General features: G+C 69.6%; 40 protein-coding genes and 2 pseudogenes. 20 read left to right on the top strand and 22 right to left on the bottom strand.

Annotation, left to right across the window (positions count from 1 at the left end; translation table 11 throughout):
• Positions 1-266: 266 nt before the first annotated feature.
• Together engB and DJ82_RS10120 are read right to left on the bottom strand one after the other, a co-directional pair.
• Entirely contained in the window at positions 267-887 is a 621-nt protein-coding gene (engB, locus tag DJ82_RS10125; RefSeq protein WP_094581727.1) for a GTP-binding protein EngB, read from the bottom strand.
• 74 nt (positions 888-961) lie between these two features.
• Positions 962-1,678, bottom strand: a complete 717-nt coding sequence (locus DJ82_RS10120; protein WP_094581726.1) for a DUF4013 domain-containing protein — start codon at positions 1,676-1,678, stop codon at positions 962-964.
• Between the two features lie 156 nt (positions 1,679-1,834).
• On the opposite strand from DJ82_RS10120, the gene DJ82_RS10115 reads away from it, so the two are divergent.
• Positions 1,835-2,638 carry a 5-formyltetrahydrofolate cyclo-ligase gene (locus DJ82_RS10115; RefSeq protein ID WP_094522191.1) on the top strand — a complete coding sequence of 268 codons (804 nt, stop codon included), beginning with the start codon at positions 1,835-1,837 and terminating at the stop codon, positions 2,636-2,638.
• A gap of 44 nt (positions 2,639-2,682) precedes the next feature.
• Here DJ82_RS10115 and DJ82_RS10110 read toward each other — a convergent pair whose 3' ends face one another.
• The 3 genes from DJ82_RS10110 to DJ82_RS10100 all read right to left on the bottom strand — a co-directional run bounded on the left by DJ82_RS10110 (position 2,683) and on the right by DJ82_RS10100 (position 4,652).
• Entirely contained in the window at positions 2,683-2,886 is a 204-nt protein-coding gene (locus tag DJ82_RS10110) for a hypothetical protein (protein ID WP_094522190.1), read from the bottom strand.
• Between the two features lie 171 nt (positions 2,887-3,057).
• Positions 3,058-4,152, bottom strand: a complete 1,095-nt coding sequence (locus tag DJ82_RS10105) for an archaeosine biosynthesis radical SAM protein RaSEA (protein ID WP_094581725.1) — start codon at positions 4,150-4,152, stop codon at positions 3,058-3,060.
• Positions 4,153-4,244: 92 nt separating this feature from the next.
• The gene (locus DJ82_RS10100; RefSeq protein ID WP_094581724.1) at positions 4,245-4,652 is read right to left on the bottom strand and encodes a VanZ family protein; all 408 of its coding nucleotides are present in this window, start codon (positions 4,650-4,652) and stop codon (positions 4,245-4,247) included.
• Positions 4,653-4,957: 305 nt separating this feature from the next.
• On the opposite strand from DJ82_RS10100, the gene DJ82_RS10095 reads away from it, so the two are divergent.
• From DJ82_RS10095 to DJ82_RS10085, 3 genes are all read left to right on the top strand, one after another.
• A complete protein-coding gene (locus DJ82_RS10095; RefSeq protein ID WP_094522195.1) occupies positions 4,958-6,889 on the top strand; it encodes an aldehyde ferredoxin oxidoreductase family protein in 1,932 nt (643 codons plus the stop codon).
• 66 nt (positions 6,890-6,955) lie between these two features.
• Positions 6,956-7,306, top strand: a complete 351-nt coding sequence (locus DJ82_RS10090; RefSeq protein ID WP_094527120.1) for a hypothetical protein — start codon at positions 6,956-6,958, stop codon at positions 7,304-7,306.
• 41 nt (positions 7,307-7,347) lie between these two features.
• Entirely contained in the window at positions 7,348-7,716 is a 369-nt protein-coding gene (locus DJ82_RS10085) for a hypothetical protein (RefSeq protein ID WP_094581723.1), read from the top strand.
• A 46-nt stretch (positions 7,717-7,762) separates the two neighbouring features.
• Here DJ82_RS10085 and DJ82_RS10080 read toward each other — a convergent pair whose 3' ends face one another.
• From DJ82_RS10080 to DJ82_RS10065, 4 genes are all read right to left on the bottom strand, one after another.
• Complete coding sequence (locus tag DJ82_RS10080; RefSeq protein WP_094522185.1) at positions 7,763-8,116, bottom strand: AzlD domain-containing protein; 354 nt, start codon at positions 8,114-8,116, stop codon at positions 7,763-7,765.
• A complete protein-coding gene (locus DJ82_RS10075; protein ID WP_094522194.1) occupies positions 8,113-8,742 on the bottom strand; it encodes an AzlC family ABC transporter permease in 630 nt (209 codons plus the stop codon). The genes DJ82_RS10080 and DJ82_RS10075 overlap by 4 nt, the downstream gene beginning before the upstream one ends.
• 149 nt (positions 8,743-8,891) lie before the next feature.
• The gene (locus tag DJ82_RS10070) at positions 8,892-9,734 is read right to left on the bottom strand and encodes an RNA methyltransferase (RefSeq protein ID WP_094522184.1); all 843 of its coding nucleotides are present in this window, start codon (positions 9,732-9,734) and stop codon (positions 8,892-8,894) included.
• Complete coding sequence (locus tag DJ82_RS10065) at positions 9,731-10,321, bottom strand: hypothetical protein (protein ID WP_094581722.1); 591 nt, start codon at positions 10,319-10,321, stop codon at positions 9,731-9,733. The genes DJ82_RS10070 and DJ82_RS10065 overlap by 4 nt, the downstream gene beginning before the upstream one ends.
• A 158-nt stretch (positions 10,322-10,479) precedes the next feature.
• On the opposite strand from DJ82_RS10065, the gene DJ82_RS10060 reads away from it, so the two are divergent.
• On the top strand, positions 10,480-11,082 hold the full coding sequence (locus DJ82_RS10060) for a DUF192 domain-containing protein (RefSeq protein ID WP_094581721.1): 603 nt from the start codon (positions 10,480-10,482) through the stop codon (positions 11,080-11,082).
• A gap of 6 nt (positions 11,083-11,088) precedes the next feature.
• Here the strand turns inward: DJ82_RS10060 and DJ82_RS10055 are convergent, their stop codons facing one another.
• On the bottom strand, positions 11,089-11,319 hold the full coding sequence (locus tag DJ82_RS10055) for a hypothetical protein (protein WP_094522181.1): 231 nt from the start codon (positions 11,317-11,319) through the stop codon (positions 11,089-11,091).
• A gap of 142 nt (positions 11,320-11,461) precedes the next feature.
• Between DJ82_RS10055 and folP the strand changes: the two genes are divergently transcribed.
• Both folP and DJ82_RS10045 read left to right on the top strand, forming a co-directional pair.
• Positions 11,462-12,691, top strand: a complete 1,230-nt coding sequence (gene folP, locus DJ82_RS10050; RefSeq protein WP_094527115.1) for a dihydropteroate synthase — start codon at positions 11,462-11,464, stop codon at positions 12,689-12,691.
• Positions 12,692-12,865: 174 nt separating this feature from the next.
• A complete protein-coding gene (locus DJ82_RS10045; protein ID WP_094581720.1) occupies positions 12,866-13,570 on the top strand; it encodes a 6-hydroxymethylpterin diphosphokinase MptE-like protein in 705 nt (234 codons plus the stop codon).
• Here the strand turns inward: DJ82_RS10045 and DJ82_RS10040 are convergent.
• On the bottom strand, positions 13,567-14,352 hold the full coding sequence (locus DJ82_RS10040; RefSeq protein ID WP_094522178.1) for a creatininase family protein: 786 nt from the start codon (positions 14,350-14,352) through the stop codon (positions 13,567-13,569). The two genes, DJ82_RS10045 and DJ82_RS10040, sit on opposite strands and share 4 nt — an antisense overlap.
• 178 nt (positions 14,353-14,530) lie before the next feature.
• Between DJ82_RS10040 and DJ82_RS10035 the strand changes: the two genes are divergently transcribed.
• The 7 genes from DJ82_RS10035 (at position 14,531) to DJ82_RS10005 (ending at position 21,077) form a co-directional block, all read left to right on the top strand.
• Positions 14,531-14,938 carry a nascent polypeptide-associated complex protein gene (locus DJ82_RS10035; RefSeq protein WP_094522177.1) on the top strand — a complete coding sequence of 136 codons (408 nt, stop codon included), beginning with the start codon at positions 14,531-14,533 and terminating at the stop codon, positions 14,936-14,938.
• A gap of 10 nt (positions 14,939-14,948) precedes the next feature.
• The gene (locus DJ82_RS10030) at positions 14,949-15,689 is read left to right on the top strand and encodes a tRNA (adenine-N1)-methyltransferase (RefSeq protein WP_094522176.1); all 741 of its coding nucleotides are present in this window, start codon (positions 14,949-14,951) and stop codon (positions 15,687-15,689) included.
• A gap of 41 nt (positions 15,690-15,730) precedes the next feature.
• Positions 15,731-16,855, top strand: coding sequence for a DUF5821 family protein (locus DJ82_RS10025; protein ID WP_094522175.1), 1,125 nt, complete (start codon positions 15,731-15,733; stop codon positions 16,853-16,855).
• Between the two features lie 73 nt (positions 16,856-16,928).
• Positions 16,929-18,050, top strand: a complete 1,122-nt coding sequence (locus tag DJ82_RS10020; RefSeq protein ID WP_094522174.1) for a pyridoxal phosphate-dependent aminotransferase — start codon at positions 16,929-16,931, stop codon at positions 18,048-18,050.
• Positions 18,051-18,194: 144 nt separating this feature from the next.
• Positions 18,195-19,397: a methionine adenosyltransferase gene (locus tag DJ82_RS10015; RefSeq protein WP_094522173.1), complete on the top strand. Its 1,203-nt coding sequence runs from the start codon at positions 18,195-18,197 to the stop codon at positions 19,395-19,397.
• A gap of 79 nt (positions 19,398-19,476) precedes the next feature.
• On the top strand, positions 19,477-19,929 hold the full coding sequence (locus DJ82_RS10010) for a DUF5804 family protein (RefSeq protein WP_094522172.1): 453 nt from the start codon (positions 19,477-19,479) through the stop codon (positions 19,927-19,929).
• 404 nt (positions 19,930-20,333) lie between these two features.
• Entirely contained in the window at positions 20,334-21,077 is a 744-nt protein-coding gene (locus DJ82_RS10005; protein WP_094581719.1) for a ThuA domain-containing protein, read from the top strand.
• 37 nt (positions 21,078-21,114) lie between these two features.
• Here DJ82_RS10005 and DJ82_RS10000 read toward each other — a convergent pair whose 3' ends face one another.
• Positions 21,115-21,783 carry a helix-turn-helix domain-containing protein gene (locus DJ82_RS10000; protein ID WP_094522170.1) on the bottom strand — a complete coding sequence of 223 codons (669 nt, stop codon included), beginning with the start codon at positions 21,781-21,783 and terminating at the stop codon, positions 21,115-21,117.
• An 84-nt stretch (positions 21,784-21,867) separates the two neighbouring features.
• Between DJ82_RS10000 and DJ82_RS09995 the strand changes: the two genes are divergently transcribed.
• Entirely contained in the window at positions 21,868-23,523 is a 1,656-nt protein-coding gene (locus DJ82_RS09995; protein WP_094522169.1) for an NADH-quinone oxidoreductase subunit D, read from the top strand.
• 221 nt (positions 23,524-23,744) lie between these two features.
• Here DJ82_RS09995 and DJ82_RS09990 read toward each other — a convergent pair whose 3' ends face one another.
• The 3 genes from DJ82_RS09990 to pyrB form a co-directional block, all read right to left on the bottom strand.
• Positions 23,745-24,605, bottom strand: a complete 861-nt coding sequence (locus tag DJ82_RS09990; protein ID WP_094522168.1) for a hypothetical protein — start codon at positions 24,603-24,605, stop codon at positions 23,745-23,747.
• Positions 24,606-24,879: 274 nt separating this feature from the next.
• Entirely contained in the window at positions 24,880-25,338 is a 459-nt protein-coding gene (pyrI, locus tag DJ82_RS09985) for an aspartate carbamoyltransferase regulatory subunit (protein WP_094522167.1), read from the bottom strand.
• The gene (gene pyrB / locus DJ82_RS09980) at positions 25,335-26,276 is read right to left on the bottom strand and encodes an aspartate carbamoyltransferase (protein ID WP_094581718.1); all 942 of its coding nucleotides are present in this window, start codon (positions 26,274-26,276) and stop codon (positions 25,335-25,337) included. Before pyrB ends, pyrI begins: the two co-directional genes overlap by 4 nt.
• A gap of 361 nt (positions 26,277-26,637) precedes the next feature.
• Here pyrB and DJ82_RS09975 point away from each other — a divergent pair, with 361 nt between their 5' ends.
• The 3 genes from DJ82_RS09975 to DJ82_RS09965 all read left to right on the top strand — a co-directional run bounded on the left by DJ82_RS09975 (position 26,638) and on the right by DJ82_RS09965 (position 30,589).
• Entirely contained in the window at positions 26,638-28,674 is a 2,037-nt protein-coding gene (locus DJ82_RS09975; RefSeq protein ID WP_094522165.1) for a hypothetical protein, read from the top strand.
• Positions 28,675-28,748: 74 nt separating this feature from the next.
• Positions 28,749-29,066, top strand: coding sequence for an ASCH domain-containing protein (locus tag DJ82_RS09970; protein WP_094558408.1), 318 nt, complete (start codon positions 28,749-28,751; stop codon positions 29,064-29,066).
• An 86-nt stretch (positions 29,067-29,152) separates the two neighbouring features.
• Positions 29,153-30,589, top strand: a complete 1,437-nt coding sequence (locus tag DJ82_RS09965; protein ID WP_094581717.1) for a short-chain fatty acid transporter — start codon at positions 29,153-29,155, stop codon at positions 30,587-30,589.
• A 19-nt stretch (positions 30,590-30,608) separates the two neighbouring features.
• Here DJ82_RS09965 and DJ82_RS09960 read toward each other — a convergent pair whose 3' ends face one another.
• Entirely contained in the window at positions 30,609-30,962 is a 354-nt protein-coding gene (locus tag DJ82_RS09960) for a 2Fe-2S iron-sulfur cluster-binding protein (protein WP_094558406.1), read from the bottom strand.
• A 578-nt stretch (positions 30,963-31,540) separates the two neighbouring features.
• Here DJ82_RS09960 and mvaD point away from each other — a divergent pair.
• On the top strand, positions 31,541-32,539 hold the full coding sequence (mvaD, locus tag DJ82_RS09955) for a phosphomevalonate decarboxylase MvaD (RefSeq protein ID WP_094581716.1): 999 nt from the start codon (positions 31,541-31,543) through the stop codon (positions 32,537-32,539).
• A gap of 731 nt (positions 32,540-33,270) precedes the next feature.
• On the opposite strand, the gene DJ82_RS09950 is transcribed toward mvaD, so the two are convergent.
• The 6 genes and pseudogenes from DJ82_RS09950 to dacZ form a co-directional block, all read right to left on the bottom strand.
• Positions 33,271-34,791 (bottom strand): deoxyribodipyrimidine photo-lyase, encoded by a 1,521-nt coding sequence (locus DJ82_RS09950; protein WP_094581715.1) that lies wholly within the window; start codon positions 34,789-34,791, stop codon positions 33,271-33,273.
• A 157-nt stretch (positions 34,792-34,948) separates the two neighbouring features.
• Entirely contained in the window at positions 34,949-35,395 is a 447-nt protein-coding gene (locus tag DJ82_RS09945; RefSeq protein ID WP_094524949.1) for a phosphate-starvation-inducible PsiE family protein, read from the bottom strand.
• Between the two features lie 37 nt (positions 35,396-35,432).
• A pseudogene (locus DJ82_RS09940) lies at positions 35,433-37,885 on the bottom strand (DEAD/DEAH box helicase).
• A 120-nt stretch (positions 37,886-38,005) separates the two neighbouring features.
• Positions 38,006-38,665, bottom strand: a complete 660-nt coding sequence (locus DJ82_RS09935; protein ID WP_094581714.1) for a GNAT family N-acetyltransferase — start codon at positions 38,663-38,665, stop codon at positions 38,006-38,008.
• 117 nt (positions 38,666-38,782) lie between these two features.
• The gene (locus tag DJ82_RS09930; protein WP_094523978.1) at positions 38,783-39,571 is read right to left on the bottom strand and encodes a mechanosensitive ion channel domain-containing protein; all 789 of its coding nucleotides are present in this window, start codon (positions 39,569-39,571) and stop codon (positions 38,783-38,785) included.
• 6 nt (positions 39,572-39,577) lie between these two features.
• Positions 39,578-40,387, bottom strand: a complete 810-nt coding sequence (gene dacZ / locus DJ82_RS09925; RefSeq protein ID WP_094523977.1) for a diadenylate cyclase DacZ — start codon at positions 40,385-40,387, stop codon at positions 39,578-39,580.
• Positions 40,388-40,547: 160 nt separating this feature from the next.
• On the opposite strand from dacZ, the pseudogene DJ82_RS09920 reads away from it, so the two are divergent.
• Positions 40,548-40,734 (top strand): annotated as a pseudogene (locus tag DJ82_RS09920) (aldo/keto reductase); the annotation flags it as partial.

The following is a 40,734-nucleotide window of genomic DNA, read 5'->3' as shown; positions in this document are numbered from 1 at the left end:
GACTCAAAGGGGCAGTCGCGAGGACGAAGCCCGACGAAGTAAGCACCGCAGTGAGTGAGCGGAGCGAACGAACGAGGAGCGCAACGAGTCGCGCGAGTCGTCGCGACTGGGGCTTTGGAGGTGTTCGTCATCGGCCTCCAAGCAACTGCGTATAGCCGAGCGGCTGGGGCTTTGAGGGCGTTCACTGCCGAGTCGCCAGCATCGACTTATAAACGAACGCGTGCGACCTTCAGAACCGAACTCACGTTCCCGTCCGAAACGACCGATCAGGAGACGAACTTCAGCAGGTCGTCGCGGTTGTGCTCGTGGAAGCGCGTCCGGAGGCACTCCTCCAGCGCCTCGATGTCGCCGCGCTTCGCGCACATCGGCGCGATCCGATCGGACCACTGCTGCCACGGCGGGTACAGTCCCAGCCGGTCGCCGATCTCGTCGAGCCGCTCGTCGAGGTCGTCGATCTTGTCGGTCTTGTTGACGGCGACGATGGGCTCGACGCCGACGTCCTCCAGGAAGCCGTACATCTCCACGTCGTGGGGGATGTTCCCGCGCTCGGCGTGGCGGTCGATGATGTCGACGGCGGCCTTCCCGTCCATCACGACGACGCCCGCGAGGATGGAGTCGGCGTTCTCCTCCAGGTAGCGAACGATGTTCGTCTTGATCCCCTCGCGGTGCTCCTCCTCGACGCCGGACATGAACCCGAATCCGGGCAGGTCCGTGAACATGAAGCTCTCGCTGGCCCAGTCGAAGTGGTTCGGCTGCCGGGTGACGCCCGGCTTGCCGCCCGTCGAGAAGTCGTGACCCGTGAGCTCGCGCATCAGCGTGGACTTGCCGACGTTCGAGCGCCCCACGAGGACGACCTCGGCGTCGCGGTCCGGCCGGTCTTCGAACATACGCGTCCATGGGCGACTGAGCGGTTTAAAAGGCGCGTCGTCGGTCTCGGGCCGCAGCGGCGACCGCGGCGTCCTCAGCGGGCCGTGCCGACGTCGTCGCCGACCGCGCTCGCCGCGCCGCCGGCCGGCCCGCGCTCGATGCGGTCGTTCACGGTCGCGAACGCCGAGCCGAACATCCGGAAGACGGCGACCTGCCCGTAGAACTGGACGAACGGGACGAGCAGGAGGCCGACGACGGTGACGGCCAGCACGGCGGTCGCGACCCAGACGACGACCGCCACGACGATGGGCATGAGCACCGCGACGAGGTACTCGGTACTGAACAGGGCCGGCTTCAGGAGATCCGCGTCGAACGCGGCGCCAAGCTCCCCGCGGGCCGCGTACGCCGACAGCGCGGCGGGAACGGCGTAGTAGACGAGGAACAACACCGGGATGAACGCCAGCGTCAACAGCAGCCCGACGACGCCGACGAGCGCGCCGGTGTCGCCGCCGATGGCGCCGCCCGCTCCGGACACGACCCCGACGACGACCGCGTACACGACCACCGGGATCACCGTGTACGCGATCGTGATGATCGTCCCGATCAGACCCTTCATCAGCAGGTCGCCCCAGCCCGTGAACTCCGGCGGCACCTCGTCGCCGCCGATCGTCTTCTCCAGAACCCGAACGAGGTAGCCGACGATGATGAACGCCGGGACGACGAGGACCGAGAGGAACCCCAGCACGCCGCCGATGACGATTCGCCCGACCCAGTCGCCCCGTATCGGATACGAGAGCCCGTCTTCTAACATACGCCGAATCAACACCGATCTGATATATAAGACCGACGGTGAGTATCGGCCGATCGACCGATCGACCGGCGGACCGGACCGAATCGCGACCGGCGACGCCTCTCGCCTCGGGTCCGCGTTCGGGGGTTACTTGTCGCCGGGCGCGCTCCCTCTCGCATGGACAAACAGGCCGTCCGCGAGGCCGTCTGGGACGCGTTCGAGGCGGGCGACCAGGCGCGGTTCCCGTTCCCGCCCCACGACCGGATCCCGAACTTCGCCGGGGCGGACGCGGCGTGCGAGCGACTGACCGAGACCGCCGAGTGGGCCGACGCCGCGACGCTCAAGTGCAACCCCGACGCGCCGCAGTTACCGGTCAGGCGCGCGGCGCTCCGCGCCGGCAAGACGGTGTACGTCGCGCAGCCCCGCCTGCGCGATCCGAACCCGTTCCTCCGGCTCGACCCCGACGAACTCGCGGGGTCCGACCACGACGCCACCGACCGGCCGACGGTCGACGACGCCACCACCGTCTCTGGCATCTCGACGCACGGCACGCCGGTCGCGCCCGAGGACGTCCCGCACGTCGACCTCGTGGTCGCCGGCTCGGTCGCGGTGACGACCGACGGCGCGCGGATCGGCAAGGGCGAGGGGTACAGCGACTTGGAGTGGGGCGTGCTCCGCGAGCTCGACGCGGTCACCGACCAGACGACCGTCGCGACCACGGTCCACGAGCTGTCCGTGATCGACGGGCCGGAGTCGGCGCTCGCCGGCGACCTCGGCGACGAGCGCGGCGCCGCCCCGTCACCATCGCTCCCGGCTCCGGACGCGCACGACGTCCCGCTCGACCTGATCGTCACCCCCGAACGGACGGTCCGAACCGAGACGCCCTACGAGCGCCCGTCGGGGATCGACTGGGACGCGCTCGACTCGGAGCGACTGGACGAGATCCCGGTGCTCGCCGAGCGGGCACCGGAGCGAAAATAGGAGGGACTCGGTCGGCCGACCGCGGACCGCTCAGTTCGGATTCCTCAGTCCGCGCGCTTCGGCGACGGCGCGGACCGCTCCGTGCGGTGGTCGGCGACGTGACCGCACTCGGGACAGACGATGGTGCGCTCGTCGCCGTCGCTGACGACGAGCCACCCCTCCGAGACGGGGTTCTGGAAGCTGCACTCCGCACAGAAGAGGACCGACTTCCGGCGGGACGACCGGGGACCGCTGGCGACTGCGTTCATGTATTCCCGTAGTATCCGGACGTATATGGGTCTTGTTCGACCTGATCGTTCGGTATGTTCCGATCTGTGAATCAAAAACACGACGCTATTCGATTCAAACCGCTACGATCGTTTCGAGAAGTTGAATAAAACGACCGACGCCGGTCGCCGTCGTTTCCGGTCGATCGGCCCCTACCGCGCCAGCGGCATGTTGTAGCTCGTCTCCGCCGCCATCACGTGCTCCCACGTCGCCTCGCACTCGCAGGAGACCTGGTCGAAGACGCTCGGGTCCTGGCGCTTGTCGAAGTCCTTGACCGCGGTCTGGACGCGGTCGTCGCACTCGCCGCAGTTGTGCGCGCCGCGGTCGGAGCCGTGTCCGACCGGATCGGAGACGACGATGGCGTCGACGTCGGCGGTCTCCTCGAGGACGTGCGCGACCGACCAGAGCCACGGCGGTCGGTAGCCGCCCTCGAAGAACAGCTCGTCGACCATCGTGTAGCGCTGGACGTTCGTCGGGTTCATCGAGACGGTGTGACACCCGTCGACGTCGGCGCAGCGACGGATCGAGTCGATCATGTCGGCGGCGGCCTCCGGCTCCGCGAGGAAGGGCGGCTTCATGAGGAGGTACGCCTTGATCCCCACGTCCGCGTCGAACTCGCCGTCGGCGTCGGCGGCCTCTGCGCAGGCGTCCTCGAAGTCGGCGAAGTCGAAGTACTTGTTCACGCAGTCGTGGCGGACGCGGTCGGTGGCCGTCTCCAGTCCGACGGCCACGTCGGTCGCGATGCCGTGGTCGGCGAAGTCGCCGATCTTCTCCCGGCTCACGAAGTCCGGCAGCGACTCGACCACGATACGGTCCCGGTCCGCGAACGTCTCGGCGATGGCCCGGCGGGTCTCCGCGGCGACCTCGCGCTCGTCGAGGAACGAGCCCGACGTGTAGATCTTGATCAGCTCGGCCGGCGCGTCCGCCTCCTCGCGCTCGTGGTCGAGACACACCTCGATCTGGTTCATCAGGGACTCGTGGGCCACGCTCCCGCCCTCCACGGACTCGGCGACGTAGCCGCACATCGTGCAGCCGCCGGCGCGGGCCCACCGGCAGCCGCCGGTGTTCAGGATGATCGTGAGGGAGTTGACGACGCCGTCGGGCGTGTTGTCCTCGTCGATCCACACGCGGGTCGGCTGCGTCGGGTCGTACGTCTCCGAGCGCTCGGCGCGGATGTCGCGCATCACGGCGTTGTGCGCGTCCATCCCGCGCCCCTGCTCGTACGCGTCGGGGCTCGGCTTGCTCATTACCGGAGGAAGCGGGCGAGCGCGTAAAGCCGTGTCGTCATCGAGGAACGTGGAGTCCTCCCCGCAGCGACGGAACCCTAGTTACGGCCGGATCATCGTTGCCGGAGCGCGTACCCTCCCACGCCGGCGATCGCGCCGAGCGCGTTGACGGCGACGTCTCCCCGGGCGAACGATCGCCACGGGATCGTCGACTGCACGAGTTCGACCCCGAACCCGAACGCGACCCCCGTGCCGACGGAGACGACCAGTCCACGACGGGTCGCTCCGGTCGTTCGAGCCAGGAGCGCGGCGAGGACCGCGTAGCCGACGAAGTGGAGCGGATCGGTGGGCCCGATCCCGAGCGCGGCGAGCGACGAGACGACTCCGCTCCCGTCTCTGCCCGCGGCCAAGCCGCCGGGTACCGGGACGACCGACGAGAGGAACAGCACGAGCGCGAACGCGCCGGTCTCGATATGCCGGCGAACAGTCGACGCACCCCCGTCCCGATCGGGATCGGCCACGCGGCGTCGTTCTCGCCGGACGTAGTTAGCCGTGCGGAATGGCGGCGACGGAACGGGACCGGATCGGGACGCCCGAACGGCGGTTCCGCGACGTTCCCGTCGAAACCGCTCGATAGCACACCCGCTGGCACGCGCGTGTGGTCCCGTTTCGAACCCCTCGTCGTCTGCGGATCTCCGGATTGCCAGCCTCGTCGGCGTTTATGTACCACAACGCTCGTGGCCGGGGACCGATGTAACGCATATCGGTTTCGGTCGGAGGTGAACATCTAACACGCTGTGGTACATCTATAATGAACGAGCATTACATGACTGAAATGGGTGGCTACAGAGACAGAGTTGCACAGGTCGATCTCGGCGAGGGAGCGGTCAACTACCACGGGATCGACGAGGAAGACGCGGAGAAGTACATCGGCGCGCGCGGGCTCGGCGTCAAGTACGTCTTCGACGCCGGTCCGGACGTGGATCCGATGGGGCCCGACAACCGGTTGGCCTTCATGACGGGGCCACTCACGGGGACCCAGACCGTGATGAGCGGTCGGATCGCGCTCGTGACGAAGTCCCCGCTGACGGGAACGGTCACCGATTCGCACCACGGCGGCTGGTCCGGTGCCCGACTCAAGTGGGCCGGACTCGACGGGATCCTCCTCGACGGCGAGAGCGAGGACCCCGTCTACCTGTTCGTCGAGGACGGCGAGGTCGAGACGCGCGATGCCTCCCATCTGTGGGGGAAGGGCGTCCACGACGCGATCGACGCTCTCGGCGAGGAGGTCGACGGCGCCGTCGGCAAGAACCTCTCCGTAATGGCTATCGGGCAGGGCGGCGAGAACGGCGTTCGCTACGCCTGCGTGATGAACGAGGACGACCGTGCCTCGGGTCGCGGCGGCACGGGTGCCGTGATGGGCGCGAAGAACGTGAAGGCGGTCGTCGTGAAGAGCGGCACCGACATGCCGAAACCGGCCGACCCCGAGACGTTCCAGGAGGGGTACCAGCAGGCGATGGAGGTCATCCGCGAGTCGGAGGTCACCGCGCCCAACGAGGGCGGGCTCTCGATGTACGGGACGAACGTCCTGATGAACGCGACCGAGGAGATGGACGGTCTCCCGACGAAGAACGCGAAGTACACCTCGACCGAGGCGTACAACGACACCGAGGGGATCGACGTCGACGCCGAGCGCGTCTCCGGCGAGAACGTCCGCGAGAACATCCTCGTCGACGAGCCGACCTGTCACTCCTGCCCGGTCGCCTGCAAGAAGGAGGTCGAGGTCCAGTTCCAGCACAAGGGCGAGGACATGAACGTCCGCACGGAGTCGTACGAGTACGAGTCCGCGTGGGCGCTCGGCCCGAACTCCGGACACACCGACCGCGACGAGATCGCGCTGATGCTCCAGCGCTGTAACGACCTCGGCATCGACACCATCGAGGCCGGCAACATGATGGCGATGGCGATGGAGATGAGCGAAGAGGGCAAACTCGACGGCGTCGGCCACCTCGACTGGGGCGACTCCGAGACGATGGTCGACCTCCTCGACGAGATCGGCCACCGCTCCTCGGACCTCGGCGACCTCCTCGCGGAGGGCCCCGAGCGCGTCGCCGACGCGAAGGACGCCCACGGCAACAAGCTCTCGGTCAAGGGCCAGACGATGGCCGCCTACGACCCGCGCTGCATGAAGGGAATGGGGATCGCGTACGCGACCTCCAACCGCGGCGCGTGCCACCTGCGCGGCTACACGCCGGCCGCCGAGATCCTCGGGATCCCGGAGAAGGTCGACCCGTACGAGTGGGAGGGCAAGGGCGAGCTGACCGCCACCTTCCAGGACCTGCACGCGGTGTCGGACTCGTTCGACATCTGCAAGTTCAGCGCGTTCGCCGAGGGGATCGAGGAGTACGTCCTCCAGTACAACGGTATGACCGGCCGCGACGTCTCCGAGGACGAGCTGTTCGAGGCGGGCGAGCGGGTGTACAACCTCGAACGCTACTTCAACAACCTCGCCGGCTTCGACGGCGCGGACGACACGCTGCCGAACCGCTTCATCGACGGGCACCCGGACGCCATCCCCGGCACGGGCGCCAGCGAGGGCGAGCTCTGCGAGCTCGACGAGATGAAGGCGGAGTACTACGAGACCCGCGGCTGGGTCGACGGCGTCGTCCCCGACGAGAAGCTCGCCGACCTCGGCATCGACATCGGCCCCGGAACCGGCGTCTCCGCCGGCGACTCCGCGGCTCCGGCCGACGACTGAGGACGGTCGCCCCGTCCCTGCCGACCGCCAGCCATTTTTTAGTGTCCCGGGCCGGTAGCGGGGCGCATGGCGCACGACCCGCTCTCGCCCTCCGAGGCCCTCCGCACCCGACTCGGGACGGCCGCCGCGACCGTGGCCCTCCTGACGTTCGTCTACTCGGTCTTGATTCTCGGGCAGATCCTGCTCGGCCTCATCGTCGCGTTCGGACTCACGTTCGGAGCGTACCTCAGTTACCGCACGTTCGCCGTCCTCGACTCGGTCGCCGACGCCGCTCAGCGGTTCGCCGCGGTCAGGGAGCGCGAGGCCGAGCGGGGGTCCCGCTTCGGCCGCGCGACCGATCGCGACGAGTCGGCCGGTGACGGCCTCGGAGACCGCGAGGCGTCTTCGCCCGATCGACTCACCGATCGCGATCGGTAGCGGCGGCCCTTTTAAGTCCTAAGCCGTCCATTCCGCCCGGCATGAACGCCCGTCCCCTCGCGGCGCTCGGCGTCGCGATCACTACGTTCCTCGTCGTCGCCGCCCTTATCACCGAGGCGCTCGCCGCTCGGATCGCGTTCTCGGCGATCGTCGGGCTGCCGGTCGGCCTCGCGGCCGGGATCGTCACCGGAGCGGCGACGCGGACGCGGCTCTGGCGCTCGCCGCGGGCGCGGCCGGCCCTGCTCGGGATCGCCGCCTTCGGGTACGCGATCCTCGCCGTCGCCGCCGTCTCGTACGCCGTGCCGCCCGCTCGCGGGCTCGTGAGCGTCGCGACCGCGGTCCCGTTCGCCGCGGTCTGCGCCGTCGCGGCCGCCCTTCTCGCGCGGCGTTATCCGGAGCGGATCAGATAAGAGCGCCGGGCGGCGTCCGGGCCGACGGGCGGCCGGGTCGTGCGCCTCACGCGAAGACGACGAACCGAAACAGCCACAGCACGCCCATCCCGACCGCGATCGTCGCGAACACGTTCTCCGTCCGCCACGCGACGACGCCCGCGACGGCGCCCGCGATCAGCCGCTCGTCGAGGAGGGTCGCGGCGACGGAGGGGCGCAGCGTCACCAGATCGGGGAGCACGAGCGCGGCGAGCACCGCGGGCGGGACGTACCGCAGTGGGCGTTTTACTCGGGCGGGCACCTCGTCGATCCGGCCGAACAGGTGGATGAAGGAGAGCCGGAACCCGTAGGTGGCGATCCCGATGAGGAGGATGGCGACCCAGACGCGCGGGGAGCCCGTGCCGAGGGGCGCGCCGGTCACGCCTCGACCACCTCCGTCGCGAGGCCGACGGCGATCCCCGTGACCGCGCCGACGAGCAGTCCGAGGTTCAGCGGGAGGCCGGCCGCGACGACGGCGACCGCGCCGGCCGCGACGCCGGCGGCGGTCGTCGGTCGGTCCTTCATCGCGGGGACGAGCAGCGCGAGGAAGACGAGCGGCACCGCGAACGTGAGCCCCCACGCGTCGGGGACGCCGGCGCCGACCACGACGCCGACGACCGTGCCGATCTGCCAGACGACCCACAGCGACGCGGCCGCGCCGAGGTAGTACCGCCAGCGGCTCCGGGCGGAGTTCTCCTCGAACTCCGCGACCGAGATGGCGTACGCCTGGTCGGTGAGCACGTACGCGAGGCCGGCCCGGAGCCGGCGCCCGTACTCGGCGAAGTACGGCGCGATTGAGGCCGAGTACATCACCATCCGGACGTTGATCACGACCGCCGTTCCGACGACGACCGCGAGGGGGGCGTTCGATCCGAGGAGGTCCAGCGCGGCGAGCTGGGAGGCGCCGGCGAACACGATCACGGACATGCCGACCGCCTCCGCCAGCCCGAGGCCGGCGTCGACGGCGGCGATGCCCGCGACGAGCGCGAACGGGACGATACCGAGCATGAGCGGCGACACGTCGCGCACGCCGGCCCAGAGGTCGCCGGTGGCGGCGTCGTTGGTGGTGGCGCCGCCCTCGGTGGCGTCGCTGTCGGCAGCGTCGCCCTCGACGGCGTCGCCCTCGGCGTCGCCGTCGGTGGTCTCGCGCTCCACGGTCACTCCCGCGGGTAGACCGGCTCGTCGTACTTCGCGGCGAGGTGATCCGCGTGCTCCAGCTTCGCGTTCGCCTTGCGGAACGTGCCGAGCAGCGAGTGGACCTCCCGTTCGGTCGGGTGCGCGCGCCCGAGTAGCCGGCGCATCAGCAGCGCGTTCTTCTCGCGGACGTGCTCGCGCTGGCCGGTCGCCGCGAGGAAGTCGCCGAAGAACTCGTGGAAGCGCTCCACGTCGCCCTCGGGGGCCCGCGTGACCGCCGTGTCCGGGAGCTGCGTCTCGTCGACGGTGAGCTCGCGGAGCTCGTACAGCAGCACGGTCGCGGCCTGTCCGAGGTTCAGCACGGGGTAGTCGTCGTCCGCGGGGATCGAGCACACCTCGTCGAGCCGCGAGAGCTCCTCGTTGTTGAGCCCGCGGCCCTCGCGACCGAACACGATCGCGGTCGGCGCGTCGACGGCCCGCAGCGACTCCCGGAGCTCGGCCGGCGTCTTGAACGGGAACCGCTCGTGGCTCCGGTCGTCCTCGCCGGTGATCGCGGTGGTGCCGACCGTGTGGTAGTTCGCCACGACCTCGTCGAACGTGACCGTGTCCGCGTTCGGAAGCACGTCCTCGCGGGCGTGGCCGGCGAAGCCGTACGCCTCGCCGTCCTCCGTCAGCTCCGGCGGGTCGACCAGCTTGAGGTCCGAGAGGCCGAAGTTCTTCATCGCCCGAGCGATGGTGCCGACGTTGCCGGGCGTCTCCGGCTCGACGACGACGACCACCGGCTCGCGGCGGGTGGACTGAGCGCGGTCGTCGCTCTCGGCACCGGCGTCGCCCTCGGCCACCGCGTCCTCGTCCGCGCCGCTCATCGGTTCGACGGGTAGTCGGTCGAGAGGTCGACGTCCTCGAACTCGTCTTCGTCCAGTTCGTCGTCGGCGTCCCCCTCGTCGTCTTTCCCGGCGAGTTCGAGGATGTCGATCCGGTCGCCCTCGAAGTCCTGCTCGACGCGTTCTTGGATCTCCGCTTGATCCGGCAGGTCCGGGAGCCCGTCGGGGTCCTCCTCGACGTGCTCGACGGAGCCGTACCCGTCCGGGGCCTCGTTGCCGGCCGCGACCCACTCGTGGAAGCGGTCGCCGAACTCCAGGCCGCCGGCGTGCTCGCTCCCGCCCGCTTCGCGGTACCAGTAGATCAGTTCGGGCTCGTGTTCGGGGCAGAGCAGCACCTCGCCGTTGGGCTCCCCGTAGACGATCTCGGCCTGGTTACAGCGGTGGATCTCGCTTTCGCCGTGTTCGAGGTAACAGACGTCGCACGGCTCCTCGACGAGCGAGACGAGCCTGAAGAGCCGCTCTCGGGGCCCTTCGGGGATCTCGTCGAGCGGCTTGAGCTCGCCGTCGTCGGTGAATATCTCCTCCTCGTCGAACCGCCATCCGCGGAGGCCGACGCTCACTTTCGCCATGCGAGCGCCTAGACGAGGCGCAGATAAAAGCGCGTCCTTCCCGGGACGAGCGCGTCGTTCCGACCTCGGCGCCCTCGCGCGGGACCGCTCGACGACGCGCTCGAACGCCCGCCGTTCCCGCCGCGAGGCATATACGCGAGCGACTCGTACCCCGCCCGATGCGACGCCGGGACCTGCTGGCCGCGATGGGCGCCGGCTCGGTCGGGGGATTCGCCGGCTGTGCCGGCGTCGGACCGACCGCGAGCGACTGGGAAGCCGACGGCGAGCGCGACGGGAAGGCCGACGACAGCGACGGGAAGGCCGACGAGAGCGACGGGGACGGCGACGGCGCGGATCGGGCCGCCGAGTGGCCGTCCGGCGCCTACGCCGACTACGACGTGACTCTCGTCGAGGCCCGCACCCCCGACGGCGACCGCCTCGGGAGGGTGACCGCCGCGATCGCCGAGACGGGCGAGCAGCGGTTCCTCGGCCTCAGCGACGCCGAGACGCTCCCCGAGGACGCCGGGATGCTGTTCGTCTTCCCGGCGCCGCGGGAGGACCTGACGTTCGTGATGCGCGAGATGTCGTTCGGGATCGACATCGTCTACGCCGACGCCGAGGGGACGATCGTCGAGATCCACAACGCGCCGGAACCGGGACCGAACGAGGACGGGAGCGAGCAGACGTATCCGGGGTCCGGCCGGTACGTGCTGGAAGTCCCATATAAGTGGACCGACCGACACGGCGTCGCGGTCGGGGACGTCTTGACGTTCGAGCTGTGACCCCGCTCAGCGAGACCGCTCGCTCATCGCCGGCTCGATCGACTTCAGTTCCGACGTTCGAGCGACGTTCACCGCGAGCACGACAGTCATGACGGCGAACAGCGCCACGAGCGAGAGGGCGAAGACGGTCACCCCGACCGTCATGACCAGTTGGCTCCCGAGCAGTTCGCCCCCCATCGTCGCGAGGAGGGCGACTATCGCGAGTCCGAGCAGTCGATCTTCGGATTTCGTGTCCATACGCGTGCTTCGTGCCGGAGGGCAATAACGCGTGTCCGACGGCTGCCGTCATGTCTCACACTGACACGTGTCTCCGCTCGCTTGCGACCCGTTGCCATCCCTCACTCGCCCCGTTTATGATGCTCGCGCCCGTGGTACTGTTATGCGAACTGTGGACGCCGCGGGACTCGGAATCGGCGACGATCACCCGCCCCGGATCATGGGCGTGCTCAACGTCTCCTCGGAGTCGCCGTACGACCCGAGCGTGTACGACGACCCGGGCGAGGCGGCCGAGTACGTCGACGAGGAGCTGATCGGGGAGGGCGCCGACATCGTCGACGTGGGACTGGAGTCCGCCAACAAGGACCTCGACGTGCTCTCGGCCGACCAGGAGCTTGACCGGCTCGACACCGCGGTCGAGACGATGGAGTCGACCTCCGGCGACGCCGTCTGGTCGATCGAGACCCGGTATCACGAGGTCGCTGACGAGGCGCTCTCGCGCGGCTTCGACATGGTCAACGACATCTGCGGGTTCGCCGACCCCGAGATGCCTCGCGTCTGCCGCGAGCACGACGCCGCCGTCTCGAAGATGGCCTCGCCGCCGGACCTGGAGCGCCCGGGCGCCATCGAGGACGTCGACGACATCTACGAGGCGCTCTCGATGAACGGCCTCACCGACAAGACGATCCTCGACCCCGCCTTCGGCGGATGGTCCGAGGCGAAGACCCACGCCGACGACCGCGAGACGCTCCGCCGCTTACGGGAGTTCAGGGGGTACGGCCGGCCGCTGCTCGTCTCGATCAACCGCAAGAGCTTCTTGAAAACGATCGCCGGCCGGACCACCGAGGAGGCGCTCCCCGTCTCGCTGGCGGCCACGTCGATGGCGGTCGAGCGCGGCGCGCACGTGATCCGCACGCACGACGTCGCGGAGACCCGCGACGCGGCGCTCGTCGGCGCCGAGTTCGCCCGGGACCGAGTCCGGTCGGGACGCGACGCCGGCGACGTCGCCGTCGAGGAACTCGACGTGACGACCGCGCGGGAGGCGGAGCGCCACCTCGACCGGCTCGGCGCCGACCCCGCCGCCGCGGGCGACGCGGCCGTTCGAACGTACGAACTCGACGGCCTCCCGGAGCCGGCCGTCGGGGCGCTCCGGGCCGCGACCGCCGGAGCCGAGGGCGTCGACGGAGCGGTCTTCGCGCTCCCGGCCGCGGCCGACGCCGCCGCCGCCCCGCACTCCGCGACCGACGGCGGCGTACCCGACGCCGACGGGACCGGATCCACGGGACTTCTGATCTGTACGCCGACCGCGCTCTCGGCGGTCACGGCCGCGGTTTCCGGCGTGTCAGTCGCGCTCGATACCGCGCTCGAAACGATAGACGCCGGCTGGAAGTAAGAGAAAGTTTATGCCGTCGTGCAGACAACCGATCGACCGGACGCCGGAGGGGCACGCGGGTAGGGGTACTCTGTGCTACTCCGGCCCATACCATATTCCACCCCGCCAGCGGCGGCGCTGCGCGGCGCCGGGGCGGGCCGACCGATCCGCCCGCCCGAACACGGGGGAGCGAGCGTGAACTTCGAGACGTTCGAGCCGGTCTACGAGGCGATCCTCGCGGACTTCGGCTTCGAGCGGGCCGACGACGAGCGCGCCCGCGACGTCGCCGCCGGGCTGGCGACCCCCTTCCCGCTCGACCGCCTCGGCGACTGGCGCGGCGCGACGGTCGCGGTCGCCGGCGCGGCGCCGAGACTCGCCGACGACGTCGACCTCGCCCGCGGCGCCGACGTCGTCGTCGCCGCCTCGACCGCCGCCGACGTCCTCCGGGAGCGGGGCGTCGCGGTCGACTGCATGGTGACCGACCTCGACAAGAACCCGGAGACGGCGGCCGCGTTGACGCGCGAGGGCGTGCCGGTCGCCGCCCACGCCCCCGGCGACAACCTCCCCGCGGTCCGGAAGTGGCTCCCTCGGTTCGACGACGAGTGGACGCTGGCGACGACGCAGGCGGCGCCGACGGGAGTCGTCGTCAACACCGGCGGATTCACCGACGGCGACCGCGCCGCCTTCCTCGCCGACCACGTCGGTGCCGGCCGTCTGGTCTTTCCGGGGTGGGAGTTCGACGACCCGGACGTCGGCCCGATGAAGGCGCGGAAGCTGGACTGGGCCGCTCGCCTGCTGCGGTGGCTCGAACGTCGTCGCGGCGAGCAGTTCGACGTTCTCGACGGACGGCGGGAGGAGGCGGACGCCGCGCTCGACTCGGTGCTGCCCGGCCGCGACTAGTACGGCGACGACTCGACGCGGGCTTTCGGCAGCAGCTCCTCGCGGTCGCGGGCCTCCAGCCACTCCACGAGCCGTACGAGCTGGTCGGTCGCCGCCTCGAACAGCCGCGCCGCCTTCTCGGGCGTCACGTCGGTCGGGTCGCCGAAGGCGCCGTTCGCGGAGTTGTCGACCGAGTCGAAGAACGTCCGGGCGCCGTGGACCATCGCGTCCGACTCCTCGAGGTGGACGAGCCCGTCGTCGCGGGCGTTCTCGAACTGGTCCTCGCGGACGAGCTCGGGGGCGATGTGGGTGATCATGGCGGTCTCCTTCGGCCCCGCGTGCGGGCCGTTGTGCTCGAACAGCTCGTCGACGAGCTCCGGGATCGACTCGTCCCACATCCACTCCAACGCGTACGTCGTCCCGTCCTCGTGGAGCCGGCGCGCGACCTCGCGGAGGTGCTGGACGTTGCCGCCGTGGGCGTTCACGTAGACTACCCGGTCGATCCCGTGGTACGCGAGGTTGCGGGTGAACCCCTCGACGTAGTCCCGGAACTCCGGCGGGTCGACCCACATCGTCCCCGGGAACTGCCGGTGGTGCGGGCTGACGCCCACGTCGACCGTCGGCGTGCGGACGACGCCGGTCTCCTCGGCGGCCGCGCTCGCGAGCGCCTCGGCGATGAGGTGGTCGGTCGCGAGCGGGAGGTGCGGGCCGTGCTGTTCGGTGGAGCCGAGGGGAACGAGCGCCACGGACTCGTCCGACAGCTTCGCCCCGAGCTCCGGCCAGGTCCGGTCGGCGAGATACATACCCGCAGGTGGTGTTCGGGACGTATGAACCCAGTCGTCCCGGCGCCGTTCGCCGTCTCGTGCGCGGCCCCCGCGGCGGCCGGCTCGGCGCCCGTCGCGACGGCCGCGGTCCGCCGGTCGACGAGGGGGTCGTCCCGTGTCGCCACCCTTTTTGTGTCGTCCGGCCGAACTCGCTGGTATGTTCGGAGGAGGCGGCATGAACCCGCGGAAGATGAAACAGATGATGAAACAGATGGGGATCGACGTCGAGGAGCTCGACGCCGAGCGGGTCGTCATCGAGACGGCCGACGGCGACCTCGTCTTCGACGGCGCCCAAGTCACCAAGATGGACGCGCAGGGCCAGGAGACCTACCAGATCGTCGGCTCCCCGGAAGAGGTCGCCGACGCGGGCGCGGGCGGCCCCTCGGCGGTCGAGGGCGGATCCGCCAGCGCGGCCGACGAGACCGACGAGGCCGCCGACGTCGGTATCCCCGACGAGGACGTGGCGCTGGTCGCCGAGCGCGCGGGCGTCCCGCAGTCGACGGCCCGCGAGGCGCTCGAGGACAACGACGGCGACCTCGCCGCCGCCATCGCGGAGCTGGAGTGACCGGTTCGGCGTGACCGACGCCGCGTACCTCCTCGTTCACGAGGACCGGGAGTACCTGCTAGAGCCCGGCGAGGAGTTCGGCACCGACCTCGGCGTGCTCGAGGTCCCCGAAGACGTCGAGGGCGGCGACACGGTCGAGACGCACCTCGGCACCGCCTTCGCGGTCCGCGAGCTCCGCGGGCCGGACCTGTTCAACCACCTCGAACGCACCGGCGCCCCGATGATGCCCCGCGACGTGGGGCTCGTGATGGGCCACACCGGTGCGTCTGGCGGCGACCGCGTCCTCGACGCCGGCACCGGGACGGGGATCCTCGCCGCCTACCTCGGCCGGGCCGGCGCCGACGTGACCACCTACGAGATCGACGCCGAGTTCGCCGACGTCGCCCGCGCCAACATGGCGACCGCGGGGGTCGCCGACCGCGTCGATGTCCGCACCGGCGACCTCACCGAGGAGCTGGACGACCTCGCCGAGGACGAGCCGTTCGACGCGCTCACGCTCGACACCGGGGACGCGCCGGCCGTCGTCGAGCGCGCCGACGAACTGCTCGTCTCCGGCGGCTGTCTCGCCGTCTACTCCCCGTTCGTCGAGGGTACCCGCGAGGCGGCCCTCGCCGCTCGTGATGTCGGTCTCGACGGTATCGAGACGCTGGAGACGATCCAGCGCGAGATGGACTTCTCGGAGCGCGGCTCGCGCCCCTCCACCGCGGGCGTCGGCCACACCGGCTACCTCGTCTTCGCGCGAGCGCCCTGAGCCGGCGCAACGTTCTTTCCGGTCCCGACGCACCGGTCCGTATGGCTCCCTCGACGGGCGGCGACGGCGCCGCCGCTGGCGACGACAGCGCCGCCGCCGCCGCCACCGGCGGCGACCCCCCGACCGAGCCATCCGAGGTCGCCGTCGCGATCGACGAGTACGGCGACGCGCTCGCGGGCTCGATCGAGTCGGCGCTCGCGGGGCGGTCCGGCGTCGTCGCCGTCGGCGTCCCGCTCGGGCTCCTTCCGTCTGTCCTCGCGGCTCGGAGCCGTACCGCCGACGGCGAGCCGTGGCGGGTCGCCTGTCGCCCCGGCGCGGTCGACGCGCTCGAGAGGGCGTTCGTCCTCGGCACCGCCGTGGCCGAGTCGGTCACGGAGGGATCGATCGAGTTGCGGACGCTCACCGGCGAGGCCGTCTCCGCCGGCGACGCCTCGGCGGCCGAGACCGCACCGCGTTCGCTCGTGTTCGCGACGCCGGACCGCGTCGACGCCGTCGCCGGCCCCCGCGCGGACCGGACGCTCGTCTCCGAGACGGGCGACGCGACCGCCGCCGCGCGCGGCGCCGCATCGGCTCGGTTCGAGGCGGCGGCGCCCGCGCCCGTCGGGATGCCCTCGCGTACCCGGCTGCTGGCCGCGGCGCGCGGAGTCCTCGACGACCGCTTCGCGGACGACGTCGCCGCGGTCCTCGACGCGCTCGACTACGGGGCGGTCGGCCGAGTCGGGACCGTCACGGATCGGGCCCTGTTCGTCGCGCTGGCGGCCCGACACGACCATCTGTTCCGGGACCTCCGCCGATGGATCGACGGCGAGTGGAGCACCGGCGACGAATCCGGAAGCGCCGGAAACGAACCCGGAAGCGCCGGGATCGGCGCCGACGGGGTCGGTCCCGACGGCGGCCGCGTCGCGATCGCGCCCGGTCAGGAGCTCACGGACGACCGCCGGGCGCTCGTGGAGCGGAAGCTGATCGAGTCGATCAAGATGCCGATGGGGCCGGGGCGCCCCCAGTTCCGTCTCAGGGCGGTCGACGAGGCGCTCCTCCGGGCCGAGCCGACCGAGGTGCTCAGCGTGCTCCGCGGGCGGTTCGCGCTCCCGCTCGACGAGGACGGCACGCTCTACCGCGGTCCCGGCGAGGAGAGCCGTCGACCGGTGTGGGACCGGCGGCGGTGACCGCCGGCCGCGCCTCCCCGTCGAGAGCGCGGACGTGACAAGAACTAACTCCCGGCGGCGCCCCCGAACGGATATGCCGAACTTCTCCGACAGGGTCGAGCGGATCTCCATCAGCGGGATCCGCGAGGTGTTCGAGGCGGCCGGCGACGACGCGATCAACCTCGGGCTCGGACAGCCCGACTTCCCGACGCCGGCGCACGCGCGTCGGGCGGCCGTCGACGCGATCGAGGACGGGAAGGCGGACGCCTACACAGAGAACAAGGGGATCCGGTCGCTCCGGGAGGCGATCGCGGAGAAGCACCGGGGGGACCAGGGGATCGACTTAGACCCCGCGAACGTGATCGCCACCGCGGGCGGGAGCGAGGCGCTCCACGTCGCGATGGAGGCGCACGTGAGCGCTGGCGACGAGGTCGTGATCCCGGACCCGGGGTTCGTCTCCTACGACGCCCTCACGAAGCTCGCGGGCGGCGAGCCCGTCCCCGCGCCGCTGCGCGACGACCTCACGATCGACCCGGCCGCGATCGAGGCGGCGATCACCGACGACACCGCCGCGTTCGTGGTGAACTCGCCCGGCAACCCCACCGGCGCGGTATCCTCCGAGGCGGACGTGCGCGAGTTCGCGCGGATCGCGGACGAGCACGACGTGCTCTGTATCTCCGACGAGGTGTACGAGTACACCGTCTTCGACGGCGAGCACTACTCGCCGATGGAGTTCGCGGAGACGGACAGCGTCGTCGTCGTCAACTCCGCCTCGAAGCTGTTCTCGATGACGGGCTGGCGGCTCGGCTGGGTGTACGGCTCGGACGAGCGCGTGGAGCGCATGCTGCGCGTCCACCAGTACGCGCAGGCCTGCGCGTCGGCCCCGGCCCAGTACGCGGCGGAGGGCGCGCTCCGCGGCGACCGCGGGATCGTCGACGAGATGACGGCCTCCTTCGAACGCCGCCGCGACCTGCTCCTGGAGGGGTTCGACGAGATCGGCCTCGACTGCCCGACCCCGCAGGGCGCCTTCTACGCGATGCCACGCGTTCCCGAGGGGTTCGTCGACGAGTGCATCGACCGCGGGGTGATCGTCGTCCCGGGCGAGGCGTTCGGCGAACACGGCCGCGGCCACGCCCGGATCTCGTACGCGACCGACGAGAGCGAACTCCGCGAGGCGCTGGACGCGATGGGCGAGGCGTACGAGGCGGTCCGCTGAGCGCCGACGAGAGAGCGCGGTCGCTCGGTCGGACGGCCGGGGGCGAAGTAGCGTCAACATCTGCCAAACAATTACCTCGAAGCATTACCCGGGCGCGGGAGGTTTCCGCAAGTTATACTGCGACCCACGGAGTACCGAGAGGTAATGGACCGGAACATTCAGGTCAGCCGCCTCGACCGGCGGGCCGTCGAGGACCAGGAGGTCGAGATCGTCGAGCGGAAGGGTATCGGACACCCTGACTCGATCTGCGACGGCGTCGCGGAGTCGGTGTCGCGGGCGCTCTCGCAGCTCTACTTGGACCGCGTCGGCAAGGTGCTCCACTACAACACGGACGAGACGCAGCTCGTCGCCGGCCGCGCCGCCCCCGCGTACGGCGGCGGCGAGGTCGTCGAGCCGATCTACCTGCTCATCGTCGGCCGCGCCACGAAGGAGTACGAGGGCGAGCAGCTCCCCGTCGACTCGACCGCGCTGGCGGCCGCCCGCGACTACCTCGCCGAGGCCATCCCGGAGTTGGAGTACGGAACGGACGTCGTCGTCGACGTCAAACTCGGCGAGGGCTCGGGCGACCTCCAGGACGTCTTCGGCGAGGAGACCCAGCAGGTGCCGATGGCGAACGACACCTCCTTCGGCGTCGGTCACGCCCCGCTCACGGAGACGGAGACGATCGTCCACGAGGCCGAGCGAGCGCTCAACGGCCGGTATCACGACGAGCACCCCGAGCTCGGCCCCGACGTGAAGATCATGGGCAAGCGCGAGGGCGACCGGATCGACATCACGGTCGCGGCCGCGATGGTCGACCGGTACGTGGACGGGCTGGACGCGTACGACGACGCCGTCAACGACGTGCGCGAGTTCGTCACCGGGCTCGCTCAGGACCACACCGACCGCGAGGTCCACGTCGAGGTGAACACCGCTGACGACTACGACGAGGGGTCGGTGTACCTCACCGTCACCGGCACCTCGGCCGAGCAGGGCGACGACGGGTCAGTCGGGCGCGGGAACCGCGCGAACGGGCTCATCACTCCGAACCGGCCGATGTCGATGGAGGCGACCTCCGGCAAGAACCCCGTCAACCACATCGGGAAGATATACAACCTCCTGTCGACGCGGATCGCCGAGTCGGTCACCGACGAGGTCGACGGGATCCGCGACCTGCAGGTGCGCCTGCTCTCGCAGATCGGCCGCCCGATCGACGAGCCGCACGTCGCCGACGCGCAGCTCGTCACCGAGGAGGGGGTCGCGCTCGGCGACATCGAGGCGGAGGTCCTGACGATCGTCGACCGAGAACTGGCCGACGTCACCGACGTGACCCGGAGCGTCATCGACGGCGACGTCTCGACGTTCTGAGCGGCGGGACCGGAGGGTCGCTCCGCCTCGCCCCCCGACGACCGCAACCGATTTGAGGAGCCGGCGAGACCGATAGCGTGTGACGCGGGTGTGTCTCCTCGGCGATCCGGACGTCAACCTCACCTACGAGCTGCTGTCTCGCGAGACCGCCAGGGACGCGCTCGCGACGTACGACATCGAGGAGCCGTTCGCGAACAGCCTCGCCGTCGACACCGTGAGCCTCGGCGCCGCGGTCGCGCTGTTGAACGACCTCAACTGGTACCTCGTGCGCTTCGTCGACGAGGCGCTCGTCCGCGAGCCGTCGATTTCGACCGACGAGTGGCTCTCCCGCGACCTCGCCCGCGAGGTCCGCGACGGCGCCGTCCCGCCCGAGGAGACCGACCAGCGCCTGAAGGTGTTCGGACTCGTGGACGGCCGGCCGGTCGAGCCGCTGTACGTCCGCCGGAAACAGGGCGAGACGCCCGAGTACGACCTCCGCGACGTGGAGGAGACGGTCGTCGTCCGGGTGAGCGAGTCCGAGTTCTCGGGATAATCGGTTGTCGGTTATTTATATACTACTTGAGTGACCGCTACCGAGCCTCTGACCGACTGTTTATAAATCGGGATCGACGGGTCGACGGAGAACACCTCCAAAGCCCCGGCCGCGAGACGGGCGCACGCTCGCTGCGGTCCTCGGTCGCTCGCGATGCTCGCTCCCTGCGGTCCTTGCTTCGCCTGCCCCCGTCTCGCGGCCGCCCCTTCGAGTCCCGCCCCGTCTCGCACGGCAACCGCACCTCACGCCTCCCCAGCCTCGCCGCTCGCGCCTTATAAAGGCGCTCGCGGCGTCCCTCGCACGCGCTCTTCGCGCCCTTCGGGCGCTCAGAGGCGCGCGCCGCCGCTTCAATCGTTTTCGCTCCGGATACGATCCTACAAGTCGATTCGGGGAGCAGGAACGATATGGCACGCGTCACGGTCTGGAACGAGTACCGCCACGAGCGCGAGAGCGACGTCGTCGCCGACCTCTACCCCGACGGGATCCACGCGGTTCTCGCGGAGGTCTTCGAGGAGGCGGGCCACGACGTCCGCACCGCTACCCTCGACGAGGGCCCCGACCACGGCCTCACCGAGGAGGTCTTAAACGACACCGACGTGCTCACGTGGTGGGGCCACGCCGCCCACGACGAGGTGCGCGACGAGGTCGTCGACCGCGTTCACGAGCGCGTGCTCGACGGGATGGGACTCCTCGTGCTCCACTCCGCGCACTACTCGAAGATTTTCAAGCGGCTCATGGGCACCAGCTGTTCGCTGAAGTGGCGGGAGGCCGCCGAGACGGAGCGGCTCTGGACGATCGAGCCGGGCCATCCGATCGCCGACGGGATCGGCGAGTACATCGAGGTCGAGGAGGCGGAGATGTACGGCGAGCGGTTCGATATCCCGGCGCCCGACACGCTCGTCTTCAACTCCTGGTTCGCCGGCGGCGAGACGTTCCGCTCCGGCTGCTGTTACCGCCGCGGCAGCGGGAAGGTGTTCTACTTCCGCCCGGGCCACGAGACGTACCCGGTCTACTACAACGACGACGTCCGACGGGTGCTCCGGAACGCGGTCGACTGGGCGGAACCGGGTGACGGTCCGAACCCGGAGTTCGGCAACGCCGACCCGATCGAAGCGATCGACACGAGCGACGACCGGACGGTTCACTAGCGGCGGTACGCGGGCCGCTCACAGCGGCCTCTCGGCCTCACGGCACGTCGCGAAGCTCCATGAACGCGGTCATCACGGCCGATTCGGCCTTCCTGAGGTGTTCCGACGCAGTGCTCGGAGCGGCGTCGATCCGCTCGGCGACCGCCTCGACGGTCGCCCTCCGCGGGGACTCGTAGTAGCCGCACTCCACGGCGGCCGCGAGGGCGTCGAACTGCCGGTCGGTCAGTCCCGGGTCGAAGAGGTCCTGCCGCCAGTCGTACTCGCCGATCCGGAGGACCGTGGTCTCGATCCGGTCGGGGAGATCCGCGAGCGCGTCGCCTAGCGGCCCCTGTGTCCCGATGAGCGTCAGCCGAGCGACCCCGTTCGGGCGGAAGTCGACCGGGGGGACGACGACCACGCCGGTCCGCTGGAGCGGGCCGAACATCGCCTCGTCGACCGCGTCGCGTCGCTGCGTGAGAAAGACGTAGTGGCCCGTCTCGTCGATCCGGGTGACCTCGAACTCCCGGATCCGGTCGACTGACCGAAGAGCGTCGGTGTACACGTCGATGTCGCCCTCCACGTAGAACAGGAACGTGTCGTCCGGTTCGTCGAGGACCGTTCCGTGGAGGAGCACGTCCCGATCCACCGCGTCCGACTCGTCGATCAGCCGGTGTATCGGATGGATGAGGTCAGGCGGATATCTGAGTTCGATCCGGAGATACTTCACGCCAGGCGATGGCGACGGTGAGGTTATAAAAACCCGCACTGAGCCGGCAGAAGCGTCGGGTCCTCCGGCCGCGTTCGTTGGAGTATGTCGACCGACGCGCTGACCGAACGGAAGGACGCCGACGCGGAGGGTGACCCGTTCTCGTCGATCCGTGAACTGGTCACGGCACGCGAGACGCACCTGAACGCGCCCGCCGCTCGGATTCGCCCGGACGCGGTTCAAGCGGCGCTCTCGAGGCTGAAATCGGAAGCCGGATTCGACCACCTCGCCTGCGTCACCGCGCAGGAGTACGAGAACCGGTACGAGTCGATCTACCACCTCCGATCGTTCGATGACCCGACTCGGGAGGTCGGCGTCGTCGTCCCCGCAGACAAGGACGACCCGGTCTCTGAGTCGGCCGAGCCCGTGTTCCGCACCGCCGACTGGCACGAGCGGGAGGCGTACGACCTCGTCGGGATCCGGTACGACGACCACCCCGACCACCGGCGGATCCTCCTGCCCGAGACGTGGCAGGGCCACCCCCTCTCGATGGGGTACGACCAGGACCGCCCGCAGATCGCGGCGCTGTCCGAGAACGAGCCCGTCGAACCCGGATCGTCCGCGGCGACCGGGAGCGACACGATGCTCCTTAACATCGGACCGCACCACCCGGCGACCCACGGCGTCCTCCACCTGCAAGTCACGCTCGACGGGGAGGACGTCGTCGGCGTGGAGCCGGACATCGGCTACATCCATCGCTGCGAGGAGCAGATGGCCCAGTCCGGGACGTACCGCCATCAGATCATGCCGTACCCCGACCGCTGGGACTGGGGCGGTGGCGGCCTGCTGAACGAGTGGGCGTACGCCCGCGCGGCCGAGGACCTCGCCGATATCGAGGTGCCGGAGTACGCGCAGGTCATCCGGACGATGGGCGCCGAGTGCAGCCGGATCCTCTCGCACATGCTGGCGATGGGCGCGTACGCGCTCGACGTGATCGGCGACTTCACCGCGACGTTCATGTACGCGATCCAGGAGCGCGAACGGGTCCAGGACGTCTTAGAGGACCTGACGGGCCAGCGGCTGATGTTCAATTACTTCCGGCTCGGCGGCGTCGCCTGGGACCTCCCCGAACCCCGCGAGGAGTTCTTCTCGACGGTGCGGACGTTCCTCGACGGCCTCCCGCGTCGGCTGGAGGAGTACCACGACCTCCTCACTCGCAACGAGATCCTCCAGTTGCGCACGGTCGACACCGGCGTTCTCCCCCCGGAGGTCGCGAAGGAGTACGGCTGCACGGGGCCCGTGCTCCGCGGGTCGGGCGTCGACTACGACCTGCGCCGCGACGACCCGTACGGCTACTACGACGACCTCGACTGGGACGTCGTCACCGAAGACGGCTGCGACAACTACAGTCGCCTGCTCGTCCGGATGCGCGAAGTCGAGGAGTCCGCGAAGATCGTCGAGCAGTGCGTCGACCTGCTCGAGGACTGGCCAGAAGACGAGCGGACGGTTCAGGCGAACGTGCCCCGCACGCTCCGACCGGACGACGACACGGAGATCTATCGCGCTGTCGAGGCCGCCAAGGGCGAGCTCGGCATCTACATTCGCGCGGACGGCACCGACGAGCCCGCCCGCTTCAAGATCCGCGGGCCCTCCTTCTCGAACCTCCAAGCGCTTCCCGAGATGGCCGACGGCGAGGCGATTCCGGACCTGATCGCGTCGCTGGGGAGCTTAGACACGATCATGGGCGAAGTCGACCGGTGAGTCGCCGCTGTCTCGGACGAGCCGGCGGCTCACGACTGTAGGACGACCGCCGCTACGGCGCGGACGTTGAAAGGCGACCGCCTCGCGCGAACGCGAGACGACCGGTGTGTCGCACGCCGGCGGCCGGTCGAGTAGGTGTCGGCCGCGACGGTATATAAACCCTCCTTCACAGAGCCGCCGGGACGAGGCGCTCGCGAGGCGCCCCCGAATCGCCGTCGCGATCAGTCCGGCCGGTGGACCTCGCCGTCGCGTCCGTCCGCGTCTTTCCGGCGGAGCGCGGCGGCCGCGTTGTTGGCGTCGTACCCGAAGAAGACGTCCTTCGCGTACGTCTCGGCGACCTCGGTCGCGTGGATCAGGTCGTCGACGGCGACGTCGACCGCGTACAGCTCCAGCGAGAACGGCGTCTCCGGCGGCGCGCCGTGGACGTCGTAGTCGCCGCCGAGCCGCGTCCGGAAGCCGCGGGCGATCGCCTCCAGCCAGTAGGTCGTCGCGTACTCGGTGTCGTACAGCGGGACGACGAACTCGTCGACGTGGTCGGCGAGTCGATCGAGGTCCAGGCCGGCGCGCGCTCTGAGGTGGCCTGGATACGGGTCGGGGTACAGCGTGAGCAGCACGCGGCCGGGGACCAGTTCGGCGGCGTCGGCGACGAACCCGGTGATGACGTCGGCGCGCCAGTCGCTCCAGCGCTCGCGGTCGCTCTCGGCGAACAGCCGCTCGCAGCGGTCGCAGCGACAGAACCCCTCGCGCGGGAACCCCACGTCGTCGAGGCGCACGTCGTCGCTCTCGGCGGCGCAGTCCTCGATTATCTCCAGCAGACCCTCGCGGTACTCCGGGTGCGTCGGGCAGATGTACGCCCAGTCGAAGTAGTCGCGGTCGCGGGTCGCCGGCTCGCCGCGCTCGTCGACGGGGACGAGGTCCGGGTTCTCGCCGGCAGCGGCGTTGTCTCCGAAACACGACACCATGTTCACCGCGTTCGGGAGCGGCGCGGCCGACCGCCCCGTGACGTCTTTCACCTCGTAGAAGCCGAGGTCGAACGGCTCCATCTCGACCTCGTCGGCGTTGCGCGTGACGACCCCGTACATACCCGTCGCTACGCGATTGCGGGGTAAAAACGGCGGGCATCCGCCCGCGGGGATCGGTCGGAGTCCGTGCGCGGTCGCGCCGCTCGCTATTCGACGGTCACCGGCTCCTTGTCGCCGGCGAACAGGAAGTACGCGAGCGTGACGAGCGACAGGACCAGAACGAGCTTCAGTTTCTTGCTCATGTCCGACGCATCGAGCGGCGGGCGCTAAAACCTACCGGAGCGTCGGACGGACCGGGTGGCCGACGGCCGAAAACCACCCCACCTCGCTCGGGTCAGACGTCGATGTGGTCGGCGATGTCGGCGCGCAGGATCGTCGAGCAGTAGTCGCAGCGGACGCCGTCGGCGACGACGTCGAACCGGGTGTCGACCGGCTCGTCGGCGTTCGTGATGCAGTTCCGGTTCGGACACGAGAGCACGCCGGTCACCGTGTCGGGACGCGTCACGCGGTTCTTCTCGACGACCTCGAAGTCCCGGACGATGTTGATCGTCGCCTCGGGGGCGATGAGCGAGAGCACGTCGACCTCGGACTGCGAGAGCTCCCGTTCCTCGACCTTCACGATGTCCTTGCGGCCGAGCCGGTCAGAGGGGACGTTCATCCCGACGGAGACGCCGAACCCCTCGGAGCCGTCGATCCCGAGGATCGCCAGCACGTTGAGCGCCTGCCCGCCCTCGACGTGGTCGATCACGGTCCCGTCGCGGATCTTCGAGACGCGGAGCTCGTGGTCGCTCATCGGCCCACCTCCGTTCCCTCGGCGGCCTCCGCGTTCTGCATGAGGGTGTCGAGCAGCGCCATCCGCACCGGGATCCCGTTGTGCGCCTGTTCGAAGTAGCGAGCGTGGTCCGTCTCGTCGACGTCGGGCGCGATCTCGTCGACGCGCGGGAGCGGGTGCATGACGGTGAGGTCGTCGGCGGCGTCTTCGAGCGTCTCGGCGTCGATCTGGTACTCGCCGGCGACGCGGTGGTACTCGTTCTCGTCGGGGAACCGCTCCTTCTGGATCCGGGTGACGTACAGCACGTCGAGCTCGCCGAGCACGGTCTCGAGGTCGGTGTGCTCGCGCACCTGCGCGCCGGTCTCGTGGAGGTCGAACCGGACCGACCGCGGGAGCCGCAGCGACTCGGGGCTGATGAAGTGCTGGTTGGCGTCGAACTCCGTGAGCGCGGCCGCCAGCGAGTGGACCGTGCGGCCGTACTTCAGGTCGCCCATGATCCCGACCGTGAGGTCGTCGAGCCCGTGGTTCTCGCGGATGGTGTGGAGGTCGAGGAGGGTCTGGGAGGGGTGTTGGCCGGCGCCGTCGCCGGCGTTGACGACGGGGACGGAGACGTGCTCGGCGGCCAGCTTCGCGGCGCCCTCGCTCGGGTGCCGGAGGACGAGCGCGTCGGCGTAGCCCTCGATGACGCGGACGGTGTCGGAGAGCGACTCTCCCTTCGACACCGACGAGGAGTCGACATCGCCCATGTCGACGGTGTTCATGCCGAGCCGTTTGGCCGCGCTGTCGAAGCTCATCCGGGTCCGCGTGCTCGGCTCGAAGAAGCAGAGCGCGAGCACCCGCCCGGCGTGCCGGTCCGCGAAGGCGGCGGGGTCGTCGGCGACCTCCCGGCCCCGGTCGAGCACCGCCTCGATGTCATCCCGCGAGAGCTGTGTCGCGGTGATGAGGTGGTCCTGACGCATCGTCGGAGAAGGGGGTCGGCAGTATCTTGAATCCCTCGGCTCGGCCCGCCAATTCGGTGATCACGAAAGTGGACACCGCCGTCAGCGCCGGTTTCGAGATACGTAATGTCGGCTCAGTTTCACGAATGCGCCGGTGTCTCACGTATCGTCGGGCGCTACGAATCGCACTGACCAATTCATTTCGGGACGTTTTATTCTGCAATCATACTCTAAATATTTGTAAATAAACATAACGCTCGCTCAAATATTGCGCAAACCCAAACCATACAGTAGAGGTGTTTCAGCCGGAATAATTTCGTTTCTAAGCGACTGTAGTAATATGTTAAATATTAAATATGAATAGTCCTTGTAAATCGATGGCATGGGCTGCCCGTATCATTCGAACGGGAACGACGAGGAGGCGACGGACGGTCACGCCGACGACGTCAACGACGGTTCGAGCGTGTCGTCCGACAGGGGAATCGAGCGACGGTCGTTCATGAAGTCAGCGCTCGCGATCGGGGGAGCGAGCGCGCTGACGACCGCCACGGGACTGTACGGGGTGCCGGAGACGGTCTCGGCCGAGGGGGGAGCCCGGATCGGCGCCGAAGCACGGGACAACAGACAGCACGCGTGGGACGGCTTCGAGACGGACATCTCCGAGGGCGGCGTCACGGCCCATCCCTCTCACCACGTGACGCTACACTTGAATTACGTGCCCGGCAAGGAGGAGGAGCCGAGCGCCGCCGACCGAGCGACGGTTGAAGAGGTGCTCCGCGAGATCGAGCGCCACTTCGAGTGGGCCAGCGAGGGCGTCCTGTTCACCATCGGCTACTCGCCCGCCTACTTCGACCGGTTCGACGCGGACCTACCGAGGGGACTGAGTCCGAAGGGGAAGGTCGTCAAGCCGGGGCTGTTGCGGCCGAAGCAGCTCATCGATACCCCCGGCGTGACCCTCGACCACGAGGACCCCCACGCCGACGAGGCGGAGGTCTGTCTGCACCTCGCCAGCAACAACGCGCAGAATATCATGGCCGTCGAGGAGTTGCTCTGGGGGGGCGAAGCCGAGATGGACGGCGACACCGTCGAGTTCGACGCCACGTTCTCGGGCGTCCTCGAGACGGCCGGTGACGGGAGCGGCCGCCCGACCGAGTACCCTTATCGCCGGACCGGATTCGCCGGCCACGAGACGATCACCGAGGAGCTCGAGTCCGACACCGACTTCGACCCGGACCGCATCCCGGACGACCCGGAGGCGGAGCTGACGATGGGGTTCAACGATCTCTACCGCAACAGCATTCCCCGCGAGGACAACGCGACGATCCTCGAGGACCAGAACCTCGTCGTGCCGCACCCGCCGGGTGCATTCGCACAGGGGACCATCCAGCACGTCTCGAAGCTCGACATCGACCTCGACCGCTTCTACGACGAGAACGACACAGAGGGCCGCCGCGAGCGAATGTTCTCGCCCGACCACACCGATGAGAACACCGGGACGGTCGGTGAGAACCTCGGAGACAGCAGCGCGCCGGGCGACACGCCGCTGCGGGAGCTGGGCGGCGAGACCGACAAGGCCGAGCAGACGGTCGACGATTACGACGACGCGGGCGTGGCCGGCCACGCGCAGAAGCTCTCCCGGGCCCGGTTCGACCTGGAGACGCGACTCACCGAGGAGGGGCGAGAGCGCCTGTCCGGGAGCGAGCGCGACGAGATACTGCCGGCCGAGGAGCGCGACGACGACTTGGACGGCCACGACGGGAACCAGGAGGCGGAACAGGTGCTGCTCCGACGCGACGTCGCGACCACCGACCAGCAGACGCCCGGGAACCTCTTCATCTCTCTGATGCGGTTCAACCCGTACATGGCGTACATCCGGCAGGCGATGAACGGCGTCGAGTTCGACTCGAAGGCGTTCGGGCTGACCGGCGAGGACCGTATCGACGACGAGAAAATCGGCGCCGGCCCCGACAGCGGCATCGTCAACTATCTCGAGACGAAGGTTCGCGGGAACTACCTTGTGCCGCCGATCACGAACCGCGCGCTCCCGCACCCGCAAGGCGAGGAGGTCGACGTCTCGGTCAAGCGTGCCGGGGAGAACTACCGAGTGACCGTCGACGGAATCACGGCCGACGCTATCGAGGACGGCTCCGTGCGGTGCGGTTGGTTCTACGACGTGAACCGCGCGGGCGGCGCGGAGCCGCGGCAGGTCGTCCAGCGCGGTAATCGGACGACCTTCGTGTTCCCCGCGGACGGGACCGGCGTCGACACGGCGCCGGGCGGATCGGACGGCAGCGTTCGGGTTCGGTTCCTCGCGAAGCGGAGCGACACGGGTCGACCGGTTCGCGGGACGGCCGAGATCCCCCAGACAGCGAGCGGAAACGCCGGGCAGAAAGGGAAGAAGGGCCAGAAAAAGAACTGACTGCGGAGTACTCCTGACGCCGAGCGGATCCCGCCGGCAGCGATTATAAGCGGATCCGCGCCCAACGAACGGCCATGTCCGAGAACGATCCAGCGGACCTGCTCCCGAACGACCGTGTGAAGCAGGCCGCGCTCGACGGCGACGTGACCCAGCTCCACCGCGGGAATCAGTACGGCGAAGAGGGCGACGTCTTCGAGATCGACGGCGTCGACTTCGAGCTGACCGAGGTCACCGAGCGCACCCTCGGCGACATGACCGACGCCGACGCGAAGCGAGAGGGGTCGCCGTCGCTGGAGGCGTACAAAGAGCGGATGGTCCGCGCACACGGCGGGAACTTCGACTGGGACGACGACGCCGAGGTGGTCCGCCACCGCTTCGAGCGCGTCGAATGAGCCTCCGCCTCCGCCCGGACCGTTCCGCGTGAGGCGGCGGTGCGGTATCCCATTATTTATACTGTAGGATGCTGGATACCATTCGCATGGCGGCAAGTGACGAGGCCGGGGTCTTCGAACGTATCGGATTCAGTATCTCAACGGTCGTGGAGCGATGGATGCCAAGCCCCTTCGTGTTTGCAATATTGTTGACGTATATCGTCTTCGCCGCCGGCCTCATCGCGACCGGATCGGGTGCCGTAGAGCTGTTAGATTTCTGGTACGGCGGCTTCTGGGCGTTCCTCGGGTTCTCGATGCAGATGGTGTTGATCCTGATGACCGGGTTCGTCATCGCGTATCACCCGCGGGTCAACGACCTCCTCCAGCGGCTCGCCGAGGTCCCTAACTCCGGGGCGCAGGCGGCGGCGTTCGTCGGCTTCATTTCGATGTCGCTGGCGTGGGTCCACTGGGGATTCAGCCTGATCATGGGCGCGATCTTCGCCCGCGAGATGGGGAAAGTCGCGCACCGGAAGGGGATCGACGTCCACTACCCGCTGTTGGCGGTCGCGGGCTACATGGGGCTCGGCCTGACGTGGCACTGGGGCATCTCCGGGTCCGCTCCCTTGCAGTTGACCGACGCGAACAACATCGGCGAGGGGACCGGCTTCGAGTTCCTCGCCTCGACCGTGCCCGCCGTCGAGACCATCTTCCACCCGTACGCGCTTACCCTCACCGCCCTCTCTATCGTCTTCGCGAGCGCGATGCTGTACGTTCTCGCTCCCTCCGGGAGCCGCGCGAAGGGGATCACGCACTACGTCGACGAGGCGGAGCTGTTCGACGGGGCCGCCGACGGCGCGACCGACGCGGCCGAGGTCGCCGATCCGGTCGACGAACCGCCGGCCGGCGTCGACGACGTTCCGGCCGAGCGGCTGAACAACAGCCGGCTCCTCGGCGGCCTGATCGCGCTCTCGGGGGTCGCCGTCGTCGCCTACCAGTTCCTCGGGCAGGGGCTCGGGGCGTTCACGCTAAACGCGGTCAACTTCGGGTTCCTCTTCGCCGGCCTCCTCATCTACCAGCGCCCGGCGTACTACCGCGACCGATTCAACGAGGCCGCCGGCGCGGCGGCCGGCATCGTCCTCCTCTTCCCCTTCTTCGCGGGGATTCAGGGGATCATGGCCGACTCCGGGCTCGCGCTGCTGCTCGCCGAGGCGCTCCTCGACGTGTCGACGGCGGCGACGTACCCCGTCGTCGCCTGGCTCGTCGGCGCCGTCGCGAACGTGTTCGTTCCCTCCGGCGGCGGCGAGTGGCTCGTCATCGGTCCCTCAGTGCTGCAGGCCGCGGAGAGCCTGGGCGTCCCCTACGGGCAGGCGACGATCGCGTACGCGGTCGGCGACGCGCACACGAACCTGCTGAACCCGTTCTGGGCGCTGCCGCTGCTGGCGATCACGGAGGTCAAAGCGCGGGAGATGTTCGGGTACGCGATCGCGATGCTGCTCGCGCTGATCCCGTTCCTCGCGGTCGCGCTATACGCGGTGCCGTACTGAGCCGCGGAGCGGCCTTTTTTTAATCGTCGTCCGCGGCCGCGCCGTCGGCGCCGTCGGTGTCCCCGCCGGCCGCGGTCGCCTCCTCGTCCTCGATGCTCGGCGGGTACTTGCCGCGGTCCAGCTTCAGGTCGGACTGCGGGCGCGCCATGCAGGTGAGCGCGTACTCCTCCGCCTCATCGTCGGTGAGCCCGCGGGCCGCGGGCTGGGTCACCTCGCCCTCGACGATCTCGGCGGAGCAGGCGAGACACATCCCGACGCGGCAGGAGTACTCTTGGGCGATCCCCGCCTCGATACAGGAGCTGAGGACCGTCTCCGTGTCGGCCACCTCGATCGTCTCGCCGGTGCCGACGAACTCGACGGTGTACTCTGTCATGGCGCGGAGTACCCGCCCACCAATCAAAAAGGGTTCCCCTCGATCCAGTCGCCGGCGCGGGGACGGAAGAATAAGTGGGCGGTGGTGGTTGGGCCGGTTCGCGTCGGTCCGTCGTTGTCGTTATTGGGTGGGTGAACACCGTCAAAGCCCCAGCCGTTCGATTATGAATGGCTAATACTGGACCGCCAGCGAACACCTCCAAAGCCCCAGCCGGGAGACGGTCGCAGGTGACGCAAGCACCGCAGGGAGCGAGCGGAGTGAGCGACCGAGAAGCGCAGCGAGCGTGCGACCGTCTCCCGGCTGCCCCTTTGAGTCCCACCCGACCCCGACCGCACAACACCTCACGCCTTCCCAGCCTCGTCGCTCACTTCGTCGCCGGCGCTTCGCGCCGGCTGCCCGTGGCGCTACGCGCCACGCCGTTCGCGACTCCCTCGCGCGTGCTCCTCGCGGCCGATGGCCGCTCGCAGGCACGCGCCACCGCACTTGTCTCGATCGACTCATCGTTTCGCAACGACTCTTCCACACTCACCCTCCCACTCATCGCAACGACTAATCCCCCGCCGGACGCTTCCCGAGGTATGACCGAGAAGGCCACCGCGCGAGCCCACCCGATCCAGGGGCTCGTCAAGTACCACGGGATGCGCGACCCGGAGCTCCGGCTCCCGTACCACGACAGCATCAGCCTCTGTACCGCCCCGACCGCGACGACGACGACGGTCGAGTGGCAGCCCGACGCGAGCGAGGACACGTACGTCATCGGCGGCGAGGCGGTCGACGGCCGGGCCGCCGAGCGCATCGATATGGTCGTCGACCACGTCCGCGAGCTGGCCGGCGTCGACGCCGCGGTCCGGCTGGAGAGCGAGAACTCCTTCCCGTCGAACATCGGCTTCGGCTCCTCGTCGTCGGGGTTCGCGGCCGCCGCGCTCGCGCTCGTCGAGGCCGCCGGCCTCGACCGCTCCCTGCCCGAGGTCTCCACGATCGCCCGCCGCGGCTCCTCCTCCGCGGCCCGGGCCGTCACCGGGGCCTACTCCCGGCTCGACGCCGGGCTCAACGACGAGGATTGTCGCTCGCACCGTCTGGACGTGGGCGTCGGCGAGGACGGGTTCGACCCCGAGGAGGACCTCCGGATCGTCGCCGCGCACGTCCCCGCTTATAAAGAGACCGAGGAGGCGCACCGCGAGGCCGCCGCGAGCCACATGATGCAGGCGCGGACCGCCCACGTGCAGGACCAGCTCGTCGAGATGACCGACGCGCTCCGCGAGGGCGACTTCGACCGGATCTTCGAGACGGCCGAGCACGACTCGCTCTCGCTGACGGCCACCACGATGACCGGCCCCGCCGGGTGGGTGTACTGGCAGCCGGAGACGATCCAAGTGTTCAACGCGGTCCGCGAGCTCCGGGAGGACGGCGTCCCCGTCTACTTCTCGACTGACACCGGCGCCTCGGTGTACGTGAACACGCTCGCCGACCACGCCGAGGAGGTCGAGAGCAGAATCGCCGAGATCGGCGTCGACACCGACGTCTGGGAGGTCGGCGGGCCTGCGCACGTGCTTGACGAGAGCGAGGCGCTGTTTTAACTCGGACCGGCGATCTACCGCTCGTGGACGGTCGGCGGGTCACGACCGGCACCACCTCCGCTGCGAGCCGTTCATCAGACCCACTTATTCGAATCCGTCGAAAGTCGAGAGTGCTATCGCGTTCGTCCGTAAATTTTATGTCCCTTGCTAACGTATATCACGGGTGCGGACACAGCGGGGACATACCGGACGACCCGAATGGGTGCGTCTGTCAAGACGGGCTCAATCGGGTTGGAGGTAAAATCAGACCCCCCGACAGGGAAGTGAGATGAACGCCTCGAAGGAGAACCGAAGCGTGCCGGAAACAGTCCCGCCGGCAGGACTGTCGTAAAGGTCAAGTATCGGGCCTTGGGCGACTAAGGTCCGAGAAACCGGCTGCTGGCAACCGCTGGTGAAAGTCCAGCCAAAGCCCCAAAGGGCAACGCCGGGAAAGACCGGCTACAGCCAGCGCAGGTCGGAAGGGCCGTACGGTGCGCGGAAAACGTCTCCCGTCCGGGTCTTAACCGCGGTGTTCGCCCGTTCTCGACAAAGTACCACCGAACAGCGCTGCTGCACGCCGACGCGCTCGCGGCAGTTGCAGGCCGAGCGGGATGATCTCGTTCACACGTGGGCCTGACGGTTGCTGTGGTCTCTATCGCCGCGAAAGAACTTCCCTCCGGTGTTGATTCGATTCTCCGTACTCGTCACGGCGGGTCAACCATGTCCTTCGATGAACCCGTCAACGGCGCGAGTTACTCGTCCGGATCTTCGCCGCGCGCCCGCTTGTACATCGCTAACGCCTCCTCGCGCCGCTCGGAGTGGTCGACGATCGGGGAGGGATAGTCGGGCGCCGCGTTCGCGCGCTGGGTCGGCGAGAGCTCGTGCCACTCGTGGATCAGGTCGGCGTCGACCCCTCGAAGTTCGGGGACGTACTCTTTGATGTACTCCGCGTCGGGGTCGTACCGCTCCCCCTGCGTCATCGGGTTGAAGATGCGGAAGTACGGCTGTGCGTCGGTCCCGGTGGAGGCCGCCCACTGCCAGCCGCCGTTGTCGTTGGCGGTGTCGTGGTCGGCCAGCCGCTCCCGGAAGTGGTCGTAGCCGTGGCGCCAGTCCGCGAGCAGGTCCTTCGTCAGGAAGGAGGCGACGATCATCCTGACGCGGTTATGCATGAACGCCTCCTCGCGGAGCTGACGCATCCCGGCGTCGACGATGGGGTACCCCGTCTCGCCGCGCTTCCAGGCCGCGATTTCCTCGGGGTCGTCGCGCCACTCGATCCCCTCCTCGTACTGCTTGTAGTTATCCGTCACCACCTCGGGGTTGTGGTACAGCACCTGCGTGTAGAACTCGCGCCAGGCGAGCTGCTGCTGGTACTCCTCGACCGCGGCGACGGGGCCGTCGTCGTCATCGCCGCCCTCCTCGCCGTTCTCCTCGGCCCGCTCCTCCGCCGCAGCCATCGCGCGCTCGGTCGCCTCGTAGGCCTCGCGCACCCCGATCTCGCCGTATTTTAAAAAGGCAGACATACGAGAGGTCGACTCGCGGGCGGGGTAGTCGCGCTCCGCGTCGTATCCGAACACCGCCTCCGAGAGGAAGTCGTCGAGCCGCTCGCGGGCCGCCTCGGTGCCGGCGGGACCCACCTCCGCGTCGGGCTCCGCGAAGCCCAGGTCGGCGGGGGTAGGCAGGTCGCCGACGGCGACGCGATCGGTATCGACGCCGCCGTCTGCGACGGCGCCGTCGTCGCCGTTAGCGGCCGCGGTCAGCGCGTCGACGTCGACGAGGTCCGCCGCTTCCGGGGTCGGCGCCGGCGGGTCGGTCTCTCGGTCGGTCCACTTCCGCCAGTAGTAGGTGTACACCGAGTACGGGTCGCCGGCGTTCGTCCGGATCGAGTCCGGCGTGTGCAACACCGCGTCGTGGTGCGCCTCGCGCTCGATTCCGGCCTCGTTGAGCGCCTTGCGGACCGCGGTGTCACGTTCGCGGGCGAGTCCGGAGTAGTCCCGGTTCCAGACGACGCGGTCGGCGTCGAGGCTCGCGGCCAGTTCGGGGAGCGCGGTCTCCGGGTCGCCGCGGGCGACGAGGAGGTCGCTCCCGCGGTCGCGGTAGTCGTCTCGCAGCGCCGCGAGCCCGTCGAGCAGGCGGCGCACTCGCACGTCGCTGGCGTGCGCGAGCACGTCGTCGTCGAAGACGAAGACGCCCGCGACCTCGCCCCTGTCGGCGGCGGCCGCGAGCCCGACGTTGTCGGCGAGTCTGAGGTCCCGTCGGTGCCAGAACAGCTCCATACGATACACACGGGAGCGAGCACCGTGAAACCACCGGCGGGGTCGCGGATCGACCGCCACGGTGTGGTCCACGGATCGACCGCAGTGGCGTCGTCCGCACACCGGCCGCCACGAGGTCGTCACCTGACCGACACCGACGACGTTCTCCGCGGTCGACTCACAGCTCCGGGCGGCCGGGGACGCTCACCCTGTCGAGGAGGAAGTAACCGACCGTGAGCGCGAGCACTAACAGTGCGATCGCGAGCGCCGCGAGCACGGTCTCCTGTCCCGAGCCGTAGTCCTCCAGCCGGAAGCTGATCGCGCGGCGGGCGATGGCGATGATCGAGGCGCTGACGACGATCCGGAGCACGGGCTCGCCCTTGGCGTACGCCAACAGCGTCCGGTGGACCTCGACGATGACCAGCAGGAGGAGCACGCTGTCGAGGAGGCCGACCACCTCGTTCGGGTCGGTGAAGTTCCCGGCGACGAGCAGCCGATACAGCGATAAGAACAGGTCGAAGACGCCGATGAGAAACAGCAGGAGGAGGAAGTACGCGGCCCCGAGCACCAGCCACTCCATCCCCACCGCGGCCGGCTCCGTCGCGTCTTCGAGGTCGAACGCCATGTCATGTGCTCGCGCGGCGGCGGCAAGTCGTTTATGCCTACCCGTCGGGCGTCAGCGCCTCCAGCAGGCGGACCGCCGGCGCCTTCGCTAAGGGGTCGTTGGCGTTGCCGCAGTGCGGCGACTGGACGCACGCCGGGCAGCCGCCCTCGCAGTCGCAGCCGTCGATGAGCCGCGCGGTGCGGGCCATCAGCTCCTCGATCCGCTCGTGGCCGCGACGCGTGAGCCCCACCCCGCCCGGGTAGCCGTCGTAGACGAACACCGCGGGCGCGTCGGTGTGCGGGTGGTACGGCGTCGAGATGCCGCCCACGTCGGCGCGGTCGCAGAGCAGGTGGAAGGGGAACAGCGAGATGATCCCGTGTTCGGCCGCGTGGATCCCGCCGTTGAAGGCGTACTCGCCGTCGGGCGTGCTCCCGCCGCCCGTCCTCTCGCCCCCGTCGCCCGCCCTCGCCGCCGCCGCCGTCGCCTCGCCCCGCCGTCCGTCGCCGCTTCCGCGCCTCCGTCGTCCGTCTCGCGACTGCCGATCGCTCGCATCTCCGACTCCAAGTCTGCCGGCACCGGGAAGTAGAGGGACTTCGTCCGCAGCGTCGTCTCCGGGAGGTCCAGCGTCGACTCCCCGAGCGACTCGCCGGTCTTCGCGTCCTTGCGGACGAACCCCGTGATCCGCTCGGTGACGGTCACGTCGGCGAAGCGGACCGGGACGTCGGGCCGGGCCGCGAGCTCGCGCTCCGCGAGGTCCTCGTTCACGACGATGTCCTTCTCGGTGAGCGGCCGCGTGTAGTAGTCGGCCCACGAGGACTGCAGCTCGGCGACGTCGCGGTCGAGGTCCAGCGCCGTCACCTCGTAGGTGCGTCCCTGCTGGTGGTAGATCGCGCCGGGGTGGGCGTCGCGCAGCGCGTCCCCGAAGTCGAGCGAGGCGACCGTCTCGTTCCGCGACGAGTCGACCAGGTCGACCTCCCGGTCGCCGACGGTCCGGAGGCTCACGGACTGCTGCGGACTCGACGAGCCGGCGTGCGTCCAGCGGATGCCGTCCGCGACCTCCCGCCTGTCGAGGACGCCCTCGTCGGTCAGGTCGGCGACGACGCCCGGAAACGACTCGCCGAAGAAGCGCTCGTCGTCCGGCGAGAGCCAGCTCTCGTCCGCCGCGCAGGCGACGTGCCCGGGGAGCAGCTGCCCGTTCTCGGGGTCGCAGATGGCGTCCTCCGGCGGCGCCTCGAAGAAGTCGGGGGGGTTTCGCATGAGGTACTGGTCGAGCTGGTCCTCGCCGCCGACCATCACGACCAGCGCGGGGTCGTCGCCGCGCCCGGCTCGCCCCGCGCGCTGGTACGCCGACATCCGCGTGCCGGGGTAGCCGTCCAGGATGACGGCGTCGAGCCCCCCGACGTCGACGCCGAGCTCGAGCGCGCTCGTCGACCAGACGCCCCGCAGCTCGCCGGCGTGGAGGTCGGCCTCGATCTCCCGTCGGCGCTCGTTCGTCAGGGCGGCCTGGTACGCCCCGACCTTCCCCGACAGTTCGCGCTCGCCGCGGTCGCGGAGGTCGCTCGCGCTGTCGGTCGCGTACTGCTCGGCGGTCTGTCGCGCCCGCGTGAACGCCAGCGTCTGCGCCCCGGCGGTCACGAGGTCGCAGAACAGTCGCTTGCTCTCCGTGTGACTCGACTTCCGGCGGCCGCTCCCCCGTTCTTGCCAGTCGTCGTCGTACTCCGGCGGGTTCCACAGCACCCAGTCTCGCGGTCCCCGTCCTGACGCGTCCTCGTCGACGAGGGCGATGTCGTCGGGGTCGCGCCCGGTGACCGCCGCGACGTGTTCGACGGGGTTGTTGATCGTCGCCGAGCAGCAGACGAACCGGGGGCTCGACCCGAACCGCTCGCAGGTCCGCGCGAGCCGACGGAGGGTCATGGCGACCTGCGAGCCGAACACCCCGCGGTAGCTGTGGACCTCGTCGATGACGACGTACTCCAGCGACGAGAAGAACCACTCCCACAGCCGCCCGGCGTACGGCAGTAGCGCGTAGTGGAGCATGTCCGGATTCGAGAGCAGGACGGTCGGCTCGCGGTCGCGCACGTCCCGCTTCTCCGACCGGGAGAGCCGGCCCGTGTACGACGCGACGGAGACCCCGCTCCCGAAGCCGAGCCCGTGCGCGAGGTCGCTCAGGCTCTCCTCTTGGTCCGCGATCAGGGCGTTCTGGGGGCCGACGTAGAGGGTCCGTCCCCCGTGGTCCATCGCGGCCTCGAACGCGGGGACGGTGTACGCGAGCGACTTCCCGCTCGCGGTCTCGGTGGCGAGCACGACGTCGTCGCCGTCGCGGACCGCCTCGATCGCGTCGGTCTGATGGCGGTAGAGGCGGTCGATCCCCCGCTTCGAGAGCGCGTCGGCCATCCGGTGCGCGAGGTCGACGTCGCCGAAGGCGGGCTCGCGGGCGGGGAGCCGGCGGTGCTCCGCGATCTGTCCCTCGTAGAACGGTCGGTTCCGCAGCCACTCGATGGCGTCCTCCACGGCTATCGGTTCCTGGGGACGGCCGGGCCTAACGGTTGCGGTGGCGGGGGTCGCCGAGGCGGCCGGAGCCGCGGGGACCGCGCGCCCTCTCGCTCGCGCCGCGCTCGCGCCGCGTCCGCGTCAGTCGTCGGCCGGGTCGGGAGAGCGACCGGCGTCCGACGGCGTCTCCGAGACCGGCGTCGCGGGGCCCTCCCGCGCGAGCGGCGGCCAGCGCACCTCCCTCGCGATCGGGTCGTTCAGATCGAGCTCCATCCGGAGGTCGCCGCGGCGCTCGGCGAGTTCGAACCCGACGGTCCGGTAGACGCGACGCGCGACGCGGTTCCCGCTCTCGACGTGGAGTTCGAGCCCGTCGCGACCCCCGGCGGCGGCGTCGGCGATCACGTGCCGGCAGAGCTCGGTGCCGACGCCCCGTCCCTGCATAGTCGGGTGGACGAAGACGGCGAGCTCCGGACGCGCCGCGTCCGTCGGCGTGTACATCGCGTGACCGAACAGCTCGCCGTCGCGCTCGGCGACCACGTTGCTCCCCTCGCGCAGCATCGACTCGATCCACTCCGCCCGGCGGTCCCGCGTCACCGGGGGGAGCCCCTGCGCGCGGTCCGCGGTCTCGAACCCCTCGTACATCTCGGCGAGCGGCGCGGCGTCCTCCGTGACGGCCGGCCGGATCGTCCACCGGGCGCCCTCTTTGTCCACGAACCGCGGACACCGCGGCGGGCAGTGGACCGTGCCCTCGCACTCGCTCGCGTCCCACCCCTCGCAGGCGACGGCGTCGTCGTGGCTCATAGTTGCGTCTCGGACCGCCCGCCAGTTATATCGTGATAGCTACTCCCACGGCGTGGGAACGGTCAGGGACTCGCCACCGGGAGCATGCGGCCCACGCTCGACCCCGGCCCGCCGCCGTCACTCCCGGATCAGGACGATCCCGTCGCGGAACACGGAGTGGTTCGGGATCACGTGGTCCTCCCCGTCCGCCTCGATGTGGGTGACGAACAGGTCGACCTCCTGGACGATGCCGCGCTCGCCGGCGACTTTCACCTCGTCGCCGACGCCGTAGGGCTGCCGGAGGAGGAGGAACACCCCGGCGGCCGCGCTCGCGACGAGGTCCTTCGTCGCCAGCGCGGCGAACAGCACGACCGCGAACGCGTACGCGGCGAGCAGCACGACCAGCGCGAGCGTCTGCACGCCCACCTGTCCGAGCGCGACCAGCGCGGCGACGTACACGACGCTGTACTTGACGAGCGGGGGCAACACGCCGAGTTCCGGGAGCTTGATCCCGCGGAGCCGCTCGGCGACGATCAACTCCGCCTTGTCGCCGACGACGACGCCGACGATCATGACGACCGCGGCGACGAAGAGGCGCGGGAGGAAGGAGGCGACCGAGGACCAGAACCGGTCGAGGTAGTTGACCTCGGCGACGGTGAGGGCGACGATGACGGCGACGGCGACGATGAAGTAGCTGGACAGCTGCGCTAAGATCCGCACCGTCGACGTGTTGAACTCGCGGACGGTTCGCTCGAACGCGGTCCCCTCGATCGCCTCCGGCACGCCGGCGCGGGTCAGCAGCCGGCGGTTGATAACCCCGACCACGTACGCCAGGATCAGCCCGACGACGAGCACGAAGAGGGCGAGCCACACCCGTTCGGGGACCGTCGTCACGAACTCGCTCAGCGCGTTCGGTACCGCGAGCATGGGTGGTCAGTACTCCTCCGGATCGATCTCCAAGACGAGTTCGCCCGCCTTGAACGCACGGACGAGCCCGTCCGACTCCGACAGCACGATCGCGGTCGCGTTCGTGTCCCGAGTGATCGCGCCGCCGGCCATGTGGCGCGCGCCGAGCCCCTTCGGGATGTCGACGCCCTCCGCGCCCGGCTCGAGGTAGCGGTAGGCGGAGACGATCTTCCCGGAGTCGGAGACGACGAACGCGCCGTCCAGTCGGGAGAACTCCTTGAGCATCACGTTCACGATGGGGTCGCCGACGTGGACGTGCGACTTCTCGAACGGGTTGTACGACAGCGGGCGGGACTTGTTCATCACCTTCCCCGCGTCGCCGACGACGAACAGCGCGCCCACCGGCTTCCCCTTCTGCCCCTTCTGTCCGAGCTCGATCGCGACTTCGAACACGTCGCGGATGACGCTCGGCTCGGCCCGGGAGTTGACGAACAGGTCGTAGATCCCCGTGTGGACCGTCTCGTCGACGGTGACGCGGATCACCGCGTCCGACCCCCCGTCGAAGACCGACGCGATGCAGACCACCTCGTCGCCCTCGGAGACGAGGTCGGCGTCCATCGCGCCCTCGATCCCGAACCGGACCCGGTCTTTCACGTTGTCGAACGGGAGGGGGAGCTCGACGAACGTGTCGGCGTCGACGTCGTTGTCGGGGGCGACGACGACGATATCCGTGTCGCCGTCCTCAAACCGGTCGTGAAACGAGCTCGTCGGCGAGAACAGGAGCACCGCGTCCGCGTCCTCGACGAGATCGGACAGGTGGTCGGTGAGCGAGGCCATTGCCCGTTTCGACTCCCGGACGACGTATAGTCGTTGTGTCACCGTCGTCCATCCGTCTGACACGTTACCGGCTCACGAGACGCGCGTGACGCGACGCCCGCGGCGGACTCGCCTCGCGCCGCGCGACTTTTCTCCCCGCGGCGCCACCCGTCGGACGAACATGGCGACCCGCGACGCGCTCTGGGCCTACCGCGACCGGTTCGGCGACGCCTTCGGGCGGACCTACTTCCGTCGGTTCGGGCCGGGCGTGGCTTCCAGCGTCGGCATCGGCACCTACCTCGGCGAGCCCACCCCCGCCGTCGACGACGCCCCCCGCGAGGCGATCGGGCTCGCGCTCCGCTCCGGGG

Source organism: Halorubrum sp. Ib24 (genome assembly GCF_002252745.1).
GTDB lineage: Archaea > Halobacteriota > Halobacteria > Halobacteriales > Haloferacaceae > Halorubrum.
Note: the sequence above shows the minus strand (reverse complement) of the source record. Positions and strands in the feature narration are given on the sequence as shown.

Coding starts and splice junctions, on each gene's coding strand:
- DJ82_RS10055 (WP_094522181.1), bottom strand. CDS start 11,319: ATGGACACGAAATCCGAAGATCGACTGCTCGGACTCGCGATAGTCGCC.
- DJ82_RS09990 (WP_094522168.1), bottom strand. CDS start 24,605: ATGTACGGGGTCGTCACGCGCAACGCCGACGAGGTCGAGATGGAGCCG.
- DJ82_RS10015 (WP_094522173.1), top strand. CDS start 18,195: ATGGACCGGAACATTCAGGTCAGCCGCCTCGACCGGCGGGCCGTCGAG.
- DJ82_RS10075 (WP_094522194.1), bottom strand. CDS start 8,742: ATGCTCGGTATCGTCCCGTTCGCGCTCGTCGCGGGCATCGCCGCCGTC.
- DJ82_RS10060 (WP_094581721.1), top strand. CDS start 10,480: ATGCGACGCCGGGACCTGCTGGCCGCGATGGGCGCCGGCTCGGTCGGG.
- DJ82_RS10035 (WP_094522177.1), top strand. CDS start 14,531: ATGTTCGGAGGAGGCGGCATGAACCCGCGGAAGATGAAACAGATGATG.
- DJ82_RS10020 (WP_094522174.1), top strand. CDS start 16,929: ATGCCGAACTTCTCCGACAGGGTCGAGCGGATCTCCATCAGCGGGATC.
- DJ82_RS09975 (WP_094522165.1), top strand. CDS start 26,638: ATGGGCTGCCCGTATCATTCGAACGGGAACGACGAGGAGGCGACGGAC.
- DJ82_RS10040 (WP_094522178.1), bottom strand. CDS start 14,352: ATGTATCTCGCCGACCGGACCTGGCCGGAGCTCGGGGCGAAGCTGTCG.
- DJ82_RS10110 (WP_094522190.1), bottom strand. CDS start 2,886: ATGAACGCAGTCGCCAGCGGTCCCCGGTCGTCCCGCCGGAAGTCGGTC.
- DJ82_RS10115 (WP_094522191.1), top strand. CDS start 1,835: ATGGACAAACAGGCCGTCCGCGAGGCCGTCTGGGACGCGTTCGAGGCG.
- DJ82_RS09995 (WP_094522169.1), top strand. CDS start 21,868: ATGTCGACCGACGCGCTGACCGAACGGAAGGACGCCGACGCGGAGGGT.
- DJ82_RS10070 (WP_094522184.1), bottom strand. CDS start 9,734: ATGAGCGGCGCGGACGAGGACGCGGTGGCCGAGGGCGACGCCGGTGCC.
- folP (WP_094527115.1), top strand. CDS start 11,462: ATGCGAACTGTGGACGCCGCGGGACTCGGAATCGGCGACGATCACCCG.
- DJ82_RS10085 (WP_094581723.1), top strand. CDS start 7,348: ATGAACGCCCGTCCCCTCGCGGCGCTCGGCGTCGCGATCACTACGTTC.
- DJ82_RS10025 (WP_094522175.1), top strand. CDS start 15,731: ATGGCTCCCTCGACGGGCGGCGACGGCGCCGCCGCTGGCGACGACAGC.
- DJ82_RS09930 (WP_094523978.1), bottom strand. CDS start 39,571: ATGCTCGCGGTACCGAACGCGCTGAGCGAGTTCGTGACGACGGTCCCC.
- pyrI (WP_094522167.1), bottom strand. CDS start 25,338: ATGAGCGACCACGAGCTCCGCGTCTCGAAGATCCGCGACGGGACCGTG.
- DJ82_RS09935 (WP_094581714.1), bottom strand. CDS start 38,665: ATGAGCCACGACGACGCCGTCGCCTGCGAGGGGTGGGACGCGAGCGAG.
- DJ82_RS09965 (WP_094581717.1), top strand. CDS start 29,153: ATGGCGGCAAGTGACGAGGCCGGGGTCTTCGAACGTATCGGATTCAGT.
- DJ82_RS10105 (WP_094581725.1), bottom strand. CDS start 4,152: ATGAGCAAGCCGAGCCCCGACGCGTACGAGCAGGGGCGCGGGATGGAC.
- DJ82_RS09970 (WP_094558408.1), top strand. CDS start 28,749: ATGTCCGAGAACGATCCAGCGGACCTGCTCCCGAACGACCGTGTGAAG.
- DJ82_RS10005 (WP_094581719.1), top strand. CDS start 20,334: ATGGCACGCGTCACGGTCTGGAACGAGTACCGCCACGAGCGCGAGAGC.
- DJ82_RS10090 (WP_094527120.1), top strand. CDS start 6,956: ATGGCGCACGACCCGCTCTCGCCCTCCGAGGCCCTCCGCACCCGACTC.
- dacZ (WP_094523977.1), bottom strand. CDS start 40,387: ATGGCCTCGCTCACCGACCACCTGTCCGATCTCGTCGAGGACGCGGAC.
- DJ82_RS09950 (WP_094581715.1), bottom strand. CDS start 34,791: ATGGAGCTGTTCTGGCACCGACGGGACCTCAGACTCGCCGACAACGTC.
- engB (WP_094581727.1), bottom strand. CDS start 887: ATGTTCGAAGACCGGCCGGACCGCGACGCCGAGGTCGTCCTCGTGGGG.
- DJ82_RS10120 (WP_094581726.1), bottom strand. CDS start 1,678: ATGTTAGAAGACGGGCTCTCGTATCCGATACGGGGCGACTGGGTCGGG.
- DJ82_RS10065 (WP_094581722.1), bottom strand. CDS start 10,321: ATGGCGAAAGTGAGCGTCGGCCTCCGCGGATGGCGGTTCGACGAGGAG.
- DJ82_RS09960 (WP_094558406.1), bottom strand. CDS start 30,962: ATGACAGAGTACACCGTCGAGTTCGTCGGCACCGGCGAGACGATCGAG.
- DJ82_RS09945 (WP_094524949.1), bottom strand. CDS start 35,395: ATGGCGTTCGACCTCGAAGACGCGACGGAGCCGGCCGCGGTGGGGATG.
- DJ82_RS10095 (WP_094522195.1), top strand. CDS start 4,958: ATGACTGAAATGGGTGGCTACAGAGACAGAGTTGCACAGGTCGATCTC.
- pyrB (WP_094581718.1), bottom strand. CDS start 26,276: ATGCGTCAGGACCACCTCATCACCGCGACACAGCTCTCGCGGGATGAC.
- mvaD (WP_094581716.1), top strand. CDS start 31,541: ATGACCGAGAAGGCCACCGCGCGAGCCCACCCGATCCAGGGGCTCGTC.